Source organism: Halomonas sp. H10-59 (assembly GCF_040070555.1).
Classification (GTDB): Bacteria; Pseudomonadota; Gammaproteobacteria; order Pseudomonadales; family Halomonadaceae; genus Halomonas; species Halomonas litopenaei.
In genome coordinates, this window is the sequence record NZ_CP098828.1 from 1,709,493 (window position 1) to 1,765,726 (window position 56,234).

General features: G+C 66.1%; 54 protein-coding genes (2 of these 54 cut by a window edge). 47 read left to right on the forward strand and 7 right to left on the reverse strand.

Annotated features, from left to right (window positions below; translation table 11 throughout):
- The 3 genes from NFG57_RS07640 to sppA form a co-directional block, all read left to right on the forward strand.
- A protein-coding gene (locus NFG57_RS07640; RefSeq protein WP_045993401.1) for a bifunctional alpha/beta hydrolase/OsmC family protein crosses the window boundary here: on the forward strand, nt 1-430 show its final stretch. 797 nt of this gene lie to the left of the window's left edge; 430 of the gene's 1,227 nt are visible here — the last part of the coding sequence; its start codon lies off the left edge, out of view; its stop codon occupies nt 428-430.
- A 158-nt stretch (nt 431-588) separates the two neighbouring features.
- Entirely contained in the window at nt 589-1,233 is a 645-nt protein-coding gene (locus NFG57_RS07645) for an HAD-IA family hydrolase (RefSeq protein ID WP_108447678.1), read from the forward strand.
- 68 nt (nt 1,234-1,301) lie between these two features.
- Nucleotides 1,302-2,534, forward strand: coding sequence for a signal peptide peptidase SppA (gene sppA, locus NFG57_RS07650; RefSeq protein ID WP_348815810.1), 1,233 nt, complete (start codon nt 1,302-1,304; stop codon nt 2,532-2,534).
- On the opposite strand, the gene NFG57_RS07655 is transcribed toward sppA, so the two are convergent.
- Nucleotides 2,522-3,142, reverse strand: a complete 621-nt coding sequence (locus tag NFG57_RS07655) for a nucleoside triphosphate pyrophosphatase (RefSeq protein WP_045993404.1) — start codon at nt 3,140-3,142, stop codon at nt 2,522-2,524. The genes sppA and NFG57_RS07655 overlap by 13 nt on opposite strands.
- A 150-nt stretch (nt 3,143-3,292) precedes the next feature.
- On the opposite strand from NFG57_RS07655, the gene NFG57_RS07660 reads away from it, so the two are divergent.
- The 15 genes from NFG57_RS07660 (at nt 3,293) to NFG57_RS07730 (ending at nt 17,196) form a co-directional block, all read left to right on the forward strand.
- Nucleotides 3,293-3,826, forward strand: coding sequence for a YceD family protein (locus NFG57_RS07660; protein ID WP_045993405.1), 534 nt, complete (start codon nt 3,293-3,295; stop codon nt 3,824-3,826).
- A gap of 25 nt (nt 3,827-3,851) precedes the next feature.
- On the forward strand, nt 3,852-4,022 hold the full coding sequence (rpmF, locus tag NFG57_RS07665; protein ID WP_010627954.1) for a 50S ribosomal protein L32: 171 nt from the start codon (nt 3,852-3,854) through the stop codon (nt 4,020-4,022).
- Nucleotides 4,023-4,056: 34 nt separating this feature from the next.
- Complete coding sequence (gene plsX / locus NFG57_RS07670) at nt 4,057-5,130, forward strand: phosphate acyltransferase PlsX (protein WP_348815811.1); 1,074 nt, start codon at nt 4,057-4,059, stop codon at nt 5,128-5,130.
- 9 nt (nt 5,131-5,139) lie between these two features.
- A complete protein-coding gene (gene fabD / locus NFG57_RS07675) occupies nt 5,140-6,087 on the forward strand; it encodes an ACP S-malonyltransferase (RefSeq protein ID WP_045993431.1) in 948 nt (315 codons plus the stop codon).
- A gap of 60 nt (nt 6,088-6,147) precedes the next feature.
- Nucleotides 6,148-6,891 (forward strand): 3-oxoacyl-ACP reductase FabG, encoded by a 744-nt coding sequence (gene fabG / locus NFG57_RS07680; protein ID WP_045993432.1) that lies wholly within the window; start codon nt 6,148-6,150, stop codon nt 6,889-6,891.
- A gap of 121 nt (nt 6,892-7,012) precedes the next feature.
- Entirely contained in the window at nt 7,013-7,246 is a 234-nt protein-coding gene (gene acpP, locus NFG57_RS07685) for an acyl carrier protein (RefSeq protein ID WP_021820799.1), read from the forward strand.
- Between the two features lie 266 nt (nt 7,247-7,512).
- A complete protein-coding gene (gene fabF / locus NFG57_RS07690) occupies nt 7,513-8,751 on the forward strand; it encodes a beta-ketoacyl-ACP synthase II (RefSeq protein ID WP_045993406.1) in 1,239 nt (412 codons plus the stop codon).
- 3 nt (nt 8,752-8,754) lie between these two features.
- Nucleotides 8,755-9,573 carry an aminodeoxychorismate lyase gene (gene pabC, locus NFG57_RS07695; protein WP_348815812.1) on the forward strand — a complete coding sequence of 273 codons (819 nt, stop codon included), beginning with the start codon at nt 8,755-8,757 and terminating at the stop codon, nt 9,571-9,573.
- A gap of 106 nt (nt 9,574-9,679) precedes the next feature.
- On the forward strand, nt 9,680-10,684 hold the full coding sequence (mltG, locus tag NFG57_RS07700; protein WP_108447681.1) for an endolytic transglycosylase MltG: 1,005 nt from the start codon (nt 9,680-9,682) through the stop codon (nt 10,682-10,684).
- A gap of 32 nt (nt 10,685-10,716) precedes the next feature.
- Nucleotides 10,717-11,397: a dTMP kinase gene (tmk, locus tag NFG57_RS07705; RefSeq protein WP_287164883.1), complete on the forward strand. Its 681-nt coding sequence runs from the start codon at nt 10,717-10,719 to the stop codon at nt 11,395-11,397.
- A 23-nt stretch (nt 11,398-11,420) separates the two neighbouring features.
- Nucleotides 11,421-12,389 (forward strand): DNA polymerase III subunit delta', encoded by a 969-nt coding sequence (locus NFG57_RS07710; RefSeq protein ID WP_045993433.1) that lies wholly within the window; start codon nt 11,421-11,423, stop codon nt 12,387-12,389.
- 106 nt (nt 12,390-12,495) lie between these two features.
- Nucleotides 12,496-13,332: a TatD family hydrolase gene (locus tag NFG57_RS07715; protein ID WP_287164885.1), complete on the forward strand. Its 837-nt coding sequence runs from the start codon at nt 12,496-12,498 to the stop codon at nt 13,330-13,332.
- A gap of 95 nt (nt 13,333-13,427) precedes the next feature.
- On the forward strand, nt 13,428-14,018 hold the full coding sequence (locus NFG57_RS07720) for a DUF1285 domain-containing protein (RefSeq protein WP_287164887.1): 591 nt from the start codon (nt 13,428-13,430) through the stop codon (nt 14,016-14,018).
- Entirely contained in the window at nt 14,018-16,222 is a 2,205-nt protein-coding gene (locus tag NFG57_RS07725; RefSeq protein ID WP_348815813.1) for an ATP-dependent helicase, read from the forward strand. The genes NFG57_RS07720 and NFG57_RS07725 overlap by 1 nt, the downstream gene beginning before the upstream one ends.
- 113 nt (nt 16,223-16,335) lie before the next feature.
- Entirely contained in the window at nt 16,336-17,196 is an 861-nt protein-coding gene (locus NFG57_RS07730) for a sulfurtransferase (RefSeq protein ID WP_348815814.1), read from the forward strand.
- Between the two features lie 218 nt (nt 17,197-17,414).
- Here the strand turns inward: NFG57_RS07730 and NFG57_RS07735 are convergent, their stop codons facing one another.
- Together NFG57_RS07735 and NFG57_RS07740 are read right to left on the reverse strand one after the other, a co-directional pair.
- Entirely contained in the window at nt 17,415-18,674 is a 1,260-nt protein-coding gene (locus NFG57_RS07735) for a dicarboxylate/amino acid:cation symporter (RefSeq protein ID WP_108132690.1), read from the reverse strand.
- Nucleotides 18,675-18,983: 309 nt separating this feature from the next.
- Nucleotides 18,984-20,651, reverse strand: coding sequence for an electron transfer flavoprotein-ubiquinone oxidoreductase (locus tag NFG57_RS07740; protein ID WP_348815815.1), 1,668 nt, complete (start codon nt 20,649-20,651; stop codon nt 18,984-18,986).
- 379 nt (nt 20,652-21,030) lie between these two features.
- Here NFG57_RS07740 and NFG57_RS07745 point away from each other — a divergent pair, with 379 nt between their 5' ends.
- From NFG57_RS07745 to NFG57_RS07795, 11 genes are all read left to right on the forward strand, one after another.
- Entirely contained in the window at nt 21,031-21,783 is a 753-nt protein-coding gene (locus NFG57_RS07745; RefSeq protein ID WP_045993416.1) for an electron transfer flavoprotein subunit beta/FixA family protein, read from the forward strand.
- Complete coding sequence (locus NFG57_RS07750) at nt 21,780-22,706, forward strand: FAD-binding protein (protein ID WP_045993417.1); 927 nt, start codon at nt 21,780-21,782, stop codon at nt 22,704-22,706. The genes NFG57_RS07745 and NFG57_RS07750 overlap by 4 nt, the downstream gene beginning before the upstream one ends.
- A 305-nt stretch (nt 22,707-23,011) precedes the next feature.
- Complete coding sequence (locus NFG57_RS07755; protein WP_083970470.1) at nt 23,012-23,866, forward strand: DUF3450 domain-containing protein; 855 nt, start codon at nt 23,012-23,014, stop codon at nt 23,864-23,866.
- Nucleotides 23,866-25,332, forward strand: coding sequence for a MotA/TolQ/ExbB proton channel family protein (locus NFG57_RS07760; protein WP_348815816.1), 1,467 nt, complete (start codon nt 23,866-23,868; stop codon nt 25,330-25,332). The genes NFG57_RS07755 and NFG57_RS07760 overlap by 1 nt, the downstream gene beginning before the upstream one ends.
- Nucleotides 25,310-25,849, forward strand: coding sequence for a MotA/TolQ/ExbB proton channel family protein (locus tag NFG57_RS07765; protein WP_045993418.1), 540 nt, complete (start codon nt 25,310-25,312; stop codon nt 25,847-25,849). The genes NFG57_RS07760 and NFG57_RS07765 overlap by 23 nt, the downstream gene beginning before the upstream one ends.
- Entirely contained in the window at nt 25,842-26,252 is a 411-nt protein-coding gene (locus tag NFG57_RS07770) for a biopolymer transporter ExbD (RefSeq protein ID WP_253029525.1), read from the forward strand. Before NFG57_RS07765 ends, NFG57_RS07770 begins: the two co-directional genes overlap by 8 nt.
- Nucleotides 26,249-27,070: an energy transducer TonB gene (locus NFG57_RS07775; protein WP_108132695.1), complete on the forward strand. Its 822-nt coding sequence runs from the start codon at nt 26,249-26,251 to the stop codon at nt 27,068-27,070. The genes NFG57_RS07770 and NFG57_RS07775 overlap by 4 nt, the downstream gene beginning before the upstream one ends.
- 33 nt (nt 27,071-27,103) lie before the next feature.
- The gene (locus tag NFG57_RS07780; protein ID WP_348815820.1) at nt 27,104-28,318 is read left to right on the forward strand and encodes a hypothetical protein; all 1,215 of its coding nucleotides are present in this window, start codon (nt 27,104-27,106) and stop codon (nt 28,316-28,318) included.
- A gap of 51 nt (nt 28,319-28,369) precedes the next feature.
- A complete protein-coding gene (locus NFG57_RS07785) occupies nt 28,370-28,705 on the forward strand; it encodes a hypothetical protein (protein ID WP_222569347.1) in 336 nt (111 codons plus the stop codon).
- 100 nt (nt 28,706-28,805) lie between these two features.
- Entirely contained in the window at nt 28,806-29,243 is a 438-nt protein-coding gene (locus tag NFG57_RS07790) for a copper chaperone PCu(A)C (protein ID WP_222569348.1), read from the forward strand.
- Nucleotides 29,244-29,378: 135 nt separating this feature from the next.
- Nucleotides 29,379-30,032 carry an SCO family protein gene (locus NFG57_RS07795; RefSeq protein ID WP_348815822.1) on the forward strand — a complete coding sequence of 218 codons (654 nt, stop codon included), beginning with the start codon at nt 29,379-29,381 and terminating at the stop codon, nt 30,030-30,032.
- A gap of 148 nt (nt 30,033-30,180) precedes the next feature.
- Here the strand turns inward: NFG57_RS07795 and xthA are convergent, their stop codons facing one another.
- Together xthA and NFG57_RS07805 are read right to left on the reverse strand one after the other, a co-directional pair.
- Nucleotides 30,181-30,996, reverse strand: a complete 816-nt coding sequence (gene xthA, locus NFG57_RS07800) for an exodeoxyribonuclease III (RefSeq protein WP_045993473.1) — start codon at nt 30,994-30,996, stop codon at nt 30,181-30,183.
- A complete protein-coding gene (locus NFG57_RS07805) occupies nt 30,996-31,259 on the reverse strand; it encodes a hypothetical protein (RefSeq protein WP_045993474.1) in 264 nt (87 codons plus the stop codon). Before NFG57_RS07805 ends, xthA begins: the two co-directional genes overlap by 1 nt.
- Before the next feature lie 214 nt (nt 31,260-31,473).
- Between NFG57_RS07805 and rhlB the strand changes: the two genes are divergently transcribed.
- Together rhlB and dinG are read left to right on the forward strand one after the other, a co-directional pair.
- Nucleotides 31,474-32,748, forward strand: coding sequence for an ATP-dependent RNA helicase RhlB (rhlB, locus tag NFG57_RS07810; protein WP_124804378.1), 1,275 nt, complete (start codon nt 31,474-31,476; stop codon nt 32,746-32,748).
- 102 nt (nt 32,749-32,850) lie between these two features.
- Nucleotides 32,851-34,998 (forward strand): ATP-dependent DNA helicase DinG, encoded by a 2,148-nt coding sequence (gene dinG, locus NFG57_RS07815; RefSeq protein ID WP_108447691.1) that lies wholly within the window; start codon nt 32,851-32,853, stop codon nt 34,996-34,998.
- Between the two features lie 181 nt (nt 34,999-35,179).
- Here dinG and NFG57_RS07820 read toward each other — a convergent pair whose 3' ends face one another.
- On the reverse strand, nt 35,180-36,253 hold the full coding sequence (locus NFG57_RS07820; RefSeq protein ID WP_045993477.1) for a 3-deoxy-7-phosphoheptulonate synthase: 1,074 nt from the start codon (nt 36,251-36,253) through the stop codon (nt 35,180-35,182).
- A 301-nt stretch (nt 36,254-36,554) separates the two neighbouring features.
- On the opposite strand from NFG57_RS07820, the gene rpoE reads away from it, so the two are divergent.
- The 12 genes from rpoE to acpS all read left to right on the forward strand — a co-directional run bounded on the left by rpoE (nt 36,555) and on the right by acpS (nt 48,314).
- Nucleotides 36,555-37,157, forward strand: coding sequence for an RNA polymerase sigma factor RpoE (rpoE, locus tag NFG57_RS07825; RefSeq protein ID WP_108132698.1), 603 nt, complete (start codon nt 36,555-36,557; stop codon nt 37,155-37,157).
- A gap of 276 nt (nt 37,158-37,433) precedes the next feature.
- Entirely contained in the window at nt 37,434-38,174 is a 741-nt protein-coding gene (locus tag NFG57_RS07830; protein WP_045993479.1) for a sigma-E factor negative regulatory protein, read from the forward strand.
- A gap of 91 nt (nt 38,175-38,265) precedes the next feature.
- Nucleotides 38,266-39,369: a MucB/RseB C-terminal domain-containing protein gene (locus NFG57_RS07835; protein ID WP_181248640.1), complete on the forward strand. Its 1,104-nt coding sequence runs from the start codon at nt 38,266-38,268 to the stop codon at nt 39,367-39,369.
- Nucleotides 39,366-39,791: a SoxR reducing system RseC family protein gene (locus NFG57_RS07840; RefSeq protein WP_108132700.1), complete on the forward strand. Its 426-nt coding sequence runs from the start codon at nt 39,366-39,368 to the stop codon at nt 39,789-39,791. The genes NFG57_RS07835 and NFG57_RS07840 overlap by 4 nt, the downstream gene beginning before the upstream one ends.
- Nucleotides 39,792-39,986: 195 nt before the next feature.
- Nucleotides 39,987-41,408: a DegQ family serine endoprotease gene (locus tag NFG57_RS07845; protein WP_222516985.1), complete on the forward strand. Its 1,422-nt coding sequence runs from the start codon at nt 39,987-39,989 to the stop codon at nt 41,406-41,408.
- Between the two features lie 206 nt (nt 41,409-41,614).
- On the forward strand, nt 41,615-43,432 hold the full coding sequence (lepA, locus tag NFG57_RS07850) for a translation elongation factor 4 (RefSeq protein ID WP_045993482.1): 1,818 nt from the start codon (nt 41,615-41,617) through the stop codon (nt 43,430-43,432).
- A gap of 93 nt (nt 43,433-43,525) precedes the next feature.
- Nucleotides 43,526-44,329 (forward strand): signal peptidase I, encoded by an 804-nt coding sequence (gene lepB, locus NFG57_RS07855; protein ID WP_045993483.1) that lies wholly within the window; start codon nt 43,526-43,528, stop codon nt 44,327-44,329.
- Nucleotides 44,330-44,386: 57 nt separating this feature from the next.
- The gene (gene rnc, locus NFG57_RS07860; protein ID WP_045993484.1) at nt 44,387-45,076 is read left to right on the forward strand and encodes a ribonuclease III; all 690 of its coding nucleotides are present in this window, start codon (nt 44,387-44,389) and stop codon (nt 45,074-45,076) included.
- A complete protein-coding gene (gene era / locus NFG57_RS07865) occupies nt 45,073-45,972 on the forward strand; it encodes a GTPase Era (RefSeq protein WP_045993485.1) in 900 nt (299 codons plus the stop codon). Before rnc ends, era begins: the two co-directional genes overlap by 4 nt.
- A 79-nt stretch (nt 45,973-46,051) precedes the next feature.
- A complete protein-coding gene (recO, locus tag NFG57_RS07870; protein WP_348815825.1) occupies nt 46,052-46,750 on the forward strand; it encodes a DNA repair protein RecO in 699 nt (232 codons plus the stop codon).
- A 289-nt stretch (nt 46,751-47,039) separates the two neighbouring features.
- Nucleotides 47,040-47,849: a pyridoxine 5'-phosphate synthase gene (gene pdxJ, locus NFG57_RS07875; RefSeq protein WP_348815826.1), complete on the forward strand. Its 810-nt coding sequence runs from the start codon at nt 47,040-47,042 to the stop codon at nt 47,847-47,849.
- An 84-nt stretch (nt 47,850-47,933) separates the two neighbouring features.
- Nucleotides 47,934-48,314, forward strand: coding sequence for a holo-ACP synthase (gene acpS / locus NFG57_RS07880; protein WP_108132704.1), 381 nt, complete (start codon nt 47,934-47,936; stop codon nt 48,312-48,314).
- A 94-nt stretch (nt 48,315-48,408) separates the two neighbouring features.
- Here acpS and NFG57_RS07885 read toward each other — a convergent pair whose 3' ends face one another.
- Complete coding sequence (locus NFG57_RS07885; protein WP_348815827.1) at nt 48,409-51,327, reverse strand: ATP-binding protein; 2,919 nt, start codon at nt 51,325-51,327, stop codon at nt 48,409-48,411.
- Between the two features lie 149 nt (nt 51,328-51,476).
- Between NFG57_RS07885 and cysM the strand changes: the two genes are divergently transcribed.
- The 4 genes in view from cysM to mazG are tightly spaced (at most 1 nt apart) and all read left to right on the forward strand, a layout consistent with a single transcriptional unit that may run on beyond the window.
- A complete protein-coding gene (gene cysM / locus NFG57_RS07890) occupies nt 51,477-52,373 on the forward strand; it encodes a cysteine synthase CysM (RefSeq protein ID WP_108132706.1) in 897 nt (298 codons plus the stop codon).
- A 1-nt stretch (nt 52,374) separates the two neighbouring features.
- Nucleotides 52,375-53,829 (forward strand): TRAM domain-containing protein, encoded by a 1,455-nt coding sequence (locus NFG57_RS07895; protein WP_108132707.1) that lies wholly within the window; start codon nt 52,375-52,377, stop codon nt 53,827-53,829.
- Nucleotides 53,822-56,080: a GTP diphosphokinase gene (gene relA / locus NFG57_RS07900; RefSeq protein WP_108132708.1), complete on the forward strand. Its 2,259-nt coding sequence runs from the start codon at nt 53,822-53,824 to the stop codon at nt 56,078-56,080. The genes NFG57_RS07895 and relA overlap by 8 nt, the downstream gene beginning before the upstream one ends.
- A protein-coding gene (gene mazG / locus NFG57_RS07905) for a nucleoside triphosphate pyrophosphohydrolase (protein ID WP_348815830.1) crosses the window boundary here: on the forward strand, nt 56,077-56,234 show its 5' portion. Its footprint extends 742 nt past the window's final position; only the first 158 of its 900 coding nucleotides appear in the window; the start codon lies at nt 56,077-56,079; its stop codon lies beyond the right edge, outside the window. The genes relA and mazG overlap by 4 nt, the downstream gene beginning before the upstream one ends.

The following is a 56,234-nucleotide window of genomic DNA, read 5'->3' on the forward strand; positions in this document are numbered from 1 at the left end:
TGAAGGCGTCACCCGAGTATCCGAAGCCGATCCTGCAGGTTTTCGTCAGGACGTGGTCGCGGGTGCGCACCACCTGCTGGCCGACGAGCCGCTTTCCTACGGTGGGACCAATCTCGGTTTTACGCCGTACCAGTTGCTGGCGGCGGCGCTCGGCTCCTGCACGGCGATGACCGTGCGCAGCTACGCCAGGCGCAAGAAGCTTCCGCTCGATGATGTCACCGTGGACGTCTCCCATGACAAGATTCACGCCAAGGATTGTGGCGAGTGCGAGGCGACCAGTGGCAAAATCGACCACTTCGAACGTGTCCTTTTCCTGACGGGGGATCTCGACCAGGAAGCCCGCGACAAGCTCTTGGCCATCGCTGACCTGTGTCCGGTGCATCTGACGCTGGAGGGCAAGGCCAGGGTGGTGACTCGGCTGGCCGACTAGCCCTGGCGGGCGCATGCCGCTGTCACTGCTAGTCGTGGCGTCTGGTTCTCTGATGCTGCGCCGAGCCGGCCTGCGTGCTTGAGTGACCCATCATCGGGGAAGAGGCATTTATCCATGGGCGATGGCGCGGACGCCGTCGTCTCTCGAGGAGTTGTCTCTTGCGCTATGACCTGACCATCTTTGACTGGGATGGCACCCTGATGGATTCCATCGCCCGGATCGTATCCTGCATGCAGGCGGCTGGCCGCGAGGCCGAGTGGGGCGAGCTGGGGGAGGGCGAGATTCGCGATATCATCGGTCTCGGCCTGCCGGAAGCCATCGCCACACTGTGTCCGGGTATCCAGCCGGAGCAGGCCGAGCGTTTGAAGGCACGCTATGCCTGGCACTTCGTCGAGGGTGATGCCACCCCGGTCACCTTCTATCCCGGCGTCGAGGCGGGTCTGGCCTCGCTATCCTCGACCTCGGCGCTGGCCGTGGCCACCGGCAAGAGCCGTCGCGGGCTCGATCGTATCTTCCGCCAGAGCGACACCGGTCGCTTCTTTCGTGCCAGTCGTACCGCCGACGAGACGCGTTCCAAGCCGGATCCCCTGATGCTGGTCGAGCTGCTCGAAGAGTGCGGCGTCGACGCCTCCCGCGCCGTCATGATCGGCGATACCGAGTACGATATGGAAATGGCGCGTGCCATCGGCATGCCGCGCATCGCTGTCTCGTATGGTGTGCACGATGTGCAGCGGCTGTCGCGCAGTGAGCCGCTGCTGGTGGCGGATCGCTTCGATCAGGTGCTGGATCACCTGGCTGGCTGAATCGCGTCGATCGTCTGGCAAATCGTTTTCTATTCCTGGTTGTCGCCAGGCTTGCAAGGAGTGGTGGGATGTCGGATACCCCCAAGGATGACCCCTGGACCCAGGGGGAGATGTCGTCTTCCAGCGGCAAGGGAGCGGCGGCAGCCGGCGGTAGTGGGCCGGACAAGAGCGGCGGCAGCGGGCCGGCTGAATCGTCCGGCGGCAGCGGGCCGGCTGAGCACGGCGGCAGCGGGCCGGCTGGATCGTCCGGCGGCAGAGGGCCGGCTGAACCCGGCGGCAGCGGGCCGGTTGGATCGTCCGGCGGCAGCGGGCCGGCTGAATCGTCCGGCGACAGCGCCGAAGTATTGCGGGAGCGCCAGCGCCTTGCCCAGATCGAGAGCATGGACCGCTGGATCCAGAGCGTACTGGTCGAGCAGCGGCGCAGTCGGCGCTGGAAGCTGTTCTTTCGTTTCGCCTGGCTGGCGCTGCTGCTGGGAGTGGCGGCGCTGGTGGGCTTTGCACTGCTGATGGTGCCTGGCGATGAGCGAGAGCAGGCCAGGCATCTTGGGGTGGTCAAGGTCGACGGTGTGATCGATAGCGAGTCGCCGGCCAATGCCGAGCGCCTGATCGAAGGTATCGAAGCCGCCTGGGAGTCGCCCAGCAGCGCCGCGGTGGTATTGCATATCAACAGTCCGGGCGGCAGTCCGGTGCAGTCCCAGCGGGTCTACAAGGCGGTGATGGCCCTGCGCGAGCGCGGCGACAAGCCGATCGTCGCGGTGGTCGAGGACCTGGGGGCCAGCGGCGCCTATTACATGGCGTCTGCGGCGGACGAGATTGTCGCTGCGCCGTCCAGTCTGGTCGGCTCTATCGGCGTCATCTACGCCGGCTTCGGGCTGGAGGGGGCCATCGATGACCTGGGTGTGGAGCGGCGCGTCTTCACCGCAGGCGACAACAAGGCCTTTCTCGATCCCTTCTCCGAGATGCGTCCCGAGCAGCAGGCCTTCTGGCAAGAGGTGCTGGATACGACCCATCAGCAGTTCATCGATGCGGTCAAGGCAGGGCGCGGTGATCGTCTGGCCGATGATCCCCGGATCTTCAGCGGCCTGATCTGGACCGGAGAGCAGGCGCTGGAGCTGGGCCTGGTGGATCGCCTGGGTACCCTGGACGAAGAGGCCCATGAATGGCTCGACCAGCCGCGAATAAAAGACTACACCCCATCCCAGGACCCCTTCGACCGCCTGGCTCGGCGCTTCGGTGTGGGCGTGGCCCAGTGGATGGGGCTGCCCCAGGCGTCATCGCCGGTGCGTTATCAGTTGCCCTGATCGCCGTTCGCGACATCGGTGGCGGATGCCGCCAGGGGGTCGGCGCCAGCCTCGCGCAGCCACCGGCACAGCAGAATCAGAGGGAGACCGATCAGGCTGTTCGGGTCGTCACCCTCCAGGCGCTCGAACAGGGTGATGCCGAGGCCCTCCATGCGAAAGCTGCCAGCGCACTGAAGCGGCTGCTCGCGGGCGACGTAGGTGCTGATCTCGGTGTCGGTGAGACGACGAAAGACCACGTCATAGTGCTGGTAGCCGACCCAATGGCGATGCTCGGCGGTGTCGAGCAGCGCCAGTCCGGTGACAAAACGCACCCGTTGCCCCGAGAAGGCTCGCAGTTGTGCGCAGGCGCGCTCCTGGGTGTGGGGCTTGCCCAGGATCTGGTCGTCGAACAGGGCTACCTGGTCGGAGCCGATGATCAGGTGGCGCGAGTAGGCGTCGGCCAGCGCTTCGGCCTTGGTCAGCGACAGCCGCTGCACCAGTGATGTGGGCGTCTCGTCCGTGCGGCGGGTCTCGTCGATGTCCGGGCTCGCCCAGGAGAAGGGCAGGCCCAGCCGTTCAAGCAGTTCGCGGCGCCAGGGTGAGCTGGAGGCAAGCACCAGTGGGGTCATGCGTCCTTCCTTGCAATGTGTGGAGTCGTGTCGGGGAGGCCCGCTATGGGCAGGTTGTGCTCGTCGGGTTCGAGCGGATCCCGGGACATGGTAACCTATTGAGCACAGGGCTTTGACAGGGGCGGAACGAGTGCCTATCATTGCGCGCCTATGTTGACCTCACGATTGCCCGGCCGGGTCGAGCCCTACAAGCTCGCCGCCCAAGCCGAACACCTCGAAGGCCTGGTGGCGCTGGCCGACATGAGCCGCCTGACCGAAGAGGTCGGCGCTCAACAGGGCGATGCCAGCGCCTGGCTGGAATTCGCCATCGACGCTCAGGGGCGTCGGGTGATCCGGGGGCGCCTGGAGGCCGATCTGCAGCTGCCGTGTCGCCGCTGCCTCGAGCCCATGGCCCAACATGTCACGAGCGACTTCCTGCTCGGGCTCGTCAGCAGTGACGACCTGGCCGCCGATCTGCCGAGCACCCATGAACCGGTGCTGGTGGAGAATGAACAGCTGGACCTGCTGGGCGTGGTCGAGGATGAACTTATCCTCAGTCTGCCCCAGGTGGTCTACCACGACGAGTCAGAGTGTCCTGTCTCGCGCGACCAGCTGAGCAGCGGGGCGGATGCCGAAGTCTCGGAAGCGCCCTCTGGCAGTCCCTTTGACGTGCTCAAGCGCCTCAAGGGCAACACCGATACCTGATCGATTTTTTGTGGAGTGATTTCCCATGGCAGTTCAGCAGAACCGTAAGACCCGTTCCAAGCGCGGCATGCGTCGTAGCCACGACGCTCTGAGTGCACCGACCCTGTCCCAGGACAAGGAGACCGGCACCACTCACCTGCGTCACCACGTCTCCCCGGACGGTTTCTATCGCGGTCGCAAGGTCGTCGACGTATAAGTTGACGACGCCTCGATAGCGCCTGGCCGCCGGGATGCGGATTGCCGTAGATGCCATGGGCGGGGACAAGGGTCCCCGCGCCACCGTGGCGGGGGCGGCCAGGGCAGTCATCGAGGACCCGCAGCTCGACATTCAGCTGTTTGGCCCTGCGGGCCTGCTGGATGACGAGATTTCACGCCTGCCGCGGCCTCTGGCCGCGGCGGCGTCGCATCTGCACCTGTGTGACGCACCCGATATCATCCCCGCCGATATGCGCGCCTCTCAGGCGCTGCGCCGAGGCCATGCTTCAAGCATGGCTCGCATGCTTGACTGTGTGGCGGCGGGTGAGGCCGATGTCGGCGTCAGTTCCGGCAATACTGGCGCCTTGATGGCGCTGTCGCGCCGCGCCCTTGGCATGGTGCCGGGCGTGCCGCGCCCGGCCATCAGTACGGCGATTCCGACGCGAGGCGACGGACGCTGCTATTTGCTTGATCTGGGTGCCAATGTGGATGTGTCGGCGGAGCGCCTGGTGGACTTCGCCCTGATGGGCGATATCATGGCGCGCCACGTCGACGGTCTGGCGGCTCCACGGATTGCCCTGCTCAACGTTGGGGTGGAGTCGACCAAAGGCTCCCTGGCGGTACAGCAGGCCGATGCGGCACTGCGCCAGGTGGCCGGGATCGACTATCTTGGCTTTATCGAGGGCGATGGCGTGTTTGCCGGTCAGGCGGACGTCGTGGTCTGTGACGGCTTTGTCGGCAATGTGCTGCTCAAGGCCAGCGAGGGCCTGGCCAAGATGCTGGTCGGTCGCGTCCAGGCGACCTTCGAGGCGCACTGGGGGAGTCGGCTGGTGGGGATGCTGGCCCGGCCGGCGCTCAGACGATTGAAGAGTGAACTGGATCCGGTTCGCTACAACGGCGCCAGCCTGCTGGGGCTGGCGGGTATTGTGATAAAGAGTCATGGCAGCTGTGACGCTCAGGGTTTTTACTACGCCCTGAAGCGCGCCTCCCAGGAGGTCAGCCGTGACTTGCCGAGCCGGCTGGAGGCCGAGCTCGACCATCGTCGTCCATCTTCCGGTCCCTTGTTAGGGGGCAGTGTGGATATGGATGATGGCCAACAAGAGCTATAGGTGATCAAGATGACTCAACCGCTTGCCCTTATCTTCCCTGGGCAGGGGTCGCAACAGGTCGGCATGCTGCGCGATCTGGCCGAACGCTACAGCGTGGTGAGGACGACCTTCGAGGAGGCCTCGGAGGCGCTGGGTTACGACCTGTGGCAGGTGGTCCAGGAAGGTCCTGCGGAGGCGCTCAATGCCACCGCCTGCACCCAGCCGGCACTGTTGGCCTCCAGCGTGGCGATCTGGCGCGTGTGGCAGGAGCTCGAGGGCCCGCGCCCCGGTGCCATGGCCGGCCATAGTCTCGGCGAATACAGCGCCATGGTGTGCGCCGGCGCGCTTTCCTTTGCGGAAGGGGTTCGTCTGGTTCGCCTGCGCGGCGAAGCCATGCAGCAGGCCGTGCCGGCCGGGCAGGGCGCCATGGCGGCGATTCTCGGTCTGGACGACGCGGCCGTCGAGCAGGCCTGCGCCAAGGCGGCCGACGGGGACGTGGTCTCTGCTGTCAACTACAATGCTCCCGGGCAGGTGGTGATCGCCGGCAGCAAGGCCGCCGTGGATCGTGCCATCGCCGCCTGTCAGGAGGCCGGGGCCAAGCGCGCGATGCCGTTGCCGGTATCGGTGCCTTCCCACTGTGACCTGATGCGGCCGGCCGCCGAGCGGCTAGAGCAGGCGCTTGGTGATATCGAGCTCAAGGCGCCGCGCTATACCGTGGTGCAGAACGTCGATGCCCAGGCCCATGCCGATGTGGCCACCCTGCGCACTCGTCTGATCGAGCAGCTCTACCAGCCGGTGCGTTGGGTCTCCTGCGTCGAGAAGATGGTCGACGGCGGTGCCGAGGTGTTCATCGAGTGCGGGCCCGGCAAGGTCCTCACCGGCCTCAACAAGCGTATTGCCCGGGGCAGTCGCGGACTGGCGGTGAATGATCCCGACAGTCTCAGTGCCGCCCTTGAGCTGGCTCGCGAGATCAACTGATCGAAAGCCTCCTGGCCCGGCGCTGTGCCGGGCGACAACGACGAAGCAATGGAAGTGACCATGACAACCGAGCCTAGAGTCGCCCTGATTACCGGGGCCAGCCGCGGTATCGGCCGTGCCATCGCCCACGAGCTGGGGCGGCAGGGTCGCATCGTGATCGGCACCGCCACCACCGATGCCGGTGCCGACCGCATCGATGCGGACCTCAAGGAGCAGGGGTTTCAGGGCGCAGGGCGCCGCCTCGACGTCACCGATCCGACCAGCGTCGAAGCACTGCTGAAGTCGATCAACGACGAGTTTGGTGCGCCGACCATCCTGGTCAACAATGCCGGTATCACCCGTGACAATCTGCTGATGCGAATGAAGGAAGATGAGTGGGATGGTGTACTCGACGCCAACCTCAAGTCGGTCTTTCGCCTCAGCAAGGCGTGCCTGCGTGGCATGAGCAAGGCCCGTTGGGGCCGTATCGTATCCGTCAGTTCGGTGGTCGCCACCATGGGCAACGCCGGCCAAAGCAACTATGCTGCCGCCAAGGCGGGCATGGAAGGCTTCACCCGGGCGCTGGCGCGCGAGGTGGCTTCCCGTGCCATCACCGTCAACGCCGTGGCGCCTGGCTTTATTGCCACCGACATGACCCAGGCGCTGTCCGAGGATCAGCAGACGATGCTCAAGGGGCAGGTGCCTCTGGCGCGTCTGGGGCAGCCCGAGGAAATCGCCGCGGCGGTCGGGTTCTTGACCAGCGATAGCGCAGCCTATATCACTGGCGAAACCCTGCACGTCAATGGCGGGATGAACATGCGCTGAATGCGCTTCCTGCGTGTGTTGCGTCGACCCGAAGGGGTCTATAAACTACCCCGCAGTTTACTTGCGGAATTAACCAGCTGGTCATCAGAACGGCTAACGTGAACGACTGGAGTATGTCTAAATGAGCACCATCGAAGAGCGCGTGAAGAAAGTTGTGGCAGAGCGCCTGAACGTCAAGGAAGAAGATATTCAGAACTCCTCTTCCTTCACCGAGGACCTGGGCGCTGATTCCCTGGACACCGTTGAGCTGGTGATGGCGCTGGAAGAGGAATTCGATACCGAAATTCCTGATGAAGAAGCCGAGAAGATTACCACCGTTCAGGAAGCGATCGACTACGTCAACGCCAACCAGTAAGACCGGCTCGGTGTTCCGAGTCAGTCTGCCGGTGGCGGCGATGGCCGCTTGCTGAAAGGCGGGGATGCAATCCCCGCGGAAGCCGTCCTGGTTCGCCAGGGCGGCTTTTGCGTGTCCAGGCCTCGAAGGCAGGGTCCTGTGCCAGCCTTCCCGGTAAAGCCTCGGCGCCGGGGGGAGCACAGCGGCCTGTGTCTCGGGTATAATGCGCGCAACCGACGGTCCTCCACAGTTGGGCCGTAACTTTTTGGATGTCTGGAGGAAAGCTGATGTCTCGTAGAAGGGTAGTGGTGACGGGCCTCGGCCTGGTCACACCGGTGGGCAACACCGTCAAGGAAAGCTGGGACAGCATCCTGGCCGGCAAGAGCGGTGTGGCGCCCATCGAGCACTTCGATGTCAGCGGCTTCAACACGCGCTTCGGCGGTTCGGTGAAGGACTTTGATATCAGCCCCTACCTGAACCCCAAGGATGCCAGGAAGATGGACCTGTTCATCCAGTACGGTATTGCCGCGGGGGCTCAGGCCATCGAGGACGCCGGTATCGAGTGCACCGAGGAAAATGCCGATCGCATCGGCGTGGCCATCGGCTCGGGGATCGGTGGGCTGCCGATGATCGAGCACAACCACAACGCACTCAACAAGAGCGGCGCCCGGCGTATCTCGCCGTTCTTCGTGCCCGGCTCCATCATCAACATGATCTCGGGCAATCTGGCGATTCAGCACGGCTTCCGTGGTCCCAATATCGCCATCACCACCGCCTGCACCACCGGCACCCACAATATCGGCTACAGCGCCCGTACCATCGCATACGGCGACGCCGACGTGATGGTCTGTGGCGGTGCCGAGATGGCGACCACACCGCTGGGGCTGGGCGGCTTCTCCGCCGCGCGGGCGCTGTCCACCCGCAATGACGATCCCCAGGCGGCCAGCCGCCCCTGGGACAAGGATCGCGACGGCTTCGTGCTGTCCGACGGCGCCGGCGTGGTGGTGCTGGAAGAGTACGAACACGCCAAGGCACGTGGGGCGACCATCTACGCCGAGCTGATCGGTTTCGGCATGAGCGATGATGCCTACCACATGACCCTGCCGCCGGAAGACGGTCGCGGCGCGGCGGCCTCCATGGCCAACGCGATCAAGGACGCCGGCATCGACGCCAGCGAGATCGATTACATCAACGCCCACGGCACCTCGACCGCCGCCGGTGACCTGGCCGAGAGCCGCGCGGTGGAGAAGGTCATGGGCAGCGCCGCCCAAAGCGTCGCGGTCAGCTCCACCAAGTCGATGATCGGCCACCTGCTCGGCGCCGCCGGTGCGGTGGAGGCGGTCTTCAGCATCCTGGCGATTCGTGATCAGGCGCTGCCGCCCACCATCAACCTGGACAATCCCCAGGAAGGGTGCGTGCTCGACTACGTGCCGCATACCGCCCGCGATGCCAAGGTCGACGTGACCCTGTCCAACTCCTTCGGCTTCGGCGGCACCAATGGCACCCTGGTGTTCAAGAAGGCCTGATGGATGAATAGGCCGTCCGAGCCGACATTGCCCCTGAGTGATCGGGGGCTGGCCTACGGCGATGGCCTGTTCGAGACGGTGCTGGTGCGCGACGGCACGCCGCTGTTGTGGTCTGAGCACCTGGCACGACTGCTGAAGGGCTGCCGGGTGCTCGACCTGCCCCCGCCCCGTACAGAGGCCCTGGCATCCGCCCTCGCTGGCGCGGGGCCGGGGCTTGGTGTGCTCAAGCTGGTCTACACCCGGGGCAGCGGTGGACGGGGCTACGCGCCGCCGGCGTCCTCAGACCCCAGGCTTGAGGCGCTGTGGTCGAGCTTCGCACCCGATCAACAGCGTTGGGCAGCCGGGGTCAGGGTGCGTCGCTGCCGCCTGCGCCTGGCACGCCAGCCCGTGCTGGCCGGGATCAAGCATCTGGCCCGTCTCGAGAACGTGCTGGCACGATCCGAGTGGCGGGACCCCGCTATCGCCGAGGGGCTTCTCGAGGATGATCGAGGCCAGCTTGTCGAAGCCACCGCCATGAACGTGTTCTTTCTCGCCCGGGGCGCCGAACAGGTATCGACCCCGCCGCTGGATCAGTGTGGCGTGGCAGGTACCCTGCGAGCCGCCTTGCTGGAACAGGGCGCGGTGGTGGAGGCGCCGTTGCTGGCCGACGAGCTTTCGTCCTGCGAGGCTGTATGGCTTGGCAACAGCGTCCAGGGCGTGTGGCCCGTCGCGCGACTCGACGACAGCGAAGGGCAGCCCCAGCATGGCTGGGAGCTGAGTGATGTCCATCGCGCCTTTCAGCACCGAGCCCACCGCCTGCTGGGGTATGCCGGGGCCGACTGAGTCACCCGGGCGCTTCCAGCCGGGGTGCCTGCATCCGCTTTGCCGTACTATTCTGACCGCTTCAGACAAGCGCCGTGCGCCGGCGCGACCAGACTAAGGAACTTCCATGCGCACCGCGCTCAAGGTCTTGCTCACTCTTGTCGTCATTGCCGCTATTGGCGGCTACGGCGCTTATCACTATTGGCAGACGCGTCTGCAGGCCCCGATCACCCTCGATGAACCGATGCTCTACGAGGTGCCGCCCGGGGCCGGTTTCAATCGGGTGGTGGATGATCTCGAGGCCCAGGGTGTGCTGGCCGACGCCTGGGCCTTCAAGCTGTTGACGCGAGTGGAGCCCGATCGTGTGCCGTCGCTGAAGGTCGGCGAGTACTCGCTGGAGCCAGGCATGAGTGGCATGCAGGTACTCGACAAGCTCGCCAGCGCCGAGGTGGTCACCTACAGCGTGACCATTCCCGAGGGCTGGACCTTCCAGCAGATGCGCGCGGCCCTGGCCGAGGCCGAGAAGCTGGCCCACGCCAGTGCCGAGATGAGCGACGACGAGATCATGACGGCGCTGGGCCACGAGGGCGAGCATCCGGAAGGGCGCTTCTTCCCCGATACCTACACCTACCACAAGGGGGTGGAGGATCTGGAGATTCTGCGCCAGGCCAATCAGAGCATGGAAGCCCTGCTTGAGGAAGTGTGGGCCGATCGCGCCGAGGATCTGCCCATCGATACGCCGTATGAGGCGCTGATCATGGCCTCGCTGATCGAGCGTGAGACCGGCGCCCCCGAAGAGCGGCGTCAGATTGCCGGGGTGTTCAAGCGCCGCCTGGAGCGTGGCATGCGGCTGCAGACCGATCCAACGGTGATCTACGGCATGGGCGATCGCTTCGAGGGCAACATCACTCGGGCCGACCTGCGCGAGGCCACCCCCTACAACACCTACGTGATCGATGGCCTGCCGCCGACCCCGATCGCATTGCCGGGGCGGGCTGCACTGGAGGCCGCCGTCGACCCAGAGGAGGGCGACACCCTGTACTTCGTCGCCAAGGGAGATGGCACCCACCACTTCTCCCGCACGCTGCGTGAGCACAATAACGCCGTCAATCGTTATATTCGGCGCCGTTGACGCGGACGTCTCCCGAACCAGGAGTGGTATCCATGACGCAGACACAACCGGCCGAGCCCACCTCCGGCGCGCGCGGGCGCTTCATTACCCTGGAGGGCGGAGAAGGCGTCGGCAAGTCCACCAACCTGGCCTTCGTGGTCGCCGCCCTCGAGGCGCGTGGCATCGAGGTGGTACAGACCCGCGAGCCTGGAGGGACGCCTCGGGCCGAGGCCATTCGCGAACTGCTGCTGGCGTCCAGCGACGAGCCGCTGGACAGTGACGCCGAGCTGCTGCTCGTGTTCGCCGCACGGGCCCAGCATCTTGCCCAGCGCATTCGCCCGGCCCTGGAGCGCGGCGCCTGGGTGGTCAGCGACCGCTTCACCGACGCCACCTTTGCCTACCAGGGCGGCGGTCGAGGCCTGCCGTTCGAGCGCATCGTCCAGCTCGAACGTCTGGTCCAGGGTGAGCTGACGCCGGATCTGACGCTGTTGCTGGACATGCCGCTGGACGCGGCGGAGCGTCGCCTGGCGGGTCGTCTGGACCGCACCGGCACGCGCAAGGATCGCTTCGAGCAGGAGCGCCGCGATTTTTTCGAGCGGGTGCGCCTGGCCTACCTGGCCCGGGCCGAGCAGGCACCGCAGCGGATGGTCAGGATCGACGCTGACGCCAGCCTCGAAGAGGTGCAGCGGCGGATCAAGCGGGTACTGGACGAGCGGGTGGCGCAATGGACGTGAGTAGTAGCGTCGCCCAGCCGCCGATGCCCTGGCTGGCGCCGCGCTGGCACGAACTGGTGCGGCTGATGGACGCCGGTCGTCTGCCCCATGCCGTGCTGCTGTCGGGCCCCCGCGGGCTCGGCAAGCAGTCCCTGGCCGAGGCACTGATTGCCCGCGCCCTGTGTGCCCGCCCAGGCGAGACCGCCTGCGGTGAGTGCCACAGTTGCCATATGCTGGCCTCGGGCTACCATCCTGACCTGCTGCGGGTGGCGCCGGAGGAGGGCAAGCGGATGATTCGCATCGACCCGATCCGTCAGGTCAATGGCTTCGTCTCCCAGACCGCTCAGCAGGGCGGACACCGGGTCATCGAGATCCGTCCCGCCGAGGCGATGAACGTGGCCGCGTCCAACGCCCTGCTGAAGAGCCTGGAGGAGCCGGGGCAGGACACCCTTTTCGTGCTGGTCTCCGACATGCCGTCCCACCTGCTGCCGACGATCCGTTCGCGCTGCCAGCAGTGGACGCTCAAGCCGCCGGAACTCGAAGACTGCCTGGACTGGCTGTCGAAGGAACTCGGTTCCGAGGACGAAGCACGCTTCTGGTTTCGAGCCGCCGGTGGGTTGCCGCTGGCAGCGCGACAGCTTGCCGAGCCGGGCTCGCGGGCGCTGCGTCAACAGCTGCACGAGACCTTCGACGCCCTGGTACGTGGCGCCGAACCGGTGGCCGAGGCGGCCCGGCTGGACCGCCAGGCCATCGATGCCATCCTGTGGTACGGTATCGCCTGGCTGGAGGATCTGATTCGCCTGGGGCTTTCCGGCGAGCCTGAAGGCCTCAGAAACCCCGACCTGGCACCGCTCTATCGTCAGGCGGTGAAAAATGGCCGGGTGCGCGACTGGTTCCGCCTGCTCGACTACGCCCGTGAGCAGCGTCGGTTGCTCAGTGAAGGCGGCAATCCCAACCCGCAACTGGTGCTCGAGGCCTGGCTGGTCCGCTGGGCGGCCCTGTTGCGTTCCTGAGCGACGTCGTGTGCCCAGACGTCCTCCCCGGAGGCTCACTGGCGTCTCTGATCATCGTCGCCGGTATTCGTCCCTGACATCCGTATTCAAGCCCCGAGAGATCTTCATGTTCGTCGATTCCCACTGCCATCTCGATCGCCTTTCTCCTGATACCCATGGCGGCGATCTGTCGCGGGCCCTGGACGCCGCCCGCGAGCGCGGCGTCCAGCAGTTCCTGGCCATCAGCGTGACCCTCGACGGCGTGCCCGAACTGGCCGCAATTCGCCAGGCCCACGATGACGTGGTGATCTCCGCCGGGGTGCATCCGCTGCATCAGGTGGAGCACGAACCCGGCGTTGCCGAGATTGTCGCCTGCGCCAAGGAGCATGGTGCCGTGGCCATCGGCGAATCGGGACTGGACTATCATTACGACAGTGTTCCCGCCGAGGTGCAGCACGAGCGTTTCGCTCGCCATCTGCAGGCTGCCACCGAACTGTCGCTGCCGATCGTGGTGCATACCCGGGAAGCGAAGGAGGAGACGCTCTCGCTGATTCGTCAGTACAGCGATCCCGAGGTCGGCGGGGTGCTGCACTGCTTCACCGAGGACCTCGAGATGGCGCGGGATGCGGTGCGCCTGGGCTTTTATATCTCGTTGTCGGGGATCGTCACCTTCCGCACCGCCGAGTCGCTGCGCGAGGTGGCCAGAAAAGTACCGCTGGATCGTCTGCTGATCGAGACCGACAGCCCCTATCTGGCGCCGGTGCCGCACCGCGGCAAGCCCAACGAGCCGGCCTGGGTGGTCGACGTGGCCCAATGCATCGCCGACGAGCGGGGAATCAGCGTGGAAGAGGTGGCGATGCAGACCACCGCCAACTTCTACCGGCTGTTTCCCAAGGCCCAGCCTGCCGCCCCGGAGGACCTCAAGCAGGCCCTTCGCGACGCGGGCTTTGTGGACCAGGGCTAAGCGGGCTTTGTTGTGAACAGGGCCCATGGCCCCGGTCGTCACGGGCACCGGTCTGTTGGCCGGGCCTTGAGCGATAACTCGACGAGGTAGCCTCCATGCAACTCGATCACATCCTGAACGGCATCGCCGAGCTTGGTGAGCGTCCACCCTTGTCCGACTGGCAGCCCGAACCGAGCGGCGAGATGGACCTGGTGATCGCCCGAGACGGGCGCTGGATCCACGAAGGCAGTCCGATCCAGCGTCCTGAGCTGGTGCGCCTGTTCGCGCGCATCCTGCGACGGGAGGACGACGGCCACCATTACCTGGTCACGCCTATCGAAAAGTGGCGGATCAGCGTCGAGGACACCGCCTTCGTGGTACTGGAGGCCGAGCAGGCAGACGCTCAGCGGGAAGGCCAGTCAAAAGGCCAGCCAGAAGACCACGTAGACAAGCGCTGGTGGCTGACCACCAACGTCGGCGAGCGTATCGCCCTGGGTCAGGAGTATCGACTGTCGCTGTCGACGACACCGGCGGGCGAGGAGGTGCCCCAGGTGTGCCTGCCCTATGGCGTGAGTGCTCGACTCGGGCGTAACGTCTTCTACCGTCTGGTCGAACAGGCCGAAGCGCGCAGCGAGTGCGGCGAGCTGGGGCTTACCAGCGACGGCGTGTGGCAGCCGCTGGGACGCCTGGAGGGTGACGCGCACTGATGGCTTCACCTGCATTGGAGCGGCTCGCGCTGACGCCCGAACAACGCTGCGTTGTCGCCCACCCGGCAGGCCACGCCAGGGTCGCGGCGGTGGCCGGAGCGGGCAAGACCACCACCCTGGTGGCCAGGGTGCTGCACCTGCTGTCCCACGGAGTCAGCGCCCGGCGCATGATGGTGCTGATGTTCAACCGCGCCGCCCGGGAAGACTTTCAGCGCCGTCTGGTGGCCATGGCCGAACCCGGTATGGAACTGCCGGAGGTGCGTACCTTTCACTCTCTCGGACATCGCCTGAGTCAGAGCCTGACCCGCTGGGGCGCGCTGCCACGGCGCGAACTGCTGACCGCAGACTGGCAGCAGGAGCGACTGCTGCGCCAGGCGACCCTGGAGGCGTTGGCCCAGGTCGACGAGGATCGCGACGCCGCGCTCGAGCCCGATCGCATCGAGGAACTCGCCCACTTCTGTTCGCTGGTCAAGGCCGAGGTGATCGACCCCCAGTTGCTGTATGAGCGGCTCGAGCTTGGCGAGGGGACTCGCCACTTCGTCGTCGCCCACCAGTGTCTCGAGACCTTGCTGGCCGATCACGGCGTGATGACCTATTCGGATCTGCTGTATCGACCGCTGCTGGCACTCGAAGGTGATCCCGCGCTGCGCCAGCGGGTTCAGGGCTTCCTCGACCATGTGATCATCGACGAGTATCAGGACATCAATGCCGCTCAGCAGCGGTTGTTGGCGGTGCTGGCCGGCGACCAGGCTTCGGTGATGGCGGTGGGTGACGCCAACCAGTGCATTTACGAATGGCGCGGCGCCCACCCGGAGGCCATGCTCGAGAACTTTACCCGGATCTTCGGTGCCGCCACCGACTACCCCTTGTCGACTACCTTTCGCCATGGCCACGCCTTGGCGCTGGCCGCCAATCATGCCATCGCCGGCAACCCGCGTCGCCCGGACCAGCTGTGCCTGGCGGCGCCCACCAATCCGCGTACCGAGCTCAAGGTGGCACGGGGCGCCAGTGCCTTCCTCGATGGACTCAAGCGCTGGGTGGAAGCCGGCCGTCGTCTCGACGAAGCCTGTCTGCTGGTACGTAGCTGGACCCTGTCGGTGCCGATGCAGCTGGCGCTATTGCGCGAGGGCATTCCCTTTCGCCTGGCCCGGGAGGATCGCTTCGTCTTTCGCCTGCCGCTGGTGGAGGCTCTGGCCGGCTATCTATCGCTGGCGCTGTCGCCCGAGCAACTGCGCGACCCCGGCGCGCTGATGCCGATGTTTGCCCAGCCGACCTGCTTCGTACCACGTGAAGTGCTCGCTGGCCTGGTCCAGCGCCTGGCCGACACCCAGACCTGGCCAGGGCCGGGCGATGTGCTGCTGGCGCGACTGAAGCCCCACCAGAAGCGCACCCTCAAGCGTCGCTGGCAACTGCTGTGCGAGCTGCCGAAGCTTGCCCATCTGTCCGCCGACGCGCTGCTCGAACACGTGGTCGCGGAGGTCGAGGCGGAAAAGGTGCTCAAGCGCGCCGCCTCCCGCCGCGACAAGGGCGAGGAGGACGTGCGCCTGCTCGACGTCCTGATCGAGCAGGCTCGGGAGGTCGGCGACATCGCCACCTTTATCGAGCTGCTGCGGCGCCCGGTGCAGAACCGCGACGAAGGGGTGTTGATCAATACGGTTCATGGCGCCAAGGGCCTGGAGTGGCCGCTGGTGATGGTGGGGGCGGTCAATGAAGAGGACTTTCCCCACTACAGTCGTGACAATCCGCTGTCCCCCGAGCGTCTCGAGGAAGAGCGCAGGCTCTACTATGTGGCCATCACCCGGGCCATCGAACGTCTGGTCCTCCTCCACGATGGCGGCGATCATCGTCCCAGCCGCTTTATCCAGGAGAGCGCCTGCCGCGACGCCAGCGCCGTGGCCAGGGCGCTGTACCGATGCGCCGATGGAGCCGACCCCGAGGAGGTGAGCGTCGCCGAGCCGGCACTGGTGGGGCGCTATCTGAATGCCCTGGGGCAGCCGCTGCCGATCAAGGCGCTTGAGCGAGCGCCAGGCAATGGCCATTACCAGGTGGGTGAGCGCATTCGCCACGGCGTCTTCGGTGACGGTGAGGTCGCCTTGGTGGAAGGCGACCCCGCCAATCCAGTCATCGAGGTGCGCTTCGATCGTGCCGGCAAGCGCCGCCTGATCGCCCATCGCGCCCCGATCGAGCGGCTGTCGAGCGCCTGATCAGGGCGCGGGCCTCTTGTCGAGACGCGCGAAAAGGCTTCGATACGATAAGGCTCCGGTGCGATAAAGCCTTGCGCCACCAGACAGTGTTCTGACATGAGAAGGAGTTCGTCATGACCCATCCCTTGATCGACGCCGATAGCCTGCGACACGCGCTTGACGGCGACACCCCGCCGCTGGTGTTGGACTGCCGCGTGCGCTTGAACGACCCCGAGGCCGGGGCGGCGCTGTGGCGTCAGGCCCATGTTCCCGGCAGTCTGCACCTGGATCTGGACCGTGACCTGTCCGGACCCAGGGACGTTGGCTCCGAGGCAGGCGGACGACACCCCTTGCCGAGCCACGCCGACTTCACCGCGACCCTTCAGCGACTGGGCGTTGCGCCTGAGCGCGAGGTGGTGGTGCTCGATGATGCCGGCGGCCAGCTGGCAGCGGCACGGGCCTGGTGGATGCTGAGCGAGTGGGCCGGCCACCCGCGTGTGCGTCTGCTCGACGGTGGCCTCGCCGCCTGGGAGAGCATCAATGGCGACTGGGAGGTGGGGGAGGGTGCGCCTCCTGCGCCGTCGCAGTGGACACCCGAATTCGACGACAGTCGTTTCGTCGTCCTCGAGGAGATGGCGTCGACTGCGGCGCTGAAGGTGGACGCCCGGGCCGGTGAGCGCTATCGCGGCGAGGTCGAGCCAATGGACCCCCGAGCCGGGCATATCCCTGGTGCGGTCAATCGCCCCTGTAGCCTCAATCTCGACGACAATGGACGCTTCAAGTCGCCGGAGGCTTTAGCAAGAGAACTGCCCCAGACGTCGCAGCAGGATCCTGGCGTGATTGCCTACTGCGGCTCCGGCGTTACCGCCTGCCATGACATTCTCGCCTATCGCCTGGCGGGTCTGCCGGCCCCGCAGCTCTATGTCGGCTCCTGGAGCGAGTGGAGCGGCGATCCCGCACGCCCGGCCGAGACCGGCCCCGCCGCCGCTTCCTGACGCCACTGCAGACGCCCCTTGCTGACGTCCCTTGCTGGCGCCGCCATGTGGCGCCTGCAGCGGTCCTTCAGCGTCAACACCATCAACGAGCACGGCCCCGTCACCAGGTGACGGGGCCGTGCTCGTTGGACTATCAGCATGGCGCTGAATCAATCATCAGAACCTGGTCGAGGTGGGGCCTGGCTCTCCTGCGCAGCCGGGCCCTGTCGGCTCATCGTCTAGCGGCCGGCCTCGCTGGCGCCTGTCTGGCCAGAGTCTGGGTGGGCGGCTGGGTGGGCGGCATGGTGGCGGCCCTCCAGACGGCTTAGCAGCATGGCGTTGGCGGTATTGCCCATCACGTTCAGAGAGGTGCGGAAACCATCGGTGAAGCGGTCCACCCCGGCGACCACGGCGACGCCCTCCAGTGGCAGCCCTGCAGCCGACAGTACGGTGCTCATGGCCACCAGGCCAGCGCCCGGCACGCCAGCGGTGGAGAAGGATACCAGCAGGCCGGTGGTGAAGATGGTGGCGGCCAGGGTCAGGGTCACCTCGACGCCGAACAGCTGCGCCACGAAGAGCGCATTGAAGCCCTGGAGCACGGCGGCGCCGTCGCGTTTGAGGGCGGTCCCGAAGGGCAGGGCGAAGGCGCTGAGCTGGTGTGGTGCACCGTAGGCCCGGGCATTGTTGAGGGCGATCGGCAGGGTGGCGTTGGAGCTGGCGGTGCCAAGGGCAAAGCTCAGGGCCTCCCCGAAGTGGCGCAGGTAGGCCAGGGGCCGGGCACCTGTGATCGCCAGCAGGGCCAGATAGAACACCGCCATGGCGCCGATGGCCGCCAGCAGGCCGATCACGTATAGGCCGAGCTTCAACAGCAGGTCGAACCCCTGGGTGGCAACCACCGAGGCGATCAGCGCGAACACCCCGATGGGCGCAAGCTTGAGTACCATCGACAGGATCTTGAGGGTCACGTCGTAGCCGCTCTGCAGCAGCGAGACCAGCGGCCGGCTCTGTTCCGGTAGCTGGCGGGCGGCCACGCCGACCAGGGCGGCGGCCAGGATGATCTGCAGCAGGTTGGCCTCGGCCAGCGCCTCGAAGGGGTTTTTCGGTACCAGGCCCACCAGCCACTGGGCCAGCGGGGTCGGGTCGCGGGCCTCGACGCCGGCGGCCTGAGCGCTGTCCACGCCGAGGCCCGGGGTCAGCCAGGCGGCCATGCCCATGCCGATGGCCAGGGCCACCGCGCTGGTCAGTACATAGAGCATCAGCAGCTTGCCGGCGTAGCGCCCGACGCTTTCGCTGCGATCGACCTGGGTAAAGCTCAGTACCAGAGCGCAGAACACCAGCGGCACCACGATAAACTGCAGAAGGCGCAGAAATACCTGACCCAGCGGGGTCAGCAGTTGGGTATCCAGGACGCCCGCCCACTGGGGCAGGAACAGATTGACGGCGCCGCCGGCCAGGATCCCGAGGATCAGGGCCAGCAATATTTGACGGGTGTGGGCCATGGTATCTCCCTGTAGCGGCCTCGATCACGGCTGCCCTGTCGCTGTCCCTGGCCTGGAGTTCCGCCGGATAGGCCGATGACAAGGCGGGTGTGCGGCAGGGGGGGCGATCGATAAGGGGGCACACTATTAGGGCTCGGCGATGTCTTGGCAAGAAGCCCAATAGACCGATTTGTTATGACGTTAAGTGTATGCCCTGCAATAAAAAACGGACGGGGCTGGGCCCGTCCGCTGAGGGTGTTGGCTAACGGGCGTGTCAACGCCCTGGGTCATGGTTGGGGCGCGTTCGGCAGCGACGCGGCCCGCCCGCGATCACATATTGGGATAGTTGGGACCACCGCCGCCTTCCGGGGCGACCCAGGTGATGTTCTGGGCGGGGTCCTTGATGTCGCAGGTCTTGCAGTGGACGCAGTTCTGGAAGTTGATCTGGAAACGCGGCTGGCCATCGTCACCCTCGACCACTTCGTAGACCCCGGCGGGGCAGTAGCGCTGAGCGGGCTCGGCGTACTCCGGCAGGTTCTTGTGGATCGGAATTTCCGGATCCTCGAGCTTGAGGTGGCAGGGCTGGTCTTCCTCGTGATTGGTGTTGGACAGGAACACCGAGGAGGGCTTGTCGAAGGACAGCTTGCCGTCGGGCTTGGGGTAGTCGATCTTCTCGAACTCGCTGGCGGGCTTGAGCGCCGCATGGTCCGCAGTGGTGTCGTGAACCCTGGGCAGCTTGCCGCCGAGCAACTGATCGACGAAGTTGTAGGCGCCACCGCCCACGGTGCCGTACTTGTGGATCGCGGGACCGAAGCTGGCGGTCTGCTCGAGCTCCTTGTAGGCCCAGCTGTCCTGCCACCTGGCCTCGAACGCCTTGAGTTCGTCGCCGCCCTCGTTGCCGTCCTTGAGCGACTCGAACACGCTTTCTGCCGCCACCAGACCGGACTTCATGGCCGTGTGGATGCCCTTGATCTTGGCGAAGTTGAGGGTGCCGGCGTCACAGCCGATCAGCAGCCCGCCGGGGAAGGTCATCTTCGGCAGGCAGTTGAGGCCGCCCTTGGCGATGGCACGGGCCCCGTAGGCCACCCGCTTGCCGCCTTCCAGGTAGCGCTTGAGCACCGGGTGGTGCTTCATCCGCTGGAACTCGTCGAACGGCGACAGGTAGGGGTTCTGGTAGGCCAGGTCCATGATCAGGCCGACCACCACCTGCTGGTTCTCGGCGTGGTAGAGAAACCAGCCGCCGTGGGTGTTCTTGTCCAGCGGCCAGCCGGAGCCGTGCAGCACCAGCCCTGGCTCGTGCTGTTCCGCCGGTACGTCCCACAATTCCTTGAGACCGATGCCGTAGTGCTGGGGATCCTTGCCCTCGTCCAGGCGGAATTCGCGGATCAGGCGCTTGCCGATGTGGCCACGGGCGCCCTCGGCGAACAGGGTGTATTTCGCACGAAGCTCCATGCCCGGTGCGTAGCCGCCTTTCTCGCTGCCGTCGGCGGCCACGCCCATGTCGCCGGTCAGGATGCCGCGTACCACGCCGTCCTCGACGATGGCGTCCTGGGCGGCGAAGCCCGGGAAGATCTCGACGCCCAGGGACTCTGCCTGTTCGGCGAGCCAGCGGCACAGGTTGCCGGCGCTGATCACATAGCGGGTGATGTCGCCACCGGTGTTGTGCATGCTCTTGGGCACCAGCGCGTTGGGCAGCTTCTGGGCCTTCTCGGCGTCCTTGAGCAGGTACAGCTCGTCACGCACCGCCGGGGTGGTCAGCGGGGCGCCACGCTCCTCCCAGTCGGGGAACAGCTCGAATAGCGCGCGGGGCTCGAGCACCGCTCCGGACAGAATATGGGCGCCCACCTCGGAGCCCTTCTCGACCACGCAGACGGTCAGCTCCTGCTCGGCCTCGTTGGCCTGCTGCATCAGTCGGCAGGCGGCGGCCAGTCCAGACGGACCGGCGCCGACGATGACCACATCGAACTCCATGGTGTCGCGTTCTACTTGTTCTGCCATCGGGTGCTTTCCTCCTCGGCGTGACGTTGGGGTGCCACCAACGTCGTACAGATTTTAAACGGTCGTTTGCTTCACGGTGTGTCCCATGATAGGCATAATAGCGTCGTCGGGTCATCCTTACGATGGTCGACCCTCCCCAATGGTCGACTCGGCATGCGGGGATTGTTGCCAAGGCCCGGCCTGTGGCACATTGAAGGTACGCACCGAGCCCCTATCAAACGCTTGCATGAAACGCATAAGGGCATAGCGAAAAGTTCTCAATCGTGGTGTCCTCTCGGGACACGCGATGCGTAAATCGATGCGGTGCCCGTCACCGCCAACGTGTTGATGGTTCCTTCCTTACATTCAAGGTTCCCCAGATGAACCAAGCGAGGACAACATGAAAGTACTCGTCGCGGTCAAACGCGTCATCGACTACAACGTCAAGATCCGGGTCAAGCCGGATGGCAGCGACGTTGACTTGACCAACGTCAAGATGGCCATGAATCCCTTCTGCGAAATCGCCGTGGAAGAGGCGGTGCGCTTGAAGGAGAAGGGCGTGGCGACCGAGGTGGTGGCGGTGACCGTGGGGCCGAAGGCGGCGCAGGAACAGCTGCGCACGGCCCTGGCGCTGGGGGCCGATCGCGCCATCCACGTCGAGAGCGACGAGCGCGTTGAATCGCTGGGCGCGGCCAAGGCACTGGCCAAGGTGGTCGAGAAGGAAGCGCCGCAGCTGGTCATCCTCGGCAAGCAGGCGATCGACTCCGACAACAACCAGACCGGTCAGATGCTGGCCGCGCTGACCGGCATGGCCCAGGGCACCTTCGCCTCCGAGGTGGAAGTCGAAGGCGAGACCCTCAAGGTCATCCGCGAGATCGATGGCGGACTGCAGACGGTGTCGCTGAAGCTGCCGGCGGTGGTCACTACCGACCTGCGCCTGAACGAGCCGCGCTACGCCAAGCTGCCGGACATCATGAAGGCCAAGAAGAAGCCGATGGACGTGATGACCCCGGCCGATCTGGGCGTCGAGGTGGCCAGCCGTCTCAAGCTGGTCAAGGTCGAGCCGCCGGCCGAGCGCCAGGGTGGCGTCAAGGTGGGCTCGGTGGACGAGCTGGTGGACAAACTGAAGAATGAAGCGAAGGTGATTTCATGAGCATTCTGGTTCTGGCAGAACACCACGACGGCCAGCTGGCCGACGCCACCGCCCACGTGGTGGCCGCCGCCCAGGCTATCGGTGGTGATATCGACGTGCTGGTCGCCGGTCAGGACGTGGCCGCCGTGGCCGAGGCCGCAGCCAAGCTGGATGGTGTCAGCAAGGTGCGTGTCGCCGACAGCGAGACCTTCGCTCACCTGCTGGCCGAGCCCACCGCCGACCTGCTGGTGGCCCTGGCCGACGACTACAGCCATGTGCTGGCGGCCGCTTCCACCACCGGCAAGAACGTGCTGCCGCGCCTGGCGGCACTGAAGGACGTGGCACAGATCTCCGAGATCATCGCGGTAGAGAGCGCCGACACCTTCAAGCGTCCGATCTACGCCGGCAACGCCATCGCCACCGTCCAGAGCGAGGACGCGCTCAAGGTCATCACCGTGCGTTCCACCGCCTTCGACGCCGTCGGCCAGGGTGGCTCCGCTGCCATCGAACCGGTCGAGGCGAGCATCGACAACAGCCTGTCGAGCTTCGTCGGTGAAGAGCTGGCCAAGAGCGATCGTCCCGAGCTGGGGGCTGCCCGCGTGGTCATCTCCGGTGGTCGCGGCATGGGCAGCGGCGAGAACTTCAAGATCCTCGACAACATCGCCGACAAGCTGGGCGCCGCCATCGGTGCGTCCCGTGCGGCGGTGGATGCCGGCTTCGTGCCCAACGACATGCAGGTCGGCCAGACCGGCAAGATCGTGGCGCCGGACCTGTACATCGCCGTGGGCATCTCCGGTGCCATCCAGCACCTGGCCGGGATGAAGGACTCCAAGGTCATCGTCGCCATCAACAAGGACGAGGAGGCGCCGATCTTCCAGGTCGCCGACTATGGCCTGGTGGCCGATCTGTTCGAGGCCATTCCGGAACTCGACAGCAAGCTCTGAGTGCAAGATGTGGAAACGGTGTGCCGGCTAGGCCGGCAACGCTGACAAACGCCGTGGCGGCCAACGCCACGGCGTTTTTATTGGTGGGTGTCTGGCATGGATGTGCATGGCCGCCAACCCCTCGCCAGGCGTGCCGATCCGCTGTCGGACAGGGGCGTCGATGCCCTTGCTCGGGAGGTGTTGACAGCGATGAACTCGGGGTAGAGGCACCTTGCTCGCATTGATAACAATTCGTGTTTCGGGTACTGTCGTGGCATTTGACGCGGCGCCCCAAGGCGGCGCGAGAGCAGGTCGGAGGCCTTGGAATGGCGAACAAGCAGATCAACGGGCGGCCCTTCGCCGGGCCATCACAGGCTAGCCCCAGCGATGTGGTGACGGCTGGCGCAGCGGCAAGGAACAGCCTGCTGGGCGTCTCCTGTGCGCTGGCGCTGGCGCTGGGGCACAGCGGGGTAGCCCAGGCACAGAACACGGCGGACAATCTCGGCGACGAGGCCCTGGCGGCCCAGACGACCCAGGCCGAGCTGCAGGCGCGGATCGACCAGGCCGACGACGAGGTGCGTCAGCGTATCGAGGCGCTGCGCCAGGCCGAGCAGGAGGCCCAGCGGCTTCAGTCCTACAACCAGGCGTTGGCCCCCCAGCTCGAGCAGCTCAAGGCGACCCTCGAGCAGCGCAGTCAGGGCATGGCGACCATGGCCGAGACCCGCGACGCCCTGCCGGGCCTGTTGAACGACATGACCCGCCGCCTCGACGCCTGGGTCGATCAGGACGTGCCATTCCTCCATGGCGAGCGCAAGGCCCGGGTGGCGTCGCTCGAGGCCTCCCTGGCCAACCCCGAGCTGACCGCAGCCGAGAAGCTTGAGCGGGTGCTGGCGGCCTGGCGTGCCGAGCTCGACTATGGGCGCGATCTCGATGCCTGGCGCGGCACCCTGGAAGAGGGCGATCAGACCCGCGAGGTCGACTTCCTGCGACTGGGACGCGTGGGCTGGTACTACCTGACCCCGGATGGCCAGAACGGTGGCGTATGGAACGACGGAGATTGGCAGTCGCTGTCCGCTGCCGAGCGCGACCAGGTGGAGAAGGGCCTGCAGATCGTGCGTGACCAGCGTGCACCGGAACTGCTGACGCTGCCGCTGACCCAACCGATCGAGGAGCGTTCCTGATGGTGTCTTTGACGGATTTCCCGGTGTCGCTGAATCGGCACAACTCGATGGGCAAGGGCCTCGCCCGCAGGCTGGTGCTGGGTGCCGCCGTGACCGCGCTGCTGGCCGCCGCTGCGCCTGCCGCCATGGCCCAGCAGCACAGCGATAGCGACAGCGTACTGTCGAGCTTCAAGCTGGAGCGAGAGGCCGCCGAGGCACGTGATCAGGCGAGGTTGGCCGAGCTGGTGGAGGACAGTGACGCGCTGTCCGCCTCGCTCGAGGAGGCCGAGGCCCGTCGTGACGCCGCCCGGGAAGAGCGTGAGCGTCTGGAGGCCGAGATGGCCGAGGCGCGTCAGGCGCTGGACGAGATCGGTGCCCAGCGTGATGCCGAGGGCGGCGACCTCAACGCGGTGTTCAGCGCGGTGGCCGGCACCAGTGGTGAACTGAGAGACGATCTCGGCCAGAGCCTGCTGACCCTGGGCGCCGACGTCGATTTGCCGCCGCGGCTGGACGACGACGCCATCCTGACCGTCGCCCAGATCGAGACCCTGGCCGACAGCCTGATGGGGCTGACCGCCGAGACCGGGCTGGTGCGTCGATTCGAGGCGCCGGTGGCCGCAGGCAGCGGTGAGGTCGCGCCACGTCAGGTGACCCGTGTGGGTGACCTGATGGCCTTTGGCGGCGGCCAGTTGCTCGAGCGGGTCGGCGAAGAAGGGCGGCTCTCCGCCCTCGAACACACGCCTGAGCGCGTCGGCGCTGTGCTCGACGCTTATCAGTCAGGCGATGGCCAGCTGCTGCCGGTGGATCCCGTCGACGGACGGGTGATCGAGGCGCTGTCGCGCCAGCCCACGCTGCTCGAGCGCTTCCATCAGGGCGGTGCGGTCGGCTATGTGGTGGTCGCCCTGGGCGCCCTGGGCCTTTTGATCGCCCTTGGCCAGTATCTGTACCTGCTGCGGGTCAGCATGACCACCCGTCGCCAGCTCGCCAACATGGATGAGCTGTCCAATGACAACCCCCTGGGCCGGGTGCTCCAGCGCTTCCATGCCTTCGGTGCCGGCCATGCCCCCGAAGCCCTGGAGGCACGTCTGGACGAGTCGATGCTGGCCGAGCAGCCGCGTCTCGAGCGCGGCCAGGCACTGGTCAAGATGCTCGCTGCGGTGGCGCCGCTGCTGGGCCTGCTGGGCACGGTGACCGGCATGATCGTGACCTTCCAGTCGATCACGGTGTTCGGCACCGGCGACCCCCAGTTGATGGCCGGCGGTATCAGTCAGGCGCTGGTGACCACGGTGCTGGGCCTGATCACCGCGGTACCGCTGCTGTTCGCCCATACCGCCATGTCGTCACGCTCGCGCGCCCTGATCGGCACCATGGAAGGCCGCGCCAGCGCCGTGCTGGCCGACCGTCTGGAAGCCGATCGCAAGGCCCTGCAGCCGGCCACCGACGCTAAGCAAGGAAGCAGGCGCCATGCCGATGCACCCCTGGCTTGATCCCCTCGTCCGGCTGATCGACGCCGGCGGGCCGGTGCTGGTGGTGATCGCCGTGGTGGCCATGCTGCTGTTCTCGGTGGGGCTCGAGCGCTGGTGGTTCTTTCGCTTCCACTATCGCCCGGCCCGGGCCGAACTGATGCGCCGCTGGGTCGAGAGGCCCGACCACCAGAGCTGGAGTGCCCGCACCCTGCGCGAGGTCTGGGTGACGGAGCTGATCCGACGGCTACGTGGCCCCTTGCCCTGGTTGAAGCTCTTGGTCGTGATCTGCCCGCTGCTCGGGCTGCTCGGCACCGTGACCGGCATGATCACGGTATTCGACAGCCTGTCCATGGCCGACAGCAACCAGGCCCGCGCCATGGCCGACGGCGTCGCCCGGGCCACCTTGCCGACCCTGACCGGGATGGCGGTGTCGGTGGTGGGGCTTCTGTTCATTACACGGCTTGAACATATCATTCGGCGCGAGGATCAGCGGCTGCACGACCGCCTTGCCCGCGCCGCGGAGGATGCACATGCGTAGACGTCGACTGTCCGCCGGCGCCGAAGAGGCCAGCGAGGTCAACCTGACCCCGATGCTGGACGTGGTCTTCATCATGCTGATCTTCTTTATCGTGACCACCAGCTTCATCAAGGAGAGCGGGGTGGAGATCGAGCGCCCCGAGTCCAGCGCCGCCTCTTCCCGTCCCGACGTCCAGGTGCTGGTGGCGATCACACCGGAAGGCGCCTTGTGGGTGGACGGTGAGCCGGTGGACATCCATCGCGTCGGCACCACCGTCGCCGGCATGCTTTCCGATGATGGCTCGGTGGTGATCCAGGCCGATCGCAACGCCGCCACCGGGGTGCTGATCGAGACCATGGACCGGCTGCGCGACGCCGGTGTCGACAAGGTTGCCGTCGCCGCCGAAAGGAGCTCCGACGCATGAGGCGAGTGGTCTCTCTGGCGGCGGGTAGCCTGCTGACCCTGGTACTGTTCGCCCTGCTGGCGCTGCTGGTGGTGCCACCGGAGGCCGAGCCTGAGCTGCGCGAGGAAATCACTCTGAGCCTGGCCGAGGCGGTGGCGCCCCAGGCCGAGGCTCCGGCGGAGGCCTCCGCTGCTTCGGCATCGGCGCCGCCACCTCCACCGCCGGTGGCCGCCGCGCCGCCGCCGCCGAGCCCGGCCCAGACCGCTGTTAGCGAGATCCAGTTGCCGGACCCCGAGGTGGTACCGCCGCCACGAGAGCCCAAGGCGCTGGACAGCGCCTTGCCGGAGCTGACCGAGACGCCGCCAGAACCTGAACCTGAGCCCGAACCCGAGCCCAGGCCCGAACCGAAACCCCGGCCGGAGCCGACGCCGCAGCCTGAGCCCGCACCGCAGCCCGAGCCCGCACCACAGCCAACGCCAGCGCCCAGCGTGGCCACCAATGCGACCAGCAACACGGGCAGCGCCAGCGCGGCGGGGGCCGGCGCCGCCGCGCCTGCCTCCAACGAGCCGGTGGACGTGGGCACCTCGGCCCGGGCTACGCGCAAGGTGCCGCCGGAGTACCCGCGCCGGGCCCAGCGTCGTGGTCTCGAGGGCTACGTGGTGATGCAATTTATCATCCGCGCCGACGGCAGCGTCGATCGCGGCAGCATTCAGGTACTCGAGGCCAGCCCCCGCCGGGTATTCGAGGACGCTGCGCGTCAGGCCATCGCCGGCTGGCGCTTCGAGGCGGCGTCAGGGCTTCGGCGGGCGCGTCAACGACTCGAGTTCCAGTTGAGATAGATGTCGAGATAGCCACACAAGGGGTCGATCGCCATGGCAGTACTGTTGAAGACCACCCCGCTGGGGCGCTACCTGCAAGGCACTGGTGCCGCCCTGGCGCTGGGCCTGATGGCGGGTCTGGCCGGCGCACTGGCAAGTCCTGCGGCAAGCGCCGCGCCGACCCTGTCCGGTGGCATCATCGCCGACCTCAAGAGCCTCGAGCAGCGCCTGGCCGACGACCCGGCAGGGGTCGAGGCCAAGGCCGAGAGCCAGGCCGAGCGGCTCACCGGTGGCAACGCCTCGGACCGCTGGGCCAGGGCGCTGTACCTGCAGCTTGCCGCCGGGGCGGCGTCGGCCCAGAACCGGCCCGAGGAGGCCGCCGATCACCTGGCCAGCGCCCGTCGGGTCGACGGGGTCGAGCAGGCCCAGCGGGATCGCTGGCTGCGCCAGGAGATTGAACAGCGTATCCAGGCGCAGCAACGTCAGCAGGCGCGGGCGCTGCTGGAGGACTGGCTGTTACGCCACGAGGATGTCGAGGCGCTGTGGACCCTGGCCGAGCTGGCGGCCGCCGACGAGGACTGGGAGGCCGCCGCCGACGGGGTCGAACGGGCCAAGGCAGCGGACCCGCAGCCGAGTCAGGCGCGGCTCGATTTCGCCGGTGGCGTGATGCACAAGAGCGGTCGTCTCGATCAGGCCCTGGCGGCCCTGGAGGCGCGGCTTGCCACCGATCCTGCTGATGCCGATGCCTGGCGCCGGGCCGCGGCCATGGCCCAGCGGCTGGGTGATCCGGTCCGGGCCGCGGCGCTGTGGGAGGCCGGCTGGCGTCAGGGCGCCCTGTCCGGCAACGATGACCTTGAACGTCGCATCGAGCTCCACCTGGCCGCCGGTACCCCCGCACGCGCCGCCGAGCTGCTCGAACGGGCGCTGGCGGAAGGCGTCCTCGAGGATAGTGAGCAACGTCGCCGGTTGCTGGCCGAGGCCTGGTTTCAGGCTCGCGACCATGACCAGGCGCTGGACGCCTGGCAGACCCTTGCCGAGCGTTCCGACGCTGGCTCGGACTGGCTCCGGTTGGGACAGATTGCCGCAGGCTGGGGCCGCGAACAGACCGCGCGCGAGGCATTGAACCGCGCACTCGCCAAGGGCGAGGACGAGGCGAAAACCTGGCTGGGCGCGCTGTCCGCGGGCTCGCAGACGGGGCAGGGCGCGGCCGCTGAACCTGGCGCTGGCGCCACGGAGTCACCTCGACCCTCCGATGAAGGCGCTGGCTGAGGCGGCTCGCTGCCTTGTGGCAAAAATGACCCTCAGCGTAGAATTCGCCCCATGAAGAATTCCAGAAGCCTCATATTGCTGGTCATCGTTCCCGCGGTGGCCGTGGTGCTGCTCGCGGCGGCCATCTTTGGCTCCCAGGCGATGTCCGACAGCCGTCTGGACGATGACGCGCGCGCCGCCCTGGCGGCGTCCCTTCAGACCTCGGCACCGATCGAGCTCGCCAACTTGCAGGAGGTGCGTTACGGCTATGGCGTGTGCGGCTCCTATCGGCTGGCATCGGACGAAGGCTTTGCCTCCTTCTATCTTGATACCCAGAGCGGCGAGGTGGAGCTGGACGTCAACTCCCGTCGTTTCAATACCCACTGTGGCCTGTCGGCGCTGTGCTGATGGCATCCATCGACGGTGAACGGTGTTGGTCGGCGGTTGACGACTGAGCCACCTTCGTCGACACAGGCTCGTGCCGGCACTTTCTCAAGGAGACGTTTTCATGCGCATGTTCAAGGGCACCCTGGTTGCCGGACTGCTGTCGCTGCTTGCGGCTACCCCGGTACTTGCCGCCGAGCTAGAGATCAGCGACGCCAGGCTGCGCATGCTGCCCGGCGACCGCCCCGGTGCCGGTTACTTCAAGCTCTACAATGCGGGCGACGAGCCGGCAGCGGTGGTCGGAGCAGAGACCGACGCCTACGCCTCGGTGGAGCTGCACATGAGCATGGAGAAAGACGGCATGGCCATGATGCACGGCGTCGAGCGCTTCGAAGTGCCCCCCGGCGAGACCCGCGAGTTCGCCCCCCAGGGTTATCACCTGATGTTTATGAAGCCGCAACAGTCGCTGAACGTTGGCGATGAAGTCGAGGTCCGCCTGATCCTCGAAGGGGATGAGCGCGTCGAGACGACCTTCGAGGTGGTCTCGCCGGCGGCGCTGTAACGACGGTCTTGATACAGCTGAGACTGCTGAGACAGTTGGGTGGGCAAAGTGATGTCGAGAGAACGGTGTCGGGAGCAGGGGCTGCAAAGTAGAGCCGAGACAACGGCCCATGAATTGAAAGTTACGAGGTTGGCAATGCGACAGGGCAGGACCGGCGGCAATGGCAAGGTGAAGAGAAGGGGAGCTGGTGCGAGCCAGGCAGTCGCCAGGGCTGGTGCGGCACTGCTGCTTACCACAGCGCTGTTTGCCCTTGCCGGCTGCGAGGACGTCAACTGGCGTGGCACCGACATCTCCGACGCCATGCCGGCGCTGGACTTCGAGCTGATCGACGAGAACGGCCAGCAGGTCGATGAGGGTGACTACGCTGGCAAGACGACCCTGGTCTACTTCGGCTTCACCCACTGCCCGGACGTCTGTCCCACCGCGCTGGCGCGCTTGTCAGCGGCGATTCGTGAACTCGACGAGCCGACCAGAGACGCCGTCCGGGTGCTGTTCGTCTCGGTGGATCCCGAGCGCGACAGCCCCGAGGTGCTCGACGCCTATACCGAAGCCTTTGGGCCGCGCTTTATCGGCCTGACCGGCGACAAGGCGGCCCTCGACGCGGTCACCAACCGCTACCGCGTCAGCTATCGTCTAGGCGAACCCGAGGCCGACGGCAGCTACGACGTCGACCATTCCAGCGCCATCTTCGCCTTCGATTCAGGCGGCGACGCCCGTCTGCTGATGCGTGACACCGATCCGGTGGACTCCATCGCCGCAGACATCCGAAGGCTGGTGGAGAAGGGGTAGAGGTCCCCATCTTCTTGCAAAAATGCAGCTGGAAAAGCAAAGGGCCACCTGAAGTGGCCCTTTCGCGTCTCGATGGTAACGCGCCTTCACGCCTCGCTGCGTGGCAGCTTGATGCAGTCTCTGGTGCCGCGCGTGGTGTTGTGAAGTTCTAAAGATCCAGTTCGGTCCACACCGGGGCGTGGTCCGAGGGCTTTTCCATGGCGCGCAGGTCGTAATCGATGCCGGCGTCGGTGACGCGCTCGGACAGCGATGCCGTGGTCAGGATATGGTCGATGCGAAGGCCCCGCTTGGGTTCGCGATCGAAGCCCTTCGAGCGATAGTCGAACCAGCTGAAACGATCGTCCACCTCGGGGTAGAGGCGGCGATAGCTGTCCTCGAGGCCCCAGGCCTTGATGCCATCCAGCCATTCGCGCTCGATCGGCTGAAAGCTGGTCTTGCCTTCGCGCAGCCAGCGCTTGCGGCTGGCCTCGCCGATGCCGATATCGATGTCGGCAGGCGAGATGTTGAAGTCGCCCATCACGGCCAGGCGTTCGCTGGGGGAGTGGTCCTCGTCGAGCAGGCGCTGGAGCTGGGCGTAGAAGGCGCGCTTGTGGGGAAACTTGGTCGGGTGCTCGATGTTCTCGCCCTGGGGGAAATAGCCGTTGTAGACCCATACATGCTCGCCGTCGGCGGCGCGCAGACGCACGCCGATCATGCGGCGCTGGGCGTCTTCACCGTCGTCGGGAAAGCCATAGCGAACCTCCTCCGGGGCCTCGCGGGTCAGCATGGCGACGCCGTAGTGACCCTTCTGGCCATGGAAGTGCACCTGGTAGCCCATGGCTTCCACCGCCTCGCGGGGGAATTCACTGTCCTGGACCTTGGTTTCCTGCAAACCGATCAGGTCGGGCTGGTGGGAGGCGATCAGCGCCTCGAGCTGGTGCAGGCGTGCGCGGATGCCGTTGATGTTGAAGCACACCAGGCGCATTACTGCTCTCCCTTGTTGCTGTCGCTGTTGCTGCTGTCCGGCCCCTTGCCTTCGGGGTGAATCTCGATCGACGGGGCGGCGCGCATGCGCTCCAGCCGGCGTGCGGCCTGGGCCTTGCGCTGCTGGCGCTTCTTGGCGGAGAAGCGCCGTGATGAGGTGACCTCATCGGGATTTTCGTGGCGCCACTGCTTGTAGTCCTTGCGCCGACCGGTACGGATGGTCACCTTGTCGGCCAGGGAACGGGTCTTCTTGCGGCGTGTCATGACGCGGGGCTCCTGTATTCAATGGGCACATTCTATCAGTGCGGGGCCGCCAGGACAGCCGCTAGACACGATTCGATGCGCATCGGGCAAGCCCAAACGGCCAGACGCTGGTACAATACCCGGCTTGAGGAAACTCGAGGGGGCCCTGTGCCGTTGCCTCGACGCTTTCCGCTTTCCTTCAACTTCTCTTCGAGACGGACACACAGCACAGCCTATGAGCGAGTCGGAACAGACCACCGCACCGGCCGAGAGCCGCAAGCCCAAGCGTCGTCGCCGCAAGCCGAGGCGCCGCCAGTCCAACTGGGATCTGCGCCAGTTTCAGGTGCCCGCCGTGGCGGGCAAGTGGCGGTTCCACGACTTCGATCTGCCGCTGCCGCTGATGCGCGCCATCCATGCGCTCGGGTTCGAGTACTGCACGCCGATTCAGGCCGAGGCCCTCACCCACACCCTGATGGGTGGAGACGTGGTGGGCAAGGCCCAGACCGGTACCGGCAAGACCGCCGCCTTCCTGATCTCCATGATGGCCTACTTCCTCGAGGAGGAGGTGCCGGATGGCCAGAAGCCGGGGACGCCGCGCGCACTGATCGTGGCGCCGACCCGCGAGCTTGCCTTGCAGATCGAGAAGGACGCCAAGGCCCTGGCGCGCTTCACCTCGCTTAAGGTGACCAGCGTCGTCGGTGGCATGGACTACCAGAAGCAGCGCGAGGGGCTTGCCGGCAACGTCGATATCCTGGTGGCCACTCCGGGCCGCCTTCTGGACTTCCAGCAGAAGCGAGACATCGACCTCGGTCAGGTCGAGGTGCTGGTGCTGGACGAGGCCGATCGCATGCTGTCGATGGGCTTCATTCCCGACGTCAAGCGCATCATCCGCTACACGCCGAAGACCGAAGAGCGGCAGACCTTCCTGTTCTCCGCGACCTTCACCGAGGACATCCTCAACCTGGCCAGCCAGTGGACCCATCAGCCGGCCCACGTCGAGATCGCGGTCACCGTGGATAACGCCGCCGATATCGATCAGCGGGTGTACATGGTGGGCGACGAAGACAAGCAGCGACTGCTGGTCAACCTGCTGCAGCAGGAGTCGTTCGACCGGGTGATGGTGTTCGGCAATCGCCGCGATCTGGTGCGCAAGCTGCTGGACCTGCTGAAGAAGGCCGACATTAATGTGGCCATGCTGTCCGGCGATGTGCCGCAGAACCAGCGCATCCGCACCCTGGAGCAGTTCCGCGAGGGCGAGATTCAGGTGCTGGTGGCCACCGACGTGGCCGGCCGTGGCATCCATATCGAGGACGTCAGCCACGTGATCAACTACACCCTGCCCGAGGATCCGGAGGACTATGTCCACCGCATCGGGCGCACCGGCCGTGCCGGCGCCAAGGGCGTGTCGATCAGCTTCGTGGGTGAAGAAGACGCCTTCTCGCTGCCCGAAATCGAGCGCTTCATCGGCGACAAGCTGCCCTGCGAGCATCCGCCGGAAGGGCTTCTGTAAGCCCGTCAGGCGTTTGACGCTTGTACGCAGTCAGGGCCGGCCCAGCGCCGGCCCTTTGCGTCTCTCCCCCTTGTCCTTTTTCTCAATTGTCGTGGACCCGCCATGCTAGACGACGCCCTCAAGAGCGAGATTCAAAGCGCCTATCGTCGGGTGCTGGAGGCGCTGGAGCTGACCCCGCGCTACGGCCAGCGACTGATGATCGCCGAGATCTCCCGCACCCTGGCCGGCATCGAGACCGACGAGGATGGCAAGCGGGTGAGCGACGAGCACGTCTGTGTGCTGGAGGCGGGCACGGGTACCGGCAAGACCCTGGCCTACCTGCTGGCGGCGTTGCCGGTGGCCAAGGCGCGCGGCAAGCGCCTGGTGCTGGCCACCGCCACGGTGGCGCTGCAGGAGCAGGTGCTGCACCAGGACCTGCCGTCGCTGAAGGCCCACAGCGGACTGTCCTTCGACTTTGCCCTGGCCAAGGGGCGCGGGCGCTATGTGTGCGTGGCCAAGCTCGACGCGGCCATGGACGGCGCCGAGGAAAACCCGACCCTGTCGCTGTTCGAGCAGAGCCTGGATGCCGCCACCGGCGATGACTTCAAGGCGCTGGTGGCCGCCATGGGAGACGCCTACGGCAACGGTCGCTGGGAAGGGGATCGCGATAGCTGGGGCGAGGCCATCGACGACGGCCATTGGCGGCGACTGACGGTGGATCACCGCCAGTGCACCAACCGCCGCTGCGGGCACTTCGGTGCCTGTGCCTTCTTTCGTGCCCGGCGCGACCTGGATCAGGCCGACGTCATCGTCGCCAACCATGACCTGGTGCTGGCGGATCTGGCGCTCGGCGGCGGCCTGGTGCTGCCCGACCCTGCCGACTGTATCTACGTCTTCGACGAGGGCCACCACCTGCCGGACAAGGCGATCTCCCACTTCACCCATCGCTTCAGCGTGGGCGGCGGGCTGCGCTGGCTGAGAAACCTCAGGGGCTCGCTGACCGAGCTGAATACCGCCCTGGGTGTGCAGCCGACCCTGGCGCGACTGCTGGGCGCGCTGCCCACCGCGATGGAAGCGCTGGAGCCACGCCTGGGCGAGGTGTTTGCGCTGGGCCACCAGCTGGCCGAGCGGCCCCATGGGCTCAACGACGACGAGGACGGTGCTCAGCACCGCTTCGAGATGGGGCGTGTGCCCGAGGCCCTGCGGGCCCAGGCCGAGGCGCTGGTGGTGCCCTTCGCCGAGCTCTGCCGTCTGCTCGAGTCGATGACCGACATCCTGCGCGAGAGCCTGGACCCGGAGAAGTCCACCGGCCTTGCCCGGGAGCAGGCCGAGGCCTGGCTGCCGCTGCTGGCGCTGCTGCACGGCCGGGCGCTGGAGGCCCACGCCCTGTGGCAGGCCTTTGCCGAGGGCGATCCGGCGGACGCGCCGCCGCGGGCACGCTGGCTGACCCTGGAGCGCTTCCAGGGCGAGCCGGAGCTGATCTTCTCGGCCAGTCCGGTATCCGCGGCCCATACCCTGGCACGTTCGTTGTGGGGGCGCTGTCACGGCGCCGTGGTGACCTCGGCCACCCTGACCGCCCTGGGCCGTTTCGAGCGCCTGCAGGAGAGGGCGGGGCTGGCCAACCGCTATCGCTACCAGCGTCTGCCGAGTCCCTTCGACTATTCCCGAGCGGTGCTCAGCGTGCCCCGGGAGGCGGTGGACCCCGCCGACCGTGACGGCCACGAGCGGGCCATCGTCGACTTCGTCGAGGCTCTCGACGACAAGGAAGCTGTGCTGGTGCTGTTCTCGTCCCGGGCCCAGCTGCGCGGGGTGGAGAAGGCCCTGTCGCGGGAGCGTCGAGAGCGAGTGCTGGCCCAGGACCGTCTGCCCAAGCGCGAGCTGGTCAGCCGCCATCGCCAGCGTATCGACGCAGGCGAAGGCAGCATCCTGTTCGGTCTGGCGAGCTTCGCGGAGGGCATCGACCTGCCCGGCGACTACCTGACCCATGTGGTGATCACGCGGCTGCCGTTCGCCGTGCCGGACGACCCGGTGGGAGCGACGTTGGCGGAATGGATCGAGAGCCAGGGCGGCAACCCGTTCATGCGCATCAGCGTGCCGGATGCCTCGATCAAGCTGGTCCAGGCCTGTGGTCGGTTGATCCGCAAGGAGGCCGACCGTGGCCGCATCACCTTGCTGGATCGCCGCGTGCTGACTCGCCGCTACGGCCGCGCGCTGCTCGACGCATTACCGCCCTTCGTGCGCGAGATCGACGGCGTAAGCCAGGCCGGCTGAGGGAAGCCGCGCCTCGCGAGCAGGCGTGATACACCGGCCAAAAACAAGGAGCCCGCCAACTTGGCGGGCTCCTTGCTGTCGTGGGCGTTGCTTCTGCAGGCGTCGCTGGCGCTGGGGATGATGGCGTCGCTGGCGCCTGGCGACGGGGCCTTTCAGCCCCTTGCCCCGCACCAGGGGCGAATCAATTCACCCGCTTTGCCAGCTCCGGCGCCAGGCGTTCGTTCATGCTGCGGAAGGCCTCCACGGTGGTGTCCCAGTCGATGCAGGCGTCGGTCACGGAGACTCCGTAGGCCATTTCGCTCAGGTCCTCGGTGATCTTCTGGTTGCCCCAGCCAATATTGGACTCGACCATCAGGCCGATGATCGAACGGTTGCCGTCGAGAATCTGGTGGGTGACGTTGTCGAGCACCAGCGGCTGCAGGGCGGCGTCCTTGTTGGAGTTGGCGTGGGAGCAGTCGATCATGATGTTGGGCTTGACCCCGGCCTTCTTCAGCTCCTGCTCGGCCAGCGCTACGCTCACGCTGTCGTAGTTCGGCTTGCCGTTGCCCCCGCGCAGCACGACGTGGGCGTAGGCGTTGCCGCGGGTGCGGATGATCGCCACCTGGCCCTGCTGGTCGATGCCCAGGAAGTTGTGCGGGTGAGCGACCGACTGCAGCGCATTGACGGCCACGTCGAGGCTGCCGTCGGTGCCGTTCTTGAAGCCCACCGGGCATGACAGGCCGGAGGACATCTCGCGGTGGGTCTGGGACTCGGTGGTGCGGGCGCCGATGGCCGACCAGCTGATGCAGTCCTGCAGATACTGGGGCGAGATCGGGTCGAGTGCCTCGGTGGCCAGCGGCAGGCCCAGCTCGGAGAGCTCCACCAGCAGGCGACGGGCGATGTGCAGGCCTTCCTCGATCTCGAAGGAGCCGTTCAGGTGGGGGTCGTTGATCAGACCCTTCCAGCCCACGGTGGTGCGCGGCTTCTCGAAGTAGACGCGCATCACGATGTACAGGCTGTCCTTCACCTCGTCGGCCAGGCGGCGCAGGCGACGAGCGTAGTCCAGCGCGGCGTCCACATCGTGGATCGAGCAGGGGCCCACCACCATCAGCAGCCTGGGATCGGTGCCGTCGAGGATGTTCTGCACGGTCTTGCGGCCCTCGATCACCGTGGCCTCGGCCTCGGGAGAAAGAGGAATTTCCTGCTTCAACTGCTCAGGAGTGACGAGAACATCCTGGGCCAGGACGTTGAGGTTGTTCACCTGCTTGTCGGACATGAGGTCTACCTGTGTGTATCGTGTCAGCGCTGACGTTTCTGCGTGGCTCTACTATCCCTTGAGGGAGGGGTAAATTCAATCGCCTGAGGGAACCTTGTCGCGCACCCGATGTCGGAGCGGCGTCGAGAGATGCACTCAGAGAACGCTTGATGCGAGCCAAGGAAACAGGAACACTTGTGCCTTTTATCATGACGAGACCCATGACCTATACATCGCCGACAGGCGAAAGGTGGCACCCTGTTGCCAAGGGCCAGACCGAGGGTCCGGCGTCGTCAGCCCGACATCGTCGGGGAGGAGAGACATGACGCCCAAGGAAACGGACCAGCAGCTGGTGGCGCGCGCGCAGAAGGGCGATACCCGAGCCTTTGACCTTCTGGTCAAGAAGTACCAGCACAAGATTCTGGGCCTGATCGGTCGCTATATCAGCGACCATGCCGAGGTGCAGGACGTGGCCCAGGAAGCCTTCATCAAGGCTTACCGGGCGCTTGGCAAGTTTCGCGCCGAGAGCGCCTTCTATACCTGGATGTACCGCATCGCCATCAACACCGCCAAGAATCATCTGGTGTCCCGCGGGCGTCGTCCGCCGGGCAGCGATCTGGATATCAATGACGCCGAGATCGTCGACATGAGTGGCCGGCTGGCCGATATCGAGACGCCGGAGGCGTCCATCGCCAGGGACCAGCTCGAGGCGGCGGTATTCGAGGCGATCGAGAATCTTCCCGATGACCTGCGCACCGCCATCACCCTGCGCGAGCTCGATGGTCTTTCCTATGAAGATATCGCCCAGATCATGCAGTGCCCGGTGGGTACCGTGCGCTCGCGCATCTTTCGCGCCAGGGAGGCGGTGGATCAACATATTCAGCCGCTGATGACGACCTCGCGAAACGCCGAGTCACTTCCCTGATTCGCTATCGCGAGCCTGTGAGCTGGTCGTGGGCGCAGGGGTGAGGCAGGGCGACCCCTTTTGTTGCCGAATTCCCCATTTTTTTCAAATTGGGATGAACTGTTCGCCAGATTGGGCGTCTTACCCAGTGACCGGCCCGATGCAACAATCAACGACGGTCGTCACCTGGCACTCGAGCCGGTGGCGAGTAACCGAGAATCGGTGGCGGAACCTGGCGCATCTCCGGTGGTCTATGGAGCTGGAGGCGCGACGCTTCGTCGAAATGAGGTGTGGAGAATGAGTCTGAACGCACGGGAATCGCTTTCAGCCCTGATGGACAATGAAGGTGACGAGCTGGAATTGCGTCGAGTGCTGAAGTCGCTCGAGAGCGACCAGGACAGCGCCGAGAGCTGGCGTCGTTACCATTTGATGCGTGCCGCGCTGCGCCGCGAGACCGATAGTGACCCCTCGGTGGATCTGTCCGCCGGTATCCTGGCTCGCCTCGAGGATGAGCCTGCGCCGCAGATGGAGGCTCCCGCCGACGGCGCGGTCGCCAAGCGCGGCGGAATGGGGCTCGCACGCGGTGCCGGTATTGCCGCGGCGGTCTCGTTGATGGTGATCAGCGGGGTTCAGTTCTATAACGGCGCCTTCGATGGCTCCATCGACGGTTCCGGTGCCGGTGTGGCCAGCAGCGGGGCTGCGGGTGGCGTAAGCGGCGGCGTAAATAGCGGCGCAGCACAGACAGCGTCCGCCGTGCCAGGTGCAGAGCTCGCCAGCGTAGCGGCGTCTCGGCCTTCGCTGATGGATCTGCCGATGTTTCAGTCCGGCACAGGCTCCAGCAATGGCCTGATGACCGTCGGCGCCCAGGTGGCCTCGCCGATGATGCTGTCGCCATCTGCCCAGCAGTCGCGGGTCAGTGACCAGGCGCAGGCCCAGTTGTTGCAGTCGTACCTCGATCGTCATGCCCAGGGGGCGGCCTTCAGCAGTGCCGACAACTGGATGCCGATGCTGCGCAGCACCCCGGCGGAAGCCCGTTGAGGTGATCGATCTGGCATCGAGATAGCAATGATCTGCTCGGCCCCACAGGGCCGAGCGCATTCTCAGCAGTGCCTGTCAGGACATGATTTCTATGCCACATCAGGGGTCGCTTGCAGCGTTGGCCGGCTGGCTGACGCTTTCCCTTGTCTGTCTTTCTCTTCCCGCCCAGGCCGTTGCCGACCCTGGTGTCGACGCCGTAACGGCGGACGCCGAGGCCTCAGCTGACTCGGTAGCTGACCCGAATAGTATCCAGAGCGTCTACGACTGCAGCGCCTTGACAGCCTTGTCACCCCCCGAGTCTCCGGGAGACTGGTTCGAGCGCAGTGTCTGGGCTTCCCATTGCTACCAGTATCAGGCGCGCGCCGTTCGCATCGTCGATGAGGAGGTGGTGACGCTGTCGGTGGCCCGCGACATCCAGCAGGGCGTCGAGCGCGATCGCCTCCACTTCCTCGATGGCCCCAGTCGCTCGCTGCTGCGAGAGGGGGGCGCCTTTCGCTTCGAACTCGGTGATAGCCAGGGGGCGGCGCCGGCCTCTCCCCAGGCGCTGGTCGAGCACCTGTCACGCTTCTATCGGCTGCGCTTCGACGGCGAGGAGCGAATCGCCAATCGTCACGCGATCCGTCTGGAACTGTTGCCGCTTGACGCCATGCGCTACGGCTATCGCATCTGGCTCGACCGCGAGACGGCCATTCCCTTGAAGCGCACCCTGATCGACGAGCGGGGCCAGGTGCTGGATACCTTCCAATTGGTGGCGATGACGCCGCCGGAACGCTACGACGGCAAGGTGGAGCTGCGCCGGCCGCCGTCCTCGGCCAGGCTCGACTGGCGCGCAGGCTGGCTGCCTCGCGGCTTTGTTGCCCAGCCGTTGATGGCGATGGCATCCGACAGCGATGGGCCTCGCCGCCACAAGTTGTACAGCGATGGCCTGTCGACCATCAGCCTGTTCGTCGAACCGGTAGCGGGTTCACGGGTACTAAGGCCGGGTGTCCATCGACTGGGCGCCAGTCACGCCGCGGTGCGCCGAGTGCAGCGTGAAGGCCAGTTGCTTCAGGTGGTGGCGGTAGGCGAATTACCCCCCAGCGTGCTGGTCAAGGTGGCCGAAACCCTTGAGCTGGCCGAGGGGCAGCCGCAGGGTGTGAGCGATGGTGCGCGCCCTGAGGCAGCGAGCAACGTCCACCAGGAAGCGTCGTCATGAGCACTGACTGCGCGACCGCAGAGGCGCGAGTGGTGGGTTGGACGACCGCCGGGGTCAGGGTAGCGCTGGCGGCAACCGGCGGCTGCGGGCGCTGCGCTGCTCGGGGCGGCTGCGGGGCACGTTGGCTGCTGCGCAGGAGCGACGATCGGCGTGAGCTCGAGATCGATACCGAGCAGCGTCCTGCCATCGGGCAGACGGTGACCCTGGCCCTGTCCCGGACGAGCCTGGTGCGCGCCAGCGTGCTGGTCTACGGCCTGCCGCTGTGGCTGGCGCTGGGGGCGACCCTTGCCGTCAACGTCCAGTCGCCGGATCACTGGTCGCTGCCGCTGGTGTTTATCGCGGGCCTGGCCCTTGGCGGCGTGGTGCTGCGTCGGCATCTGCGCCGCCGCGCCGAGGCGTATCGGCCGACCTTGGTGCTCTAGCCCCGTTGTGATAGCTCTGTTGTGATAGCCCTGTTGTGATAGCCCTGTGCCCGAGCACTTTGCGGGCCCTTGTCGCGTTATTTTGCCCGCTAATGACTGAACCTTTTGGCGGCGTGACGGTACTACAAGAAGCGACCCTCGAGGTTGCGTTCGATGCACTCTGAGTCCTATCTGAGTCTTACGCAGGAGCCTTGCATGAAGCCAATGACTCGCACCCTGTCCATGTGGATGACGCTGGTGGTGGGAATGGTTGTCGCCCAATCCAGTCTGGCCAGGGATCTTCCTGATTTTACCGAACTGGTCGAAGAGGCCGCCCCCGGCGTGGTCAACATCTCGACGACGCGGGTCACCGAGGGCTACTCCACGCCCTTCGGCGATTTCGGTGGCCAGGAAATCCCCGACATCTTCCGTCATTTCTTCGGTGATCGCTTCCCGGTGCCGCCCGGCGGAGGCGGTGGTCGCACCGAGGAACGTCAGTCGCTGGGTTCCGGCTTCGTCATCGACGCGGACGGCTACATCATGACCAACGCCCACGTGGTGGAGGGCGCCGACGAGATCATGGTGCGCCTCAATGACCGTCGTGACCTCAAGGCCGAGCTGGTCGGGGCCGACGAGAAGACCGACGTGGCGGTACTGAAGGTCGATGCCAGCGATCTGCCGACGCTATCCCTGGGTGACTCCGACGACCTCAAGGTGGGGGAGTGGGTGGCCGCCATCGGTTCGCCGTTCGGCTTCGATCACTCGGTCACCGCAGGCATCATCTCGGCGATCAACCGCACCCTGCCGCGTGACGCCTATGTGCCCTTCATCCAGACCGACGTGGCGATCAACCCGGGTAACTCCGGCGGACCGCTGTTCAACCTCGACGGCGAGGTGATCGGCATCAACTCCCAGATCTTCACCCGTAGCGGTGGCTTCATGGGGCTGTCCTTCGCCATTCCGATCAATGTCGCCATGGACATCGCCGACCAGTTGCGAAGCGAAGGTCACGTCACCCGGGGCTGGCTCGGTGTGATGATTCAGCCGGTGTCCAAGGACCTGGCCGAGTCGTTCGGCATGGACCGCCCCGAGGGTGCCCTGATCGCCGACGTCGATCCCGACGGACCTGCGGCGCGTGACGGCGTCCAGGCCGGTGACATCGTGCTCGCGGTCAATGGCGAGACGGTGGAGCGCTCCAGCAACCTGCCGCGGTTGATCGGCCGTGTCGCCCCGGACAGCGAGGTCGAGTTGACCGTGCTGCGCGCCGGGGATCGCAAGACCCTCAGCGTCACCGTTGGCGACTGGCCCGAGGAACTGGCCGGTGGCAGCGGTCAGTCGTCCGGCAGCGCGTCGCCGGCACGCCTGGGTCTGGCGGTGCAGTCGCTGTCCGACGCCGAGCGTGACAAGTACGGCATCGACGCCGGCGTGCGGGTCAGCGACGTCGATCCGCGTGGCGTGGCGGCGGCTTCCGGTATCCGGCGTGGCGATATCATCGTCAGCGTCAACCAGGTCGCGGTGGAAAGCGGTCGCCAGCTTAGCCAGCTGGTGCGTGAGCTGCCTGCCGATCAGGCGGTGCCGGTTCGTCTGTACCGTGACGGTCGCTCGCTGTTCGTGGCGCTGCGCCTGGCCGACGACTGAGGCGCGTCCCGCTGACCGACGACGCCCGAGGGCCGCCATGGCCCTCGGGCGTTGTCGTCCTGTGATATCGAATCGAGCCGCCGCAACGGCTTGGGATGCGCGGGGCAGGGGATGCCGGTACAATAGCGCCAACTTTTTTTTCCGCGTCATCGGGGCAGGGCGAGCCTGTCGCTGTCCGGTGCGTTCTCAAGATGGAATCATCCTGCATGTCTGATCCTGATAACCGCAAGGTAATCAATAATATACGTAACTTCTCGATCATCGCTCACATCGACCATGGCAAGTCCACCCTGGCCGATCGCCTGATCCAGAGTTGCGGTGGCCTGTCAGAGCGCGAGCTCAAGGATCAGGTGCTGGACTCCATGGATCTGGAACGCGAGCGCGGCATCACCATCAAGGCCCAGTCGGTGACGCTGGACTACCACGCCAACGATGGTGAGACCTACCAGCTCAACTTCATCGATACCCCGGGGCACGTCGACTTCTCCTACGAGGTGTCGCGCTCGCTGTATGCCTGCGAGGGCGCACTGCTGGTCGTCGACGCCGCCCAGGGTGTCGAGGCCCAGTCGGTGGCCAACTGCTACACCGCCATCGAGCAGGGGCTAGAAGTGTTGCCGGTGCTCAACAAGATGGACCTGCCCCAGGCCGACCCCGACAAGGTCGCCCACGAGGTCGAGGAGATCATCGGTCTCGACGCCACCGACGCCTGTCAGGTGTCGGCCAAGAGTGGTCTGGGCATCGATGCGCTGCTCGAGCGGCTGGTGCGCGATATTCCGCCGCCCAAGGGCGACCCCGAAAAGCCGCTGCAGGCGCTGATCATCGACTCCTGGTTCGACAACTACCTGGGCGTGGTATCGCTGGTACGGATCTTCGACGGCGTGCTCAAGAAGGGCGACAAGATTCGCATCCTGTCCACCGGACGTGACTGGCAGGCCAACGAGGTCGGCATCTTCACCCCGCTGCGCAAGGAGACCGACATCCTGCGCGCCGGTGAAGTGGGTTTCGTGGTGGCCGGTATCAAGGACATTCAGGGGGCTCCGGTGGGGGATACCATCTCCCACGCCAAGACGCCGGACGTCAAGCGGCTGCCGGGCTTCCAGAAGGTCAAGCCCCAGGTCTACGCCGGCATGTTCCCGGTCAGCGCCGACGACTACGAAGACTTCCGCGACGCGCTCGAGAAGCTGGCGCTCAACGACGCTTCGCTGGACTACGAGCCGGAAAACTCCGACGCCTTGGGCTTCGGTTTCCGCGTCGGCTTCCTCGGCACCCTGCACATGGAGATCGTGCAGGAGCGTCTGGAACGCGAGTACGACCTGGACCTTTTGACCACTGCGCCGACGGTGGTCTACGAACTGGCGATGAAGAACGGTGACGTCAGCTACGTCTCCAACCCGTCCAAGCTGCCGGACATGGCCGACGTCGAGGAGATGCGCGAGCCCATCGTGCGCGCCAGCATCCTGGTGCCCCAGGAATTCGTCGGCAACGTCATCAGCGAGTGCGAGCTGCGTCGCGGCACCCAGAAGGACATGCTGTTCCTGGGTAGCCAGATCCAGCTGACCTACGAATTGCCGATGAGCGAAGTCGTCATGGATTTCTTCGATCGGCTCAAGTCCATCTCCAAGGGCTATGCTTCGCTCGAGTACAACTTCGAGCGCTTCGAGGCGGCCAAGCTGGTACGCCTCGACGTGCTGATCAACGGCGACCGGGTCGATGCCCTGGCGGTGATCATCCATCGCGATCATGCCCACAGCCGTGGTCGTGTGCTGGTCGAGAAGATGAAAGAGCTGATCCCGCGTCAGATGTTCGACGTGGCGATCCAGGCCGCCATCGGTGGCCAGGTCGTGGCCCGTTCCACGGTCAAGGCGCTGCGCAAGAACGTGACCGCCAAGTGCTACGGCGGCGACATGACCCGCAAGAAGAAGCTGCTCGAGAAGCAGAAGGCCGGCAAGAAGCGCATGAAGCAGGTCGGTCGCGTGGAGATCCCTCAGGACGCCTTCCTCGCCGTGCTCAAGGTGAACGACTGATGCCCCAGCGGCGGTCGATCCGTCCCGGTGTGACGCCGGGACGGCTTGCCCCTCCCTCAGATACCGACTTACAAGCCACCTGGAAACACTGATATGGACTTCTCCCTGCTGCTGGTGATCGCGGTCGCCGTCACCGGTCTGATCTGGCTGCTCGACCTGGTCTGGTGGCGCCCCCGGCGTCAAGCCGTCACCGCAGCTGCCGAAACCGGCACCACCGAAGGCGTGGATCTGTCCGCTCGGGAGCTTTCGCGCAAGGACCCCTGGCCGGTCGACTACGCCAAGTCATTCTTTCCGGTGCTGCTGGTGGTGCTGGTGCTCAGAAGCTTCGTGGTGGAGCCGTTTCAGATTCCGTCAGGCTCCATGCGTCCGACGCTGGAGGTCGGGGATTTCATCCTGGTCAACAAGTTCACCTATGGCCTGAGGCTGCCGGTGGCCAACACCAAGATCCTCGATCTGAACGAGCCGGAGCGGGGTGACGTCATGGTCTTCCGCTATCCCCAGGACCCGGCGGTGAATTTCATCAAGCGCGTGGTGGCGCTGCCCGGCGATACCCTGCGCTACGTCGACAAACAGCTCTACGTCAACGGCGAGCCGGTGCCCAAGACGCTGCTCGACGACGCTCCGGAGAGCGCGCCAGGTGAGCTGCTGTTCTCCGAGCAATTGGGCGAACATCAGCATCAGATCTACAATAATCCCCGCGATCGCGGCCCGCTGGTCCACGACGTCGTGGTGCCCGAGGGCATGTACTTCGCCATGGGCGACAACCGGGACCACTCCAATGACAGCCGCTACTGGGGCTTTATCCCGGAAGCCAACATCGTCGGCAAGGCCTTCGCGGTATGGATGCATTGGGACGGTGGACTGCCGAGCTTTTCCAGCGTGAGGACGATCCCGTGATCGCTTCAACGCCGCTTGGTTCTTCCATCGTCAGCACAAAGAGTTAACAGGAGCGTCGTGAGCAATTCCCTGACCCCCTTCAGTCGCCGCATCGGCCATGAATTCCAGGACGCGAGTCTGCTGGAACTGGCCATGACCCACCGCAGCTTCGGTGGGCGCAACAACGAACGCCTCGAGTTTCTGGGTGACTCGATCGTCAACTTTGTCATCGCCGAGGCGCTGTTCGAGCGCTTTCCCGAGGCCCGTGAAGGCCAGCTTTCGCGCCTGAGGGCGCGCCTGGTCAAGGGCCAGACCCTGGCGGAGCTGGCCCGGGAAATGCGCTTTGGCGAATGCCTGCGCCTGGGTTCCGGCGAGATGAAAAGTGGCGGCCATCGGCGTGAATCGATCCTCGCCGACGCCGTCGAGGCGGTGATCGGTGCCATCTACCTGGACGCTGGCATGGACGCGGTACGCACGCGGGTGCTGGCCTGGTTCGAGGAGCGCCTGGCGCGCATCGACCTCAAGCAGTCCCAGAAGGACCCCAAGACCCGCCTGCAGGAGTTTCTGCAGTCCCGTCAGGCACCGCTGCCTCGCTACGAGGTGACCTCGGTGGAAGGCGAGGCCCACGCCCAGACCTTTACCGTGGAGTGCCACGTCGAGATGCTCGACGAACACACCGTCGGCACCGGCGCCAGCCGCCGCCACGCCGAACAGATGGCCGCCGAAAGCGCCCTGCAACGCCTCGATCCCAAGGGAGTCAGCGCATGAGTCAGACCTGTGGATTCGTGGCCATTGTCGGCCGTCCCAACGTCGGCAAGTCCACCCTGATGAACCGTATTCTCGGACAGAAGATCTCGATCACCTCGCGGCGGCCGCAGACCACCCGCCACCAGGTGCTGGGGATCAAGACCGAAGGCGACGCTCAGGCCATCTTCGTCGACACCCCGGGTATCCATATCCTCGGCAAGGACCGCAACAAGGCGATCAACCGCTTCATGAACCAGGCGGCGGTGCAGGCCCTGCGGGACGTGGACTGCGTGGTCTTTCTGGTCGACCGTACCCGCTGGACCGAGGAAGACCAGATCGTGCTGGACCGCCTGGCCAACGTCGAGGCGCCGGTGATCCTGGCGGTCAACAAGGTGGACCGCCTGCAGGACAAGGCCACCCTGTTGCCGTGGTTGGCCGAGCTCGGCAACAAGCGCGAGTTCGCCGCGGTGGTGCCGATCGCCGCCCAGCACGGCACCAATGTGCCGGAGCTCGAGGCCGAGATCGACAAGCACCTGCCCGAGGGGATCCACTTCTTCCCGGAAGATCAGGTCACCGACAAGAGCATGCGTTTTCTGGCTGCCGAAATGGTACGCGAGAAGGTCATGCGCCAGCTCGGCGACGAGCTGCCTTATCAGATGACCGTCGAGATCGAGGAGTTTCGTGACGAGGCCCGGGTGGTGCATATCAGCGCGCTGATCCTGGTCGAACGTCAGGGCCAGAAGAAGATCCTGATCGGCGACAGCGGCGATCGCATCAAGAAGATCGGCCGCGAGGCACGCCTGGATATGGAGCGGGCGCTGGACAAGAAGGTCATGCTCAACCTGTGGGTCAAGGTCAAGCGTGGCTGGTCCGACGACGAACGCGCCCTCAAGAGCCTCGGCTACGACCTCGACTGAGCCGTTCCCCCGCGCCCCGGCAGGATCATCGACGACGATGGTCCTGTTGTGATCCTGTTGCCCCGACGTCGGGATCCCCATGCAGCCCCAGCCCGCCTTTCTGCTCCACAAGCGTCCCTACCGCGAGATCAGTGCATTGGTCGAACTGCTGACCCTGGACCACGGGCGTGTGCGCGCCGTGGCCCAGGGCGTGCAGCGTCCCGGTAGTCGCTCGCGCAGTCAGATGCAGCCGTTCGCGCCCCTGCACCTGACCTGGCAGGGCGATCGCGAGCTCAAGCGGCTGCGATTGATCGAGTCCCGTGGCCCGGCGGCGATGCTCGCCGGCGAGGGGCTGCTGTGCGGTCTCTACGCCAACGAATTGCTGACCCGCCTGCTGCCGGTGGAGTTGCCGGTGGGGCAGGTGTTCGCCTTCTACACCTCGGCGCTGGACGAGTTGGCGACGCCGGCCTCCCGCGCTGCGGCCCTGCGTCGGCTCGAATTTGCGCTACTCGATGCGCTGGACGCCGCGCCGCGTTTCACCACGCCCGACGGTGGCGGCCTGGATCCCCAGCGGCGCTACCGCTTCGAGCCCGGCAGTCGGGCCTTTGTCGTCGCAGAGCGCGGCATCGACGGGCGCACCCTGCGCCTGCTGGCCGGGGCCGACTGGGGCGAGGCCGGGCTCGCCGGGCCGGCCAAGGCGCTATCGCGTGCGGCCCTGGCGCCGCTGCTGGGCGACCGTCCGCTGCGTTCCCGTGCGCTGATGGTTGCCATGGCCGAGCGGCGCCGCCAGGCGCGCTGACCCTTGTCGCCCTGGCGCCGTTGCTGGGCGACCGTCCGCTGCGCTCCCGTGCGCTGATGGTCGCCATGGCCGAGCGTCGCCGCCAGGCGCGCTGACCCTTGTCGCCCTGGCGCCGCTGCTGGGCGACCGTCCGCTGCGCTCCCGTGCGCTGATGGTCGCCATGGCCAAGCGTCGCCGCCAGTCTCGCTGACGTTTCAGCGCGCTGATATCGCCTGGCCGCGGGTGACCGCCGGCCTGTCGGCGGTGCTACCATAGGGCTCGTCTTTCATCCCCATGACGGAGAACCTTGATGCATCCCCCTCGACTGCTGCTCGGCGTCAACATCGACCATATCGCGACCCTGCGCCAGGCCCGCGGTACCCGCTATCCCGACCCGATTCAGGCGGCCCTGGTCGCCGAAGAAGCCGGCGCCGATGGCATCACCGTCCATCTGCGGGAGGACCGCCGTCATATCCAGGAACGCGACGTGCGCCTGCTGGCCGAGGTTCTCAACACCCGCATGAATCTCGAGATGGCCGTGACCGAGGAGATGCTGGCGCTGGCCGAAGAGGTACGTCCGGCCCACGTCTGTCTGGTGCCGGAGAAGCGCGAGGAGCTGACCACCGAAGGTGGCCTGGACGTGGTCGGCCAGTTCGACGCCATCGAAGCCGCCTGTCGCCGGCTGGCCGCCGTGGGAGCAGAGGTATCGTTGTTCATCGATCCCGATCCGGATCAGATCGCCAGCGCCAGGCGCGCCGGTGCTCCGGCCATCGAGCTGCACACCGGCGCCTTCGCCGAGGCCGATAACGACAGCGATCGGGCGCGCGAGTACCAGCGCATCGTGGCCGCCGCCGAAATGGGCGTCGAGCTCGATCTGATCGTCAACGCCGGTCACGGCCTGCATTACCATAACGTCGAGGCCATCGCCGCCATCCCCGGCCTCAACGAGCTCAATATCGGTCACGCCATCATCGCCCGGGCGCTGTTCGTCGGCCTCAAGGAGGCGGTGGCGGAGATGAAGCGACTGATGCTGGCCGGCTACGAGGCGGGGCTGGTCGCGGCCATCGACGAATTTGAGCAAGAGCACGAGCATGACCACGACCACGACCATCAGCACTGAAGCGTTGCCGATGTCAGCGCCGGTTCTAGGAGGTCTGTCTGTCGGGACCTTGCCCGGGAATACCGGGTCTGTCGGAGCCCTGGCATGATCCTCGGCATCGGCACCGACATCGCGCGGATCGAACGCTTCGATGCGGCCATTGCGCGCCATGGCGCGCGCTTCGCCGAGCGTATCCTGGGGCCGCTGGAAGCCGAGCGCTACACCGAGGCGCCACGGCCTTCGGCCTTTCTGGCCAAGCGCTTCGCCGCCAAGGAGGCCTGGCTCAAGGCACTGGGCACCGGTCTTCGCCATGGCATGCGCTGGACCGAGATACAGGTGGTCAACGATCCCCTGGGGCGGCCGGAGCTGGTGGTCTCGGGGGAAGCGCTACGTCTGGCCGACCAGGCGGGCGTCGGCGCCTGTCACCTGAGTCTCAGCGACGAGAGCGATGTGGCACTGGCCTTCGTGGTGCTCGAAAGGCGTTGATCGCTGCAGGGAGGCAGGGTGGGGCGCTGCTAGATCGGTCATTGCACGATCAGGCGCTGCAGCCCGAAGTGCGAGCGACAGTTGCCCGCGTCGGCTAAACCGGTCCCTTCAGTGGGGTTTCTCCGCTGTCCTGCTGCCAGCGCTCGACCTGGGTCATGGCCTGCTCCAGGGTGGGCAGCAGCGGACGAACGCCGTCGATCCCGCGTGAGCGAAGTCGGGTCTCGAGGGTTTCCACCAGCAGCGCCATGCGCGGTACACCGCAGTAGCGGCAGGCGCCGTTGAGGGCGTGGATGCTATCGAGCAGGGCCTCTTCGTCCTCGGCCGCCAGCGCCGCCTCGATCTCTCGTCGGGTCTCGTCCAGCGATGCCCCCAGGCTCGCCAGCAATTGCCTGGCCAGCGCTTCGCGCCCACCCGCCAGGCGGGTGCCCAGGGCGATGTCGATGTCGGGCAGGTCGTTGCCCTGGTCATCGCTGTTGTCACGGGGCTGGCCCTGGTCCATGCCAAGGTTCTTGCCATGCTCCTTGCCTTGGTCCTTGCCATGGGCCTGGTCTGGGACGGCCGGCTCGACCGAGTCATCAGCCTCACTGGCGTCCTGTCGATACTTGTCGGTGACCGGTGAGTTCGGCGCTGGGGTCGTCTCCGTCAGGCCGCTGCCCAGCCTTTCTCTAAGCAGGCGGTCGAGGCACTCGGTGTCGAGTGGCTTGATCAGCACATCGTCCATGCCGCTTTGCAGAAGCGCTCGGCGCTGGTGTTCCAGCACGTGGGCGGTCACCGCGATGATCGGTCGCTTCGCCCAGGCGGGGCTGAGTTGGCGGATCGCCTGGGTCGTCTCCACACCATCCATGCCACCCATGCGAATATCCATCAGTACCATGTCATAGAGCTGCTGCTGGGCCAGCGCCAGGGCTTCTTCCCCACTTGTGGCCAGGGTAACGCGACGCTCCGGGCCTTCCACCAGTTCTCGCAGCAGCAGGCGGTTGGTCTCACTGTCATCGACGATCAGCAGGCTGGCTATAGAGGTTTGCGTGTCCGGCGAAGGCGGCGGGGTCTGCGAGTTGTTCCACTGGGGCGGTGCAGCCGGGGCCGCTGTCGACGTCTCGTCGGGCACATAGGGCTGGCGAGACGGTAGCGCCGGCGGGGACGTCGGCGCAGGCAGGCTCGGCCTGTGGCGAGTACCGGCGAGGGCGCCCTCCACCGCTTCCGCCAGGGTCTGGCGAGCCAACGGCTTGGACAGTACGCTCGAGCCATCGGGCAGGCCCAGTCCGGGCACATCCGGAAGTCCCGCATTGATCAACAGCAGGGTGGGGCAGTTGCGCTGCCTGAGTCGTGCGCGTAGCTCGCCGATGCGGCCCTCTTCGAGCTCCTCGATGGCGATGGCTTCCAGTGCCAGCGCAGCCTGCTGAGGGCTCGCCACAACCCGGGCGTCCCACTGTTCGAGCATATGCAAAAGGGCCCTGCGGGTGGGGCCGTGGGGTTCCTCGACAAAGATCGAGGCCTGGTCGAGCGCCAGTTCGGGCGCACGCACCTGGCTTGCGGTGCTGGTCAGGGGCAGGGTGAAGTGGAAGGTGGAGCCGTGGTCGAGGGTGCTGTCAACGCCGATGGTGCCGCCCATCTGCTCGATCAGCTGCCGCGAGATGGCCAGCCCCAGGCCGGTGCCGCCGTACTGGCGACTGTGTCCGGCGGTGGCCTGGCGGAAGGCCTGGAACAGCCGTCGCTGCTGGCTGTCACTGAGGCCGATGCCGGTATCGCTGACGCTGATGCGCAGGGTGAAGCGCTCGTGGCGGGACTGTTCGACCATGACCCGCACGATGATCTCGCCGCGGTCGGTGAACTTGATGGCATTGTTGACCAGGTTGGTGATGATCTGGCGCAGTCGCAGCGGATCACCGGTGATTTCCGCCGGTACGTCGTCATAGATCAGGCTGAGCAGCTGCAGGCCCTTCTGCTGGGCCAGTGGCGCCTGGAGCCCCAGCACCTCGTCGACCAGCGACTGGAGGTCCACCGGCACCTGTTCCAGTACCAGACGACCGGCTTCCAGCTTGGAGAAGTCGAGCACATCGTTGACCAGCGACATCAGGTTGTCGCAGGCCCGTTGCACCTGGTCGAGCCACTCGCGCTGACGCGGGTCCAGCGACGAGCGCCCCAGCAGCCGGCAGAAGCCGATGATGCCGTTGAGCGGCGTGCGGATCTCATGGCTCATGTTGGCCAAAAACTCCGACTTGACCCGGTTGGCCTCCACCGCCTGGCGATGGGCCATGTCGAGCTCGATGTTCTGCACCTCGATGGTCTCCATGGACTCCTGAAGTTCCGAGGTGGCGTGTTCGATCTGCTGCTGCAGGTCTTCGCGCGCCCGCGCCTGGTGGTCGATCAGGGCGTTGACCCGGCGCCCCAGCTCGGCCAGCTCCAGCGGGTGGTCCAGCGGCAGGTGGTGGGGCTGGCGGCCGGTGGCGAGCTGGTCGAGCAGGTGGGCGATGTCATCCAGCGGCTGGGTCAGGCGGCGGCCCAGGGTGAAGGCCACCAGAAACAGCAGAAGGCCGCAGACCAGCAGGATCATGGCGCCCCTGGCGATATCGCTGTAGGTGGCGAGCAGCAGCAGCGAGGCGTCGATATCGAGGATCAGGTAGGCGCCGTCCACGGCATTGATCGGCGTCGTCAATACCCACTGGCGATAGTGCTGGGTCAACAGCCCCTGGCCGGGAGCCTCGACGTTCAGGGCTTCGGCCCGCAGTCGACCGAGTTCAAGCACCACCTGATCCTGCTGCACCAGGCGCAGGGCACGGACGCTGGGGATATCCATCAGGCGATTGGCAGCCGCCTGAACGCCGGCGATATCGTCCAGCGACAGGGCTTCGCCCATCTCCGGTGCCACCAGCCGCGTGGCGGTAGAGAGGTTTTCTTCCATGGCGGCCTCGCGCAGGCCATGGTCCTGATACAAGGCGAGGCTGATCGCCAGCCCCAGCAGCAGCAGCGGCAGCCCCACGAGGGCTAGCATCAACCGTGTTCTCAAACTCATAGGCGCTGCGTTCCTGGCCGGGAATAGGCGCGGACGAAGAGCGGCCACCGCCGCCTCGTACGTCTCCATGTCACCCCATGGGACCATGCCTGTCCAGTGGCGAGGGGCGTCGATATAATGGCGTCAGATGACGTTACAAGGAAAGTCTTATGGAATTCCCCTACCTCGACCAGCTGGTCGGCAAGACCCCGCTGGTCCGCCTCAAGCGCATCGGCGCCGGGCGCAACAATGTGCTGCTGGCAAAGCTCGAGGGTGACAATCCGGCGGGCTCGGTCAAGGATCGGCCGGCCCTGTCGATGTTCGACGAGGCCGAAAAGCGCGGCGAGATCGCCCCCGGCGACACCCTGATCGAGGCAACGTCCGGCAATACCGGCATCGCCCTGGCCATGGTCGCGGCGATGAAGGGCTATCGCATGGTGCTGATCATGCCTGAGAACGCCTCCAGCGAGCGCAAGCAGGCCATGGCGGCCTACGGTGCCAGGCTGATCGAGGTCAGCAAGGAAGGCGGCATGGAAGAGGCCCGGGACCTGGCCGATACCATGGTCGCCCGAGGCGAGGGCAAGTCGCTGGACCAGTTCGCCAATCCCGACAACCCGCTGGGTCACTATCGCACCACCGGCCCCGAGCTGTGGCAGCAGACCGACGGTCGGATCACCCACTTCGTCAGCTCCATGGGGACCACCGGCACCATCATGGGGGTGTCGCGTTACCTGAAGGAGCAGCGCGGCGACATCGAGATCATCGGCCTGCAGCCCGAGGACGGCGCCAGCATCGCCGGGATTCGTCGCTGGCCCGAGGCCTACCTGCCGAAGATCTTCGAACCCCAGCGGGTCGATCGGGTACTGGACATCGGCCAGTACGAGGCCGAAGAGCACATGCGCCGACTGGCCCGGGAAGAAGGAATCCTGGCGGGGGTGTCCTCGGGAGGCGCCCTGGCCGGGGCGCTCAGGGTGGCCGAAGAGGTCGAGAACGCGGTGATCGTGTTCATCGTCTGCGACCGGGGGGACCGTTATCTCTCCACCGGTCTGCTGGCGCCGGAGTCCTGAGGTGGCTGGACTGGGAAAACGCCGTCCGCCGCGTCAGCGCTCCGGTGTCTCGGGGCTTGCTCACAAGCGCCCGTCGGACACTCGCCGGGCCTACCAGACCGACACGTCCGATGAGCTGCCCGACGTGCTCGAGATTCAGGGGCTGTCCCACGATGGCCGCGGGATTGCCCGTTCGCCCGCCGGCAAGACCCTGTTTGTCGAGGGGGCCTTGCCCGGCGAGCGGGTCAGGGTGGCGGTGCATCGCACCCGCAAGCGCTACGACGAGGCCCACCTGCGTGAGCTGATCGAGGCCGCGCCGACCCGGGTGACGCCGCCCTGTCCCTACATCGAGCGCTGTGGCGGCTGTGATCTGCAGCATCTGGAACTCGACGCCCAGCGTCGTCACAAGGCCGTCGTACTGTCGGAGCTGCTGGCCCGTCAGGGCGTCGAGGTCGACCTCGAACGCATCGAGGTGCTGGCCAGTGATGACGTCGCCTATCGCCGCCGTGCGCGCCTGGGCGTCAGGGTCGATGCCGACGGCGGCATCCATCTGGGCTTTCGCGCCAGGCGCAGTCACCGGCTGGTATCGGTGGAGAGCTGCACCGTTCTGGTGCCGGAGCTGTCGTCGCTGCTGGCACCGTTGCACCAGCAGCTGGCGAGCCTCGAGGCGCCACGCCAGGTCGGCCATCTGGAACTGCTGGCCAGCGACGGCCAGGTGACCCTGGTGATCCGCCAACTGCGCGAGCAACCCGCGGACCTGGCTCGCTGGCGTGCATGGGCCGATGAGCGAGGCATCGCCGTCGGCGTGCTGGCAGGCCGTGAACAGGTGCGCTTCGAGTGGCTGGTGACCCCGCCCCGAGGACTCCAGGTGACGGTCCCGTCGGCGCGTGGCCCGCTCAGCCTCGGCGTCGGACCGAGCGACTTCCTGCAGGCCAACGCCCAGGTCAACCAGCGCATGATCGAGACCGCGCTGGATTGGCTGGGGACACCTCGCCGGGTCGATGAACCCCTGCTGGATCTGTTCGCCGGGATCGGCAATTTCAGCCTGCCGCTGGCGGCGTCGGGCTACGCGGTGAGCGCGGTGGAAGGCTCGCCGGAGATGACCTCACGCCTGGCCGACAACGCCGCGGGCGCGGATCTGGACGTCGCTGCCCTCCAGGGCAACCTGCATGACGAAGGGCAGGTGGCGAGGCTGTTGCGTACCCATGATGCCGAGGTGGTGGTACTGGACCCACCAAGGGAAGGGGCCGAGGCGCTGTGCCGGGCACTGGCCAAAAGTACGGTGTCCCGGGTCTTGTATATTGCCTGTGATCCCGCCACGCTTTCTCGCGATGCGGCACACTTGTTGCAGGGAGGTTATCGTCTGCAACGGGTCGCCATGGCGGACATGTTCGTGCACACCTCGCACCTCGAGTCGATGGTACTGTTCGAACGCCAGGGGCCGTCGCCACGCCAAGGAGTCAGGAAAGATGGTTAAAGTGCGGGAAGACCAGCCGTTGACCGCGGATGGTCGGGTCGATATCGATCAGTGGGTCGCGCGGCTGCAGGACGACGTCAAGCTGGCCGACGCTGATGAACTGGTCGAGGCCTGCCAGCTGGCGCAGTCGCTGGAGCAGGCCTCCGAGCGGCCCCACAAGTCCTGGTTGAAGGACGGCTCGAGCTTTCGCATGGGCCTCGAGATGGCCGATATCCTCGGTGAGCTGCGCCTGGATCAGACCGCCATCGAAGCCGCCGTGCTGTATCGCGCGGTGCGTGAGAACCTGATCAAGCCCGAGCAAGTGGCCAAACGTTTCGGCCGCGAGGTGGCGAGCCTGATCGAAGGCGTGCTGCAGATGGCCGCGATCAGCAATACCCAGGCCACCACTGCCGGCCTGCAGCAGCAGGATCAGCAGGACAACCTGCGCAAGATGCTGGTCAACATGATCGACGACGTCAGGGTGGCGTTGATCAAGATCGCCGAGCGCACCTGCGCCCTGCGCCAGGTCCGCGATGCCCCGCGCGAGAAGCAGGTGCGGGTCGCCCGCGAAGTGTTCGACATCTATGCCCCGCTGGCCCACCGCCTGGGCATCGGCCACCTCAAGTGGGAGCTCGAGGACCTGTCCTTCCGCTACCTCCACGAGGACGACTACAAGACCGTCGCCCGGCAGCTGGCCGAGAAGCGACTGGATCGTGATCGCTACATCCAGGAGGTGGTGGAGACCCTGAAGTCGCTGATGTCGGCCCAGGGCATCCACCAGTTCCAGGTGGACGGTCGGGCCAAGCACATCTTCTCTATCTGGCGAAAGATGAAGCGCAAGCGCATCGACTTCTCCCAGGTTCATGACGTACGCGCGGTGCGCATCCTGGTGCCCACGGTGCAGGATTGCTACACCATGCTCGGCATCGTCCACTCGCGCTGGCACACCGTGCCCGACGAGTTCGACGACTACATCGCCAACCCCAAGAAGAATGGCTACCAGTCCCTGCATACGGCGGTCATCGGCCCCGAGAACAAGGTGCTGGAAATCCAGATCCGCACCTTCGCCATGCATGAAGAGGCCGAACTTGGGGTCTGCGCCCACTGGCGCTACAAGGGCCACGATACCAATGCCCGCAGCGACAGCTACGAGGAAAAGATCGCCTGGTTGCGTCAGGTGCTCGAGTGGCACGAGGAGATCGGCGAATTCGGCGACCTGCGCGAGGGCCTGACCAGCGACGTGGCGCCGGATCGCATCTATGTGTTCACCCCGGACGGTCACGTCATCGACCTGCCCAGGGTCGCCACCCCCATCGACTTCGCCTACCGCGTGCACACCGAGGTGGGCCACCGCTGTCGCGGCGCCAAGGTCAACGGTCGCATCGTGCCGCTGACCTACAAGCTCAAGACCGGTCAGCAGGTCGAGATCCTGACCGCCAACAAGAGCGCCCCGAGCCGTGACTGGCTCAACCCCAACCTGGGTTTCGTGCGCACCTCCCGGGCCAGGGCCAAGATCCAGTCCTGGTTCAAGCACCAGGCGCGTGACCAGAACCTGGAAGAGGGCAAGGCGCTGTTCGAGCGCGAGATGAAGCGTCTCGACGTCCACGACATGGACCTCGCCACCCTGGCCCAGAAGGTCAACTACGCCAATGCCGACGACATGTACGCCGCGCTTGGCGCCGGCGACCTGCGTATCGGTCAGGTGCTGCACCAGGCCCAGCAGCTGTTCGGCGACAGCGACGAGCAGGAGCACCTCGACCGGTTGCTGGCCAAGCCGCGTCAGAAGCCGGCCAAGACCCCGGACGGCGAGATCACCGTGCTGGGCGTCGGCAACCTCAAGACCAACATGGCCAACTGCTGTCATCCGGTCCCCGGCGAGCCGATCGTCGGCTTCATCACCCAGGGCCGTGGCGTGTCGATCCATCGCCAGGACTGCCCCAACATCCTGCAGCTTAGGGTCGACGAACCCCAGCGGGTGATCGAGGTGGAGTGGGGCGAGCGCTCCAGCAGCCAGTACCCGGTGGATATCGAGATCCAGGCCTGGGACCGCTCCGGCCTGCTGCGTGACGTCACCGCCGTGCTCGGCCAGGACAAGGTCAACGTGCTCTCGGTCAATACCCTGACCAACACCGACGACGGCATCGCGCGCATCTCGATCACCGCCGAGGTGGACGGCCTGGAGACCCTGGGCCGGCTGTTCTCCCGCATCCAGCAGTTGCCCAATATCATCGAGGTCAAGCGCAAGCGCGGTCAGGGAGGGCGTCGCACATGAGCCGGCGCTATTCCATCGATGACCTGCTGACCCTGATGGCGGTGCTGCGGGACCCCCAGCAGGGCTGCCCCTGGGACGTCAAGCAGCACTGGGACACCATCGTCCCCCACACCCTCGAGGAAGCCTACGAGGTCGCCGACGCCATCGAGCGACG

Bases quoted from the DNA above. Each gene is read 5' to 3' on its own strand.
- NFG57_RS07785 (WP_222569347.1), top strand. From the start codon at position 28,370: ATGAAGAATTCCAGAAGCCTCATATTGCTGGTCATCGTTCCCGCGGTG.
- lepB (WP_045993483.1), top strand. From the start codon at position 43,526: ATGGACTTCTCCCTGCTGCTGGTGATCGCGGTCGCCGTCACCGGTCTG.
- fabG (WP_045993432.1), top strand. From the start codon at position 6,148: ATGACAACCGAGCCTAGAGTCGCCCTGATTACCGGGGCCAGCCGCGGT.
- lepA (WP_045993482.1), top strand. From the start codon at position 41,615: ATGTCTGATCCTGATAACCGCAAGGTAATCAATAATATACGTAACTTC.
- rpoE (WP_108132698.1), top strand. From the start codon at position 36,555: ATGACGCCCAAGGAAACGGACCAGCAGCTGGTGGCGCGCGCGCAGAAG.
- NFG57_RS07735 (WP_108132690.1), bottom strand. From the start codon at position 18,674: ATGGCCCACACCCGTCAAATATTGCTGGCCCTGATCCTCGGGATCCTG.
- NFG57_RS07715 (WP_287164885.1), top strand. From the start codon at position 12,496: ATGTTCGTCGATTCCCACTGCCATCTCGATCGCCTTTCTCCTGATACC.
- mltG (WP_108447681.1), top strand. From the start codon at position 9,680: ATGCGCACCGCGCTCAAGGTCTTGCTCACTCTTGTCGTCATTGCCGCT.
- NFG57_RS07830 (WP_045993479.1), top strand. From the start codon at position 37,434: ATGAGTCTGAACGCACGGGAATCGCTTTCAGCCCTGATGGACAATGAA.
- recO (WP_348815825.1), top strand. From the start codon at position 46,052: ATGCAGCCCCAGCCCGCCTTTCTGCTCCACAAGCGTCCCTACCGCGAG.
- era (WP_045993485.1), top strand. From the start codon at position 45,073: ATGAGTCAGACCTGTGGATTCGTGGCCATTGTCGGCCGTCCCAACGTC.
- NFG57_RS07820 (WP_045993477.1), bottom strand. From the start codon at position 36,253: ATGTCCGACAAGCAGGTGAACAACCTCAACGTCCTGGCCCAGGATGTT.
- plsX (WP_348815811.1), top strand. From the start codon at position 4,057: ATGCGGATTGCCGTAGATGCCATGGGCGGGGACAAGGGTCCCCGCGCC.
- tmk (WP_287164883.1), top strand. From the start codon at position 10,717: ATGACGCAGACACAACCGGCCGAGCCCACCTCCGGCGCGCGCGGGCGC.
- rpmF (WP_010627954.1), top strand. From the start codon at position 3,852: ATGGCAGTTCAGCAGAACCGTAAGACCCGTTCCAAGCGCGGCATGCGT.
- NFG57_RS07655 (WP_045993404.1), bottom strand. From the start codon at position 3,142: ATGACCCCACTGGTGCTTGCCTCCAGCTCACCCTGGCGCCGCGAACTG.
- pabC (WP_348815812.1), top strand. From the start codon at position 8,755: ATGAATAGGCCGTCCGAGCCGACATTGCCCCTGAGTGATCGGGGGCTG.
- NFG57_RS07730 (WP_348815814.1), top strand. From the start codon at position 16,336: ATGACCCATCCCTTGATCGACGCCGATAGCCTGCGACACGCGCTTGAC.
- NFG57_RS07740 (WP_348815815.1), bottom strand. From the start codon at position 20,651: ATGGCAGAACAAGTAGAACGCGACACCATGGAGTTCGATGTGGTCATC.
- NFG57_RS07765 (WP_045993418.1), top strand. From the start codon at position 25,310: ATGCCGATGCACCCCTGGCTTGATCCCCTCGTCCGGCTGATCGACGCC.
- NFG57_RS07835 (WP_181248640.1), top strand. From the start codon at position 38,266: ATGCCACATCAGGGGTCGCTTGCAGCGTTGGCCGGCTGGCTGACGCTT.
- NFG57_RS07795 (WP_348815822.1), top strand. From the start codon at position 29,379: ATGCGACAGGGCAGGACCGGCGGCAATGGCAAGGTGAAGAGAAGGGGA.
- NFG57_RS07775 (WP_108132695.1), top strand. From the start codon at position 26,249: ATGAGGCGAGTGGTCTCTCTGGCGGCGGGTAGCCTGCTGACCCTGGTA.
- fabD (WP_045993431.1), top strand. From the start codon at position 5,140: ATGACTCAACCGCTTGCCCTTATCTTCCCTGGGCAGGGGTCGCAACAG.
- NFG57_RS07755 (WP_083970470.1), top strand. From the start codon at position 23,012: ATGGCGAACAAGCAGATCAACGGGCGGCCCTTCGCCGGGCCATCACAG.
- NFG57_RS07725 (WP_348815813.1), top strand. From the start codon at position 14,018: ATGGCTTCACCTGCATTGGAGCGGCTCGCGCTGACGCCCGAACAACGC.
- acpP (WP_021820799.1), top strand. From the start codon at position 7,013: ATGAGCACCATCGAAGAGCGCGTGAAGAAAGTTGTGGCAGAGCGCCTG.
- xthA (WP_045993473.1), bottom strand. From the start codon at position 30,996: ATGCGCCTGGTGTGCTTCAACATCAACGGCATCCGCGCACGCCTGCAC.
- NFG57_RS07710 (WP_045993433.1), top strand. From the start codon at position 11,421: ATGCCCTGGCTGGCGCCGCGCTGGCACGAACTGGTGCGGCTGATGGAC.
- NFG57_RS07840 (WP_108132700.1), top strand. From the start codon at position 39,366: ATGAGCACTGACTGCGCGACCGCAGAGGCGCGAGTGGTGGGTTGGACG.
- sppA (WP_348815810.1), top strand. From the start codon at position 1,302: ATGTCGGATACCCCCAAGGATGACCCCTGGACCCAGGGGGAGATGTCG.
- NFG57_RS07845 (WP_222516985.1), top strand. From the start codon at position 39,987: ATGAAGCCAATGACTCGCACCCTGTCCATGTGGATGACGCTGGTGGTG.
- acpS (WP_108132704.1), top strand. From the start codon at position 47,934: ATGATCCTCGGCATCGGCACCGACATCGCGCGGATCGAACGCTTCGAT.
- NFG57_RS07760 (WP_348815816.1), top strand. From the start codon at position 23,866: ATGGTGTCTTTGACGGATTTCCCGGTGTCGCTGAATCGGCACAACTCG.
- rhlB (WP_124804378.1), top strand. From the start codon at position 31,474: ATGAGCGAGTCGGAACAGACCACCGCACCGGCCGAGAGCCGCAAGCCC.
- NFG57_RS07780 (WP_348815820.1), top strand. From the start codon at position 27,104: ATGGCAGTACTGTTGAAGACCACCCCGCTGGGGCGCTACCTGCAAGGC.
- NFG57_RS07720 (WP_287164887.1), top strand. From the start codon at position 13,428: ATGCAACTCGATCACATCCTGAACGGCATCGCCGAGCTTGGTGAGCGT.
- dinG (WP_108447691.1), top strand. From the start codon at position 32,851: ATGCTAGACGACGCCCTCAAGAGCGAGATTCAAAGCGCCTATCGTCGG.
- NFG57_RS07885 (WP_348815827.1), bottom strand. From the start codon at position 51,327: ATGAGTTTGAGAACACGGTTGATGCTAGCCCTCGTGGGGCTGCCGCTG.
- NFG57_RS07660 (WP_045993405.1), top strand. From the start codon at position 3,293: ATGTTGACCTCACGATTGCCCGGCCGGGTCGAGCCCTACAAGCTCGCC.
- relA (WP_108132708.1), top strand. From the start codon at position 53,822: ATGGTTAAAGTGCGGGAAGACCAGCCGTTGACCGCGGATGGTCGGGTC.
- pdxJ (WP_348815826.1), top strand. From the start codon at position 47,040: ATGCATCCCCCTCGACTGCTGCTCGGCGTCAACATCGACCATATCGCG.
- NFG57_RS07805 (WP_045993474.1), bottom strand. From the start codon at position 31,259: ATGACACGCCGCAAGAAGACCCGTTCCCTGGCCGACAAGGTGACCATC.
- NFG57_RS07770 (WP_253029525.1), top strand. From the start codon at position 25,842: ATGCGTAGACGTCGACTGTCCGCCGGCGCCGAAGAGGCCAGCGAGGTC.
- NFG57_RS07790 (WP_222569348.1), top strand. From the start codon at position 28,806: ATGCGCATGTTCAAGGGCACCCTGGTTGCCGGACTGCTGTCGCTGCTT.
- NFG57_RS07745 (WP_045993416.1), top strand. From the start codon at position 21,031: ATGAAAGTACTCGTCGCGGTCAAACGCGTCATCGACTACAACGTCAAG.
- fabF (WP_045993406.1), top strand. From the start codon at position 7,513: ATGTCTCGTAGAAGGGTAGTGGTGACGGGCCTCGGCCTGGTCACACCG.
- cysM (WP_108132706.1), top strand. From the start codon at position 51,477: ATGGAATTCCCCTACCTCGACCAGCTGGTCGGCAAGACCCCGCTGGTC.
- NFG57_RS07750 (WP_045993417.1), top strand. From the start codon at position 21,780: ATGAGCATTCTGGTTCTGGCAGAACACCACGACGGCCAGCTGGCCGAC.